Annotated in this window: 48 protein-coding genes, 2 tRNA genes and 3 rRNA genes (1 of these 53 cut by a window edge); 22 read left to right on the plus strand and 31 right to left on the minus strand. The window is 42.4% G+C overall.

Going from position 1 to position 46027, the window contains the following annotated elements:
- From ileS to CDG61_RS17170, 4 genes are all read left to right on the plus strand, one after another.
- Positions 1–937, plus strand: the 3' portion of a protein-coding gene (gene ileS, locus CDG61_RS17155; RefSeq protein ID WP_087551085.1) for an isoleucine--tRNA ligase. 1907 nt of this gene lie to the left of the window's left edge; the window shows 937 of its 2844 coding nt (coding positions 1908–2844); the start codon falls outside the window, past its left edge; the stop codon is at positions 935–937.
- On the plus strand, positions 930–1466 hold the full coding sequence (gene lspA / locus CDG61_RS17160) for a signal peptidase II (protein WP_087551084.1): 537 nt from the start codon (positions 930–932) through the stop codon (positions 1464–1466). The genes ileS and lspA overlap by 8 nt, the downstream gene beginning before the upstream one ends.
- Positions 1463–1948 carry an FKBP-type peptidyl-prolyl cis-trans isomerase gene (locus CDG61_RS17165; RefSeq protein ID WP_087551083.1) on the plus strand — a complete coding sequence of 162 codons (486 nt, stop codon included), beginning with the start codon at positions 1463–1465 and terminating at the stop codon, positions 1946–1948. The genes lspA and CDG61_RS17165 overlap by 4 nt, the downstream gene beginning before the upstream one ends.
- 143 nt (positions 1949–2091) lie before the next feature.
- Positions 2092–2634 (plus strand): NADPH-dependent FMN reductase, encoded by a 543-nt coding sequence (locus tag CDG61_RS17170; RefSeq protein ID WP_087551082.1) that lies wholly within the window; start codon positions 2092–2094, stop codon positions 2632–2634.
- 232 nt (positions 2635–2866) lie between these two features.
- Here CDG61_RS17170 and CDG61_RS17175 read toward each other — a convergent pair whose 3' ends face one another.
- From CDG61_RS17175 to CDG61_RS17220, 10 genes are all read right to left on the minus strand, one after another.
- Positions 2867–3418: a DUF4256 domain-containing protein gene (locus CDG61_RS17175; protein WP_087551081.1), complete on the minus strand. Its 552-nt coding sequence runs from the start codon at positions 3416–3418 to the stop codon at positions 2867–2869.
- Between the two features lie 268 nt (positions 3419–3686).
- The gene (locus CDG61_RS17180; protein ID WP_087551080.1) at positions 3687–3998 is read right to left on the minus strand and encodes an ankyrin repeat domain-containing protein; all 312 of its coding nucleotides are present in this window, start codon (positions 3996–3998) and stop codon (positions 3687–3689) included.
- Entirely contained in the window at positions 3995–4600 is a 606-nt protein-coding gene (locus tag CDG61_RS17185; protein ID WP_087551079.1) for a hypothetical protein, read from the minus strand. Before CDG61_RS17185 ends, CDG61_RS17180 begins: the two co-directional genes overlap by 4 nt.
- Positions 4601–4683: 83 nt before the next feature.
- A complete protein-coding gene (locus CDG61_RS17190; RefSeq protein WP_087512897.1) occupies positions 4684–6033 on the minus strand; it encodes an aromatic acid/H+ symport family MFS transporter in 1350 nt (449 codons plus the stop codon).
- Between the two features lie 408 nt (positions 6034–6441).
- Positions 6442–6556: ribosomal RNA gene (gene rrf, locus CDG61_RS17195) — 5S ribosomal RNA — on the minus strand.
- 176 nt (positions 6557–6732) lie between these two features.
- Positions 6733–9626 (minus strand): 23S ribosomal RNA (locus CDG61_RS17200).
- A gap of 351 nt (positions 9627–9977) precedes the next feature.
- A tRNA-Ala gene (locus CDG61_RS17205) sits at positions 9978–10053 on the minus strand.
- Between the two features lie 44 nt (positions 10054–10097).
- A tRNA-Ile gene (locus CDG61_RS17210) sits at positions 10098–10174 on the minus strand.
- A 59-nt stretch (positions 10175–10233) separates the two neighbouring features.
- Positions 10234–11770: ribosomal RNA gene (locus tag CDG61_RS17215) — 16S ribosomal RNA — on the minus strand.
- The 16S, 23S and 5S rRNA genes sit together here with 2 tRNA genes alongside, the layout of an rRNA operon.
- A gap of 430 nt (positions 11771–12200) precedes the next feature.
- The gene (locus tag CDG61_RS17220; RefSeq protein WP_087551660.1) at positions 12201–12770 is read right to left on the minus strand and encodes a peptidylprolyl isomerase; all 570 of its coding nucleotides are present in this window, start codon (positions 12768–12770) and stop codon (positions 12201–12203) included.
- 94 nt (positions 12771–12864) lie between these two features.
- On the opposite strand from CDG61_RS17220, the gene CDG61_RS17225 reads away from it, so the two are divergent.
- Positions 12865–13533 (plus strand): acetoacetate decarboxylase family protein, encoded by a 669-nt coding sequence (locus tag CDG61_RS17225; protein ID WP_087551659.1) that lies wholly within the window; start codon positions 12865–12867, stop codon positions 13531–13533.
- Positions 13534–13573: 40 nt separating this feature from the next.
- On the opposite strand, the gene CDG61_RS17230 is transcribed toward CDG61_RS17225, so the two are convergent.
- Positions 13574–14644, minus strand: coding sequence for an alpha/beta hydrolase (locus tag CDG61_RS17230; RefSeq protein ID WP_087551658.1), 1071 nt, complete (start codon positions 14642–14644; stop codon positions 13574–13576).
- Between the two features lie 201 nt (positions 14645–14845).
- Here CDG61_RS17230 and CDG61_RS17235 point away from each other — a divergent pair, with 201 nt between their 5' ends.
- Positions 14846–15328 carry a hypothetical protein gene (locus CDG61_RS17235; RefSeq protein WP_087551657.1) on the plus strand — a complete coding sequence of 161 codons (483 nt, stop codon included), beginning with the start codon at positions 14846–14848 and terminating at the stop codon, positions 15326–15328.
- Between the two features lie 220 nt (positions 15329–15548).
- Here the strand turns inward: CDG61_RS17235 and CDG61_RS17240 are convergent, their stop codons facing one another.
- A complete protein-coding gene (locus CDG61_RS17240) occupies positions 15549–15809 on the minus strand; it encodes a hypothetical protein (RefSeq protein WP_087551656.1) in 261 nt (86 codons plus the stop codon).
- A gap of 840 nt (positions 15810–16649) precedes the next feature.
- Between CDG61_RS17240 and grpE the strand changes: the two genes are divergently transcribed.
- The 5 genes from grpE to CDG61_RS17715 all read left to right on the plus strand — a co-directional run bounded on the left by grpE (position 16650) and on the right by CDG61_RS17715 (position 20350).
- A complete protein-coding gene (gene grpE, locus CDG61_RS17245; RefSeq protein ID WP_087551655.1) occupies positions 16650–17189 on the plus strand; it encodes a nucleotide exchange factor GrpE in 540 nt (179 codons plus the stop codon).
- Between the two features lie 156 nt (positions 17190–17345).
- Complete coding sequence (gene dnaK, locus CDG61_RS17250; protein WP_087551654.1) at positions 17346–19289, plus strand: molecular chaperone DnaK; 1944 nt, start codon at positions 17346–17348, stop codon at positions 19287–19289.
- Between the two features lie 195 nt (positions 19290–19484).
- On the plus strand, positions 19485–19808 hold the full coding sequence (locus CDG61_RS17255) for a hypothetical protein (RefSeq protein WP_228199594.1): 324 nt from the start codon (positions 19485–19487) through the stop codon (positions 19806–19808).
- Between the two features lie 3 nt (positions 19809–19811).
- On the plus strand, positions 19812–20003 hold the full coding sequence (locus CDG61_RS17710; RefSeq protein WP_228199595.1) for a hypothetical protein: 192 nt from the start codon (positions 19812–19814) through the stop codon (positions 20001–20003).
- A complete protein-coding gene (locus tag CDG61_RS17715; protein WP_228199596.1) occupies positions 20003–20350 on the plus strand; it encodes a hypothetical protein in 348 nt (115 codons plus the stop codon). Before CDG61_RS17710 ends, CDG61_RS17715 begins: the two co-directional genes overlap by 1 nt.
- A gap of 7 nt (positions 20351–20357) precedes the next feature.
- Here the strand turns inward: CDG61_RS17715 and CDG61_RS17265 are convergent, their stop codons facing one another.
- Positions 20358–20930: a hypothetical protein gene (locus tag CDG61_RS17265; RefSeq protein ID WP_087551653.1), complete on the minus strand. Its 573-nt coding sequence runs from the start codon at positions 20928–20930 to the stop codon at positions 20358–20360.
- 216 nt (positions 20931–21146) lie between these two features.
- On the opposite strand from CDG61_RS17265, the gene CDG61_RS17270 reads away from it, so the two are divergent.
- Positions 21147–22058 (plus strand): matrixin family metalloprotease, encoded by a 912-nt coding sequence (locus CDG61_RS17270; RefSeq protein WP_087551665.1) that lies wholly within the window; start codon positions 21147–21149, stop codon positions 22056–22058.
- A gap of 108 nt (positions 22059–22166) precedes the next feature.
- Complete coding sequence (locus tag CDG61_RS17275) at positions 22167–22529, plus strand: hypothetical protein (RefSeq protein WP_087513904.1); 363 nt, start codon at positions 22167–22169, stop codon at positions 22527–22529.
- Positions 22530–22677: 148 nt separating this feature from the next.
- On the opposite strand, the gene CDG61_RS17280 is transcribed toward CDG61_RS17275, so the two are convergent.
- The 4 genes from CDG61_RS17280 to CDG61_RS17295 form a co-directional block, all read right to left on the minus strand.
- A complete protein-coding gene (locus tag CDG61_RS17280; RefSeq protein WP_087551652.1) occupies positions 22678–23964 on the minus strand; it encodes a lytic murein transglycosylase in 1287 nt (428 codons plus the stop codon).
- 691 nt (positions 23965–24655) lie between these two features.
- Positions 24656–25777 (minus strand): 5-(carboxyamino)imidazole ribonucleotide synthase, encoded by a 1122-nt coding sequence (locus CDG61_RS17285; RefSeq protein WP_087551651.1) that lies wholly within the window; start codon positions 25775–25777, stop codon positions 24656–24658.
- A gap of 69 nt (positions 25778–25846) precedes the next feature.
- On the minus strand, positions 25847–26359 hold the full coding sequence (gene purE, locus CDG61_RS17290; RefSeq protein ID WP_087551650.1) for a 5-(carboxyamino)imidazole ribonucleotide mutase: 513 nt from the start codon (positions 26357–26359) through the stop codon (positions 25847–25849).
- A gap of 169 nt (positions 26360–26528) precedes the next feature.
- Positions 26529–26876, minus strand: a complete 348-nt coding sequence (locus tag CDG61_RS17295; RefSeq protein WP_087513907.1) for a DMT family protein — start codon at positions 26874–26876, stop codon at positions 26529–26531.
- 80 nt (positions 26877–26956) lie between these two features.
- Here CDG61_RS17295 and CDG61_RS17300 point away from each other — a divergent pair, with 80 nt between their 5' ends.
- Both CDG61_RS17300 and mpl read left to right on the plus strand, forming a co-directional pair.
- A complete protein-coding gene (locus tag CDG61_RS17300; protein WP_087551649.1) occupies positions 26957–27487 on the plus strand; it encodes a hypothetical protein in 531 nt (176 codons plus the stop codon).
- Between the two features lie 152 nt (positions 27488–27639).
- Positions 27640–29007, plus strand: coding sequence for a UDP-N-acetylmuramate:L-alanyl-gamma-D-glutamyl-meso-diaminopimelate ligase (mpl, locus tag CDG61_RS17305; RefSeq protein ID WP_087551648.1), 1368 nt, complete (start codon positions 27640–27642; stop codon positions 29005–29007).
- Between the two features lie 51 nt (positions 29008–29058).
- On the opposite strand, the gene CDG61_RS17310 is transcribed toward mpl, so the two are convergent.
- From CDG61_RS17310 to CDG61_RS17325, 4 genes are all read right to left on the minus strand, one after another.
- On the minus strand, positions 29059–29421 hold the full coding sequence (locus CDG61_RS17310; RefSeq protein ID WP_228199597.1) for a hypothetical protein: 363 nt from the start codon (positions 29419–29421) through the stop codon (positions 29059–29061).
- 472 nt (positions 29422–29893) lie between these two features.
- On the minus strand, positions 29894–30307 hold the full coding sequence (locus CDG61_RS17315; protein ID WP_087551647.1) for a BLUF domain-containing protein: 414 nt from the start codon (positions 30305–30307) through the stop codon (positions 29894–29896).
- Positions 30308–30498: 191 nt separating this feature from the next.
- Positions 30499–30783, minus strand: coding sequence for a GNAT family N-acetyltransferase (locus CDG61_RS17320; RefSeq protein ID WP_087513910.1), 285 nt, complete (start codon positions 30781–30783; stop codon positions 30499–30501).
- A gap of 58 nt (positions 30784–30841) precedes the next feature.
- Positions 30842–31129, minus strand: coding sequence for a GNAT family N-acetyltransferase (locus CDG61_RS17325; RefSeq protein WP_087513911.1), 288 nt, complete (start codon positions 31127–31129; stop codon positions 30842–30844).
- Positions 31130–32001: 872 nt separating this feature from the next.
- Between CDG61_RS17325 and CDG61_RS17330 the strand changes: the two genes are divergently transcribed.
- A complete protein-coding gene (locus CDG61_RS17330; RefSeq protein ID WP_087551646.1) occupies positions 32002–32967 on the plus strand; it encodes a TerC family protein in 966 nt (321 codons plus the stop codon).
- Between the two features lie 47 nt (positions 32968–33014).
- Here the strand turns inward: CDG61_RS17330 and CDG61_RS17335 are convergent, their stop codons facing one another.
- Positions 33015–33647, minus strand: a complete 633-nt coding sequence (locus CDG61_RS17335; RefSeq protein WP_228199598.1) for a nucleotidyltransferase family protein — start codon at positions 33645–33647, stop codon at positions 33015–33017.
- An 87-nt stretch (positions 33648–33734) separates the two neighbouring features.
- On the opposite strand from CDG61_RS17335, the gene CDG61_RS17340 reads away from it, so the two are divergent.
- Together CDG61_RS17340 and CDG61_RS17345 are read left to right on the plus strand one after the other, a co-directional pair.
- Positions 33735–34115 carry a hypothetical protein gene (locus CDG61_RS17340; RefSeq protein WP_087513914.1) on the plus strand — a complete coding sequence of 127 codons (381 nt, stop codon included), beginning with the start codon at positions 33735–33737 and terminating at the stop codon, positions 34113–34115.
- Positions 34116–34124: 9 nt separating this feature from the next.
- Entirely contained in the window at positions 34125–35285 is a 1161-nt protein-coding gene (locus CDG61_RS17345; RefSeq protein ID WP_087551645.1) for a glutathionylspermidine synthase family protein, read from the plus strand.
- A 79-nt stretch (positions 35286–35364) separates the two neighbouring features.
- On the opposite strand, the gene CDG61_RS17350 is transcribed toward CDG61_RS17345, so the two are convergent.
- On the minus strand, positions 35365–35838 hold the full coding sequence (locus tag CDG61_RS17350; RefSeq protein ID WP_087551644.1) for a hypothetical protein: 474 nt from the start codon (positions 35836–35838) through the stop codon (positions 35365–35367).
- A 173-nt stretch (positions 35839–36011) separates the two neighbouring features.
- On the opposite strand from CDG61_RS17350, the gene guaD reads away from it, so the two are divergent.
- From guaD to CDG61_RS17365, 3 genes are all read left to right on the plus strand, one after another.
- The gene (guaD, locus tag CDG61_RS17355) at positions 36012–37334 is read left to right on the plus strand and encodes a guanine deaminase (RefSeq protein ID WP_087551643.1); all 1323 of its coding nucleotides are present in this window, start codon (positions 36012–36014) and stop codon (positions 37332–37334) included.
- 229 nt (positions 37335–37563) lie between these two features.
- Positions 37564–38091: a hypoxanthine phosphoribosyltransferase gene (hpt, locus tag CDG61_RS17360; RefSeq protein WP_087513919.1), complete on the plus strand. Its 528-nt coding sequence runs from the start codon at positions 37564–37566 to the stop codon at positions 38089–38091.
- Between the two features lie 175 nt (positions 38092–38266).
- A complete protein-coding gene (locus tag CDG61_RS17365) occupies positions 38267–38518 on the plus strand; it encodes a GlsB/YeaQ/YmgE family stress response membrane protein (protein WP_087513920.1) in 252 nt (83 codons plus the stop codon).
- 59 nt (positions 38519–38577) lie between these two features.
- Here CDG61_RS17365 and CDG61_RS17370 read toward each other — a convergent pair whose 3' ends face one another.
- Together CDG61_RS17370 and dmeF are read right to left on the minus strand one after the other, a co-directional pair.
- On the minus strand, positions 38578–39279 hold the full coding sequence (locus CDG61_RS17370; RefSeq protein ID WP_087551642.1) for a DsbC family protein: 702 nt from the start codon (positions 39277–39279) through the stop codon (positions 38578–38580).
- A 97-nt stretch (positions 39280–39376) separates the two neighbouring features.
- A complete protein-coding gene (gene dmeF, locus CDG61_RS17375) occupies positions 39377–40306 on the minus strand; it encodes a CDF family Co(II)/Ni(II) efflux transporter DmeF (RefSeq protein ID WP_087551641.1) in 930 nt (309 codons plus the stop codon).
- A 56-nt stretch (positions 40307–40362) separates the two neighbouring features.
- On the opposite strand from dmeF, the gene CDG61_RS17380 reads away from it, so the two are divergent.
- Positions 40363–40629 carry a metal/formaldehyde-sensitive transcriptional repressor gene (locus tag CDG61_RS17380; RefSeq protein WP_087551640.1) on the plus strand — a complete coding sequence of 89 codons (267 nt, stop codon included), beginning with the start codon at positions 40363–40365 and terminating at the stop codon, positions 40627–40629.
- Positions 40630–40732: 103 nt separating this feature from the next.
- On the opposite strand, the gene CDG61_RS17385 is transcribed toward CDG61_RS17380, so the two are convergent.
- The 6 genes from CDG61_RS17385 to rpmH all read right to left on the minus strand — a co-directional run bounded on the left by CDG61_RS17385 (position 40733) and on the right by rpmH (position 45363).
- Positions 40733–41089: a NirD/YgiW/YdeI family stress tolerance protein gene (locus CDG61_RS17385; protein WP_087551639.1), complete on the minus strand. Its 357-nt coding sequence runs from the start codon at positions 41087–41089 to the stop codon at positions 40733–40735.
- Positions 41090–41238: 149 nt separating this feature from the next.
- A complete protein-coding gene (gene mnmE, locus CDG61_RS17390; protein ID WP_087551638.1) occupies positions 41239–42603 on the minus strand; it encodes a tRNA uridine-5-carboxymethylaminomethyl(34) synthesis GTPase MnmE in 1365 nt (454 codons plus the stop codon).
- Between the two features lie 106 nt (positions 42604–42709).
- Positions 42710–44467, minus strand: coding sequence for a membrane protein insertase YidC (gene yidC / locus CDG61_RS17395; protein ID WP_087551637.1), 1758 nt, complete (start codon positions 44465–44467; stop codon positions 42710–42712).
- A gap of 5 nt (positions 44468–44472) precedes the next feature.
- On the minus strand, positions 44473–44793 hold the full coding sequence (gene yidD, locus CDG61_RS17400; protein WP_087513925.1) for a membrane protein insertion efficiency factor YidD: 321 nt from the start codon (positions 44791–44793) through the stop codon (positions 44473–44475).
- Between the two features lie 9 nt (positions 44794–44802).
- Positions 44803–45198 (minus strand): ribonuclease P protein component, encoded by a 396-nt coding sequence (rnpA, locus tag CDG61_RS17405; RefSeq protein WP_087513946.1) that lies wholly within the window; start codon positions 45196–45198, stop codon positions 44803–44805.
- 30 nt (positions 45199–45228) lie between these two features.
- Positions 45229–45363: a 50S ribosomal protein L34 gene (gene rpmH, locus CDG61_RS17410; protein WP_000831329.1), complete on the minus strand. Its 135-nt coding sequence runs from the start codon at positions 45361–45363 to the stop codon at positions 45229–45231.
- Positions 45364–46027 lie beyond the last annotated feature (664 nt).

Here is a 46027-nt window from a genome sequence, read left to right on the forward strand (position 1 = left end):
TTTACGTTTCTGGATTGCTTCTGCGGACTACCGTTATGAAATGACGGCAGGTAAAGAAATCTTCAGCCGTGCGTCTGATGGCTACCGCCGTATCCGTAATACTTTACGTTTCTTGTTAGCAAACTTGAATGGTTTCAAACCATCGACAGACTGCTTACCTGTAGATCAATTGATCGCACTTGATCAATACATCCTGCAACGTGCGGCTGATGTACAGAAAACCATTCAGCAAGCTTATGAAGATATGAATTTCCATATCGTCACCAATGCTTTGACCAATTTCTGTATCAATGACTTGGGTGGTTTCTATTTAGACATCATTAAAGACCGTCAGTACACGACTAAAGCAGACTCGCAAGCGCGTCATTCTGCACAAACTGCCTTGTATCATTTGGTTCAAGCATTTGTACGTTGGATGTCACCAATCTTGAGCTTCACAGCACAGGAAGCATGGCCGTTGATTCCAGAACAGTCTGAAAAGTATGTGTTTACTGCGGAATGGTATGATATTCCAGTGTCATCGACTGCAAACCTGATCTCAGAAGCAGACTGGCAAACCTTGATCTCTGTTAAATCAGCCGTGAACAAACAGATCGAAGCAGCACGTAATGCCAAACTGATCGGTTCAAACCTGTCTGCCAAAGTTGAAATCTGGGCAAATCCTGAGTTGAAAGCGGTATTGGATCAATTGGGCGATGAACTACGTTTTGTCTTGATCACTTCAACTGTGATTGTAAAAGACTTTGATGCTGTACAAGGTGAAGCAACTGATCTTGAAGGTTTACGTGTTCAGGTGTCTGCTGCTGAAGGTGAAAAATGTGCGCGTTGCTGGCATGTTCTTCCTGATGTAAATACACATCTTGAACATCCAGGACTGTGCGCTCGTTGTATTATCAACCTTCCTACAGGTCAAGGCGAAGAGAGAAAATATGCCTAATCCACAGAATAAAAAGGGTTTATTTGAGTTTTATCCGCACAATTTAATGTGGCTTGGACTTTCTGTCCTCGCCATCATTATTGATCAGTGGACTAAAAACATTGCAAGTACACATCTGACTTATGCAGACCCTGTACCTGTATTGCCCTTTTTAAATTGGACATTGCTGCACAATTACGGCGCAGCCTTTAGCTTTTTGTCCGATGCAGGTGGATGGCAACATTATTTATTTACAGGCCTGGCAGGCATTGTGTCGATCATCTTTATTTTCTGGCTGATGCGTATGCCGAAAAGTACGGTGGTTTTGCCCATGGCCATTGCTTTGATTCTTGGTGGTGCGATCGGTAATCTGATTGATCGTATCTGCCTGGGTTATGTGGTCGATTTTATTCATGTGTTTTACCAGAACAATCACTTTCCTGCATTCAATATTGCAGACAGTGCGATCACTTTAGGCACCATTTTATTGTTAATTGATACTTTCTTTTTAGAAAAGAAACGTATTCAAAATGCGGAAAGCGCAAAATGACTGAAGAAATTATTAATCCCAATGAAGAAACCCGCGTTGCGGATGGCTCAAAAGTAGATCTCCATTTCTCTGTTGCGATTGAAAATGGCGTTGAAATTGACAATACCCGTAGCCGTGAAGAGCCTGTGAGCTTAGTCATGGGTGATGGCAGTTTATTGCCAGGTTTTGAAAAAGCGTTATTTGGTCTTCGTGCAGGCGACCGTCGTACGGTCAGTCTTCCGCCTGAAGATGCTTTTGGTCCCTGGAATCCTGAAAATGTGCAGAAATTTGACACTGTAAAATTCGAACAGCGTCCTGTTGAAGGTCACATGATGGAGTTTGAAGATAAAGCCAAACAAAGCTTATTTGGTGTCATCAAAACTGTAGGTGAAGACATTACTGAAGTGGATTTCAACCATCCATTGGCAGGTAAAAATATTACTTTTGAAGTGGAAATTTTCAAAGTGACTCCTGCTGGTCAGCAAGGTGTGAAATTGATGTAAACCATCAGTTGAATAAGTTAAAAGAAAGCTCCTGAGGGGGCTTTTTTTATGACTGATTCTGCTATAAATCACTACATAATCCTCCTGTTCAATCAGGATTTTTCATCATAATTTAAGAACATAACAACAGATCAGGACAGAACATGAATATTTTTATTATTGTAGGCAGCATTCGTGAAGGCCGTGTTGCCATTAAAGTTGCCGACTGGTTAGCCGCAGAAATTAAAAAACTCGAATTCAGTACCCTCAATGTAGAAACTGTAGATTTAAAAGAATGGGATCTGCCTTTTTTTGCAGGGAAAAACTCTCCCGCGACAGGCATTTATGATCAGCCAAAACAGCAGGAATGGGGCAATAAAATTGCATCTGGAGATGCATTCATTTTTATTACGCCCGAATATAATCACGGCTACAGCCCTGTACTGAAAAATGCCATCGACTATGTCTATAAAGAATGGCAGGGAAAACCATCCGCCTTTGTCAGCTATGGTGGAACCAATGGCTCACGCTCCATTGATCAGCTGAAGCAGGTCTGTGGATTTATGGGCATGATAGATTCCAATGCCGTCATAGAGCTTCGTGATATTTTCAGCAGAACCAGAACAGAAATTTTTGAGCCAAATGAATTTGATACTAAAGCAGTTAAATCTGTGGTCAATAAACTGATTCAATATGCAAATGTCTGACTCGACACTGATGTAAGCGAATGCTTACATCATTTACTGCCGTTTTCATCTGTTCAGCCCTTGGGAATCGGTCTATTTTTAAATCACAGGAAACAGGAAGTTTCCCCATAAAAATAATGATAAAAGTAAAAACACATGGATACACAGTAGTAAACAGGATGTTTATTACCCGAACCAATACCGGAAAGCCCTGTCAGGATGATGGGGCTTTCTTTTTATTTTTAAAATCAGTTCAGAGATTCAGATATGCCCTGAATCCCCTGGATGAATAATAGGATTCTGCTCCATTGTGATATGTAAATACCCGACCGTATCGAAGATCACAAAAAATTGCCCCACCCTGCCTACGGATGTCTTCAGGCGTGCAGACCCAGCTTGAACTTTTTAAATCAAATGGAAATACACGTTGCAGATCATGATAAATATCTTCTGTAAGCAGATTCACACCCATTTCAACTGCCCGACCGACGACATGATGTTCAGGTGGGTTTGCTTTACGGCTTTTTAAAGCCTCCACATCATAGCAGTGGCTTCGACGTCCTTTCGGAGATTCTGTACAGCAGTCATAAAAAGTTAAGTTCTGCGCAGAATTGAACACAACTAAATCAGGTTCACCACCCGTGCGTTCCATTTCATTTAATGACCACAGTTTTTCAGGCAGATGCTGTAACTGTTCTTTCAGTTCACTCCAACGGATATCAGGATGACGGAACATATTCTTTTCAAATCTGTTTTTCAGTATATCCAGCAGTTGCTGTTCAGTTTGTGCAGACAGTTTTTTCATTTTCAGCTGTTCTTCATTTTTTTATTACTGTATCACAGCATTTTCATATCTGATCGCTGTACGCTATGGCTTACACAGTGTGACGTATTTTGCATATTTTCATAAACCATTCTGAACGCTATTCTACAGTCATAGGGAACAGGAACTTCCCCGGACATAAAACAACTATAAATGGTCTGTACATCAGGAACGTGAAGTAAGACAGGAGTCATACTTAGCAAACCGATATGAAAGAAACCCCTGTCAGGATGACAGGGGTTTTTTTTATTTACTGCTTTTTCAGATAGTCAACAACATCGCTATGACCTGCCATTTCTGCAAGCTCAAGGGCTGTGTATTGTATTTTATGCTCTACGTCAGCACCTTTGCTGATAAGCAGCTTCACCACGTCCAGATAACCATTTTCTGCAGCAGCATGCAGTGCGCTATAGCCTTCCTCATCAGCCGAGTTCACATCTGTGCCACTGGCTAAAGATTTTTCAACTTCTGCAAGTTCACCAAGCGCTGACCAGTAAACAAGTTCAGGAAGATGAAGTTCTTCATCATCTTCAGGAATTGGGGAGAATGAGTTGAATTTCATAAATTTACCTGATTGATTGAAGTCTTTAACTGTGTGCAGAGTAATTCTAACGCTTTTTTTGATTTTTCGCTCAACTCATCATGACGTTCAAGCTCTTCCAGATAAGGGCTGTATTTCCACAATGCAAAATCAATGAATCGAAAATTATCCTGATTGATATAAAAACAGCATGCATCTACAGATTCGATGTTCAACGAACTCAGCTTTTCAGAAATAGCCAATAATATCGGCTGTACAGCAATCTTCTGAGTTTGGGATAACGCGTTAAATTTGATATCAGTACCGAATTGTTCCTTCTTAATTTTTTCAATTATAAATCCTGCATCCTGAATATAAGCAGTTTCATCAATTAAAGCAGGATTATAAGAACCGTAAAAATGTGGAATGTATCGACTCAGCACTTTATCTTCATGAAGAATCTGATAGGCTTTCATTTCAGTAAAACACACTGCCTTTAAAATCAGTTCGCGATCTTTACAAGGGGTATATTCCATTCCCTCAAACATTTTATTATCTCTTTTAAATGCCTTTAAAACCTTTTTTCCATCATCAATCTCTATAATTTCAGAGAATGCTCCACGACCAATTATTTTATATTTCATCTTCATCGCAGTATAAATATTCAGATTTTTCTCATTGTATAAAAAAAGCCCTCACAATGCTGAGGGCTTTTTTTATTTAAAATTTATGCTTTTGCAGCCGAAGCTTCTTTAATATCAATTTTATCGCTGTCATTGTCATGAACAATCAATGCAACCGCTATCGCAGTAATCAGTACAGGTAAACCGACTGCCATAAAGTTGAAGTGTGCAGGTAAATTCATACCCAGTAAACCACCAATCAGAATCGGTCCTACAATTGCACCCATACGACCGATTGCCGAAGACCAGCCGATCCCTGTCGAACGTACTGCCAGTGGATAAAACTGCGCCACGTAGCTATATAACAGCATCTGTGAACCGATTGATGCCGCACCAGCCAGGAATACAAGGATATACAGCAGGAACTGATTGGACTGAAAGCCCATCAGACTCATCACAAGCGCACCCATCATACCTAAGACCATCAATACTGGTTTCAGGTGGAAACGGTCAGCCAGAATACCACCACCGACAATTCCGACCACAGCACCGACATTCATCACCATCATGAACATTAAGCTGTTATCCATAGAATAACCCGCTGCCATCATCAGTTTCGGCAACCAGCTGCTTAAAGCATACATAGTCAGCAAACAGGTAAAGAATGCCAGCCAGAACAGCAGTGTATTTCCCGCACGTCCTCGGCGAAACAGGCTCACTACATTGGCAGCTTCAGGAATATTTTCCTGAGGTATGCTGAACACAGTTTCATCTGTCACTTTTGCATCTGGTGCAAGCTGTCTCACAATACTGCGAGCTTTTTCCTGTTTATTTTCTTTCACAATAAAAGCCAGAGATTCAGGCAGAAACTTCCAAATCACAGGTAAAAGAAATAATGGAATACCCGCAATAAAGAACATGATCTGCCAACCAAAGTCCGGCGTAAACCATGAACCCAGTAAAGCTGCCATCACGCCACCAACCGCATAACCACTGAACATGGTTGTGACCAGTGTACTACGCATTTTCTGAGGGGCGTATTCAGAGGTTAATGCCACCAGGTTTGGCATCACTCCACCAATTCCTAAACCTGCAAGAAAGCGCAAAACAGCAAACTCTGTGGGATTGGATGCAAAACCACCCGCAAAAGTTAAACCACTGAATAATACAATACAGATCATAATGACTTTTTTTCGACCAATTTTATCGGCCAGAGAGCCAAAAAACATGGCTCCAAACATCATGCCTGCCAAAGCAGTACTCGCAAGCATACCTGCCTGCATTGCTGATAGCCCCCAATCCTGCATCAACAGTGGTAAAACCACACCATTAATTGCCAGATCGTAGCCATCAAACAAAATAATCAATAAACACCAAGCCACTACATTGAAGTGAAACGAGGTAAATTTTGCCTTATCAACGACAGAATTTATATTCAGATTTTCCGTTGTCATCGTTCTCATCTCCCATGAGTACTTGTCCAAATTTTCACATGAATTTTTAAGCAAAATTCAACGATGGCGAAATATACGCAGGTCGTGTTTCATGGGCAATTAGACGAAAGAATAAGATGGATAAACCAGAGTTTAATAGTGGTAATCACATGATTTTATATACTTTATTTACATTTATATTTTCTCAGATGATGAGTTTTATCATCTTTTTTAAATTCAAAATTTCACCTTACTTTTATGTATATTTGCAATTTTTCTAAACATTTATTTTTAAATTAATACAGGAACTCTACACAAATAAATCCGATGGTCTTCAGATGACACGTCTAAAATAGCCTTTACTTTTCTTTTCATTCCGGCAATAAAAAACACCCTCAATCAAATGATTGAGGGTGTTTAGGAATAATGAGCTGGCGATGACTTACTCTCACATGGGTAACCCCACACTACCATCAGCGCAAAGAGGTTTCACTTCTGAGTTCGGGAAGGGATCAGGTGGTTCACTCTTGCTATTGTCGCCAGCACAACTGTTTATGGATACTTGCTTTGGTCTTATTTAGATGCCAATGCTTTTTCCAAATGAGTTATTAACAGCTCTATCTGAGTTGGAACATTGTCATACTGTTGCGATTCTGAATCAAGTCATTCTGATGAATATCGAATCAACTGAGCTTCATACAACAACTGTTTGGGTGTTGTATAGTCAAGCCTCACGAGCAATTAGTACTGGTCAGCTTCACACGTCACCGTGCTTCCACATCCAGCCTATCAACGTCGTAGTCTTCAACGGCTCTTTAGAGGACATAAAGTCCTAGGGAAATCTTATCTTGAGGTAGGCTTCCCGCTTAGATGCTTTCAGCGGTTATCCCTTCCGAACATAGCTACCCGGCGATGCGACTGGCGTCACAACCGGTACACCAGAGGTTCGTCCACTCTGGTCCTCTCGTACTAGGAGCAGATCCTCTCAAATTTCCAGCGCCCACGGTAGATAGGGACCGAACTGTCTCACGACGTTCTAAACCCAGCTCGCGTACCTCTTTAAATGGCGAACAGCCATACCCTTGGGACCTGCTTCAGCCCCAGGATGAGATGAGCCGACATCGAGGTGCCAAACACCGCCGTCGATATGAACTCTTGGGCGGTATCAGCCTGTTATCCCCAGAGTACCTTTTATCCGTTGAGCGATGGCCCTTCCATACAGAACCACCGGATCACTAAGACCTACTTTCGTACCTGCTCGACTTGTGGGTCTCGCAGTTAAGCGCGCTTTTGCCTTTATACTCTACGCGTGATTTCCGACCACGCTGAGCGCACCTTCGTACTCCTCCGTTACTCTTTAGGAGGAGACCGCCCCAGTCAAACTACCCACCAGACATGGTCCTCGTCCCGGATAACGGGACAGAGTTAGAACCTCAATATTACCAGGGTGGTATTTCAAGGATGGCTCCATAGCAACTGGCGTCACTACTTCAAAGCCTCCCACCTATCCTACACAGGTAAGATCAAAGTTCAATGTCAAGCTGCAGTAAAGGTTCACGGGGTCTTTCCGTCTAGCCGCGGGTACACCGCATCTTCACGGCGAATTCGATTTCACTGAGCCTCTGCTGGAGACAGCGCCCCCATCATTATGCCATTCGTGCAGGTCGGAACTTACCCGACAAGGAATTTCGCTACCTTAGGACCGTTATAGTTACGGCCGCCGTTTACTGGGGCTTCGATCAAGAGCTTCGCTTACGCTAACCCCATCAATTAACCTTCCAGCACCGGGCAGGCATCACACCCTATACGTCCACTTTCGTGTTTGCAGAGTGCTATGTTTTTAATAAACAGTTGCAGGGGCCTGGTTTCTGTGGCTGCTGGCCGCTCAGGGAGTAAATCCCATCACCGCCGGCAGCGTACCTTCTCCCGAAGTTACGGTACCATTTTGCCTAGTTCCTTCAGCAGAGTTCTCTCAAGCGCTTTGGTCTACTCGACCTGACCACCTGTGTCGGTTTCGGGTACGATTCCTGTGTAACTGAAGCTTAGAGACTTTTCCTGGAAGTATGGTATCAGCCACTTCACTGTACAAGTACAGCTTGCTATCAGATCTCAGCATAGAGTACCCCGGATTTGCCTAAGATACATGCCTACATCCTTCCACCTGGACAACCAACGCCAGGCTGACTTAACCTTCTCCGTCCTCTCATCGCATTACACACAAGTACTGGAATATTAACCAGTTTCCCATCGACTACGCCTCTCGGCCTCGCCTTAGGGGTCGACTCACCCAGCCCCGATTAACGTTGGACTGGAACCCTTGGTCTTTCAGCGAACGGGTTTTTCACCCGTTTTGTCGTTACTCACGTCAGCATTCGCACTTCTGATACCTCCAGCAGACTTCTCAATCCACCTTCATCGGCTTACAGAACGCTCCCCTACCACTTGCAATAAATTGCAAATCCGCAGCTTCGGCATATAGTTTTAGCCCCGTTACATCTTCCGCGCAGGCCGACTCGACTAGTGAGCTATTACGCTTTCTTTAAAGGGTGGCTGCTTCTAAGCCAACCTCCTAGCTGTCTATGCCTTCCCACATCGTTTCCCACTTAACTATAATTTTGGGGCCTTAGCTGGCGGTCTGGATTGTTTTCCTCTTGACTACGGACGTTAGCACCCGCAGTCTGTCTCCCGGATAGTACTCATTGGTATTCGGAGTTTGCATCGGTTTGGTAAGTCGGGATGACCCCCTAGCCGAAACAGTGCTCTACCCCCAATGGTATTCGTCCGAGGCGCTACCTAAATAGCTTTCGGGGAGAACCAGCTATCACCGAGTTTGATTAGCCTTTCACCCCTATCCACAAGTCATCCCCTGGCTTTTCAACGACAGTGGGTTCGGTCCTCCAGTTAGTGTTACCCAACCTTCAACCTGCTCATGGATAGATCACCCGGTTTCGGGTCTACACCCAGCAACTGAACGCCCTATTAAGACTCGGTTTCCCTACGGCTCCCCTATACGGTTAACCTTGCTACTGAATGTAAGTCGCTGACCCATTATACAAAAGGTACGCAGTCACCGAACAAGTCGGCTCCCACTGCTTGTATGCATGCGGTTTCAGGATCTGTTTCACTCCCCTCACAGGGGTTCTTTTCGCCTTTCCCTCACGGTACTGGTTCACTATCGGTCAGTCAGGAGTATTTAGCCTTGGAGGATGGTCCCCCCATATTCAGACAAGGTTTCACGTGCCTCGCCCTACTCGACATCATCATATAAGCCCTTTCGCGTACAGGACTATCACCTACTATGGTTGCACTTCCCAGAGCATTCCACTAAAGCTTATATGACTTAATGGGCTGTTCCCCGTTCGCTCGCCGCTACTGAGGGAATCTCAATTGATTTCTTTTCCTAAGGGTACTGAGATGTTTCACTTCCCCTCGTTCGCCTCGCAACACTATGTATTCATGTTACGATACCTGCCTTATAGCAGGTGGGTTTCCCCATTCAGAAATCTCCGGATCAAAGGATATTTGCCGCCTCCCCGGAGCTTATCGCAGGCTATTACGTCTTTCATCGCCTCTGACTGCCAAGGCATCCACCACATGCACTTAATTACTTGACTATACAACCCCAAACAGTCGTTCATCCCTACAAGTAGGATGAGCAACAGATCGCGACGATTTCTCATCACTCTCATACAGTTGGCGTCTGTGAAATTAATCACTGTACAGCTTCAATTAGATTCATATACCAAAACGCTTGATTCAGTTTAATCGCTAGTTTCTCATTTCTTGTAGTTGCCTACTTGAAACGAGTATGAACAATTTATTTCAACTCAAATATATGCTGTTAATGATTAACTACCGCCTCGTCAGCAGGTAGCAAACTGTGATAAATCACAGAACTTAATAAACTGAAATCAGATGATGTCATATTCACTAAATTCTATAATTCAGAACTTCACTTAATGTGATGGTGGAGACTAGGAGAGTCGAACTCCTGACCTCCTGCGTGCAAAGCAGGCGCTCTACCAACTAAGCTAAGTCCCCAGTTAAGATCCCGATATATCTGTTTCTGTGCTGATTCGTCAGAATGGTGGGTCTGACAAGACTTGAACTTGTGACCCCACGCTTATCAAGCGTGTGCTCTAACCAACTGAGCTACAGACCCTCAGATACATCAATGAAGAACAACTTGTTGTGGATTCTTACCAATCGTCAATCTTTCGTTAAGGAGGTGATCCAGCCGCAGGTTCCCCTACGGCTACCTTGTTACGACTTCACCCCAGTCGTCGGCCACACCGTGGTAAGCGTCCTCCTTACGGTTAGACTACCTACTTCTGGTGCAACAAACTCCCATGGTGTGACGGGCGGTGTGTACAAGGCCCGGGAACGTATTCACCGCGGCATTCTGATCCGCGATTACTAGCGATTCCGACTTCATGGAGTCGAGTTGCAGACTCCAATCCGGACTACGATCGGCTTTTTGAGATTAGCATCCTATCGCTAGGTAGCAACCCTTTGTACCGACCATTGTAGCACGTGTGTAGCCCTGGTCGTAAGGGCCATGATGACTTGACGTCGTCCCCGCCTTCCTCCAGTTTGTCACTGGCAGTATCCTTAAAGTTCCCACCCGAAGTGCTGGCAAATAAGGAAAAGGGTTGCGCTCGTTGCGGGACTTAACCCAACATCTCACGACACGAGCTGACGACAGCCATGCAGCACCTGTATGTAAGTTCCCGAAGGCACCAATCCATCTCTGGAAAGTTCTTACTATGTCAAGACCAGGTAAGGTTCTTCGCGTTGCATCGAATTAAACCACATGCTCCACCGCTTGTGCGGGCCCCCGTCAATTCATTTGAGTTTTAGTCTTGCGACCGTACTCCCCAGGCGGTCTACTTATCGCGTTAGCTGCGCCACTAAAGCCTCAAAGGCCCCAACGGCTAGTAGACATCGTTTACGGCATGGACTACCAGGGTATCTAATCCTGTTTGCTCCCCATGCTTTCGTACCTCAGCGTCAGTATTAGGCCAGATGGCTGCCTTCGCCATCGGTATTCCTCCAGATCTCTACGCATTTCACCGCTACACCTGGAATTCTACCATCCTCTCCCATACTCTAGCTTCCCAGTATCGAATGCAATTCCTAAGTTAAGCTCAGGGATTTCACATCCGACTTAAAAAGCCGCCTACGTACGCTTTACGCCCAGTAAATCCGATTAACGCTCGCACCCTCTGTATTACCGCGGCTGCTGGCACAGAGTTAGCCGGTGCTTATTCTGCGAGTAACGTCCACTATCCCTGGGTATTAACCAGAGTAGCCTCCTCCTCGCTTAAAGTGCTTTACAACCAAAAGGCCTTCTTCACACACGCGGCATGGCTGGATCAGGGTTCCCCCCATTGTCCAATATTCCCCACTGCTGCCTCCCGTAGGAGTCTGGGCCGTGTCTCAGTCCCAGTGTGGCGGATCATCCTCTCAGACCCGCTACAGATCGTCGCCTTGGTAGGCCTTTACCCCACCAACTAGCTAATCCGACTTAGGCTCATCTATTAGCGCAAGGTCTAATGATCCCCTGCTTTCCCCCGTAGGGCGTATGCGGTATTAGCATTCCTTTCGGAATGTTGTCCCCCACTAATAGGCAGATTCCTAAGCATTACTCACCCGTCCGCCGCTAAGATCAGTAGCAAGCTACATCTCTCCGCTCGACTTGCATGTGTTAAGCCTGCCGCCAGCGTTCAATCTGAGCCATGATCAAACTCTTCAGTTTAATACTTGCTAGCACCTTAAAGGGTGCCAATCTTGGCTCATCAATTTTCTGACAAATTCTCTCAAATAAACTTCGAGTAATTTAAACCATCAATCAATGAAAATAATTTCGATCGATCAATCAGTAAAAATCCACACAAGTTGTTCTTCATATTCTCTTAATGAATTATTTATCACCTCGTCAGTGATAAATAAAACGCAATGAACATTTAACAACTTAACCCTCTAAGCTAAGTTCGTTTGCTGTATCGCGTTGGGATGAGCTCATTATAGGACAATTTCTTACACGTGCAAGTGCTTTTAACTGATTGTTTTATTGAGTGTTGTATTTTTATACGTTAAACTTCTTTCAAAACACTGAAAAATGCATTTAACTGCTTGATAATGGTGCAAAAATATAACATCTTATAAATCTGCACCAAAAACTGACTTTATTTGGACGCTGCTGCTGTTTTGACCTGCACACCCAGTATTTTCACGCTTTGCTTTGGAACATTCTGGTGCATTCCATAGTTTCCTGTAGGAACAGCCGTAATTTTATCAACAACATTCATGCCTTTAGTCACTTTACCAAATACTGCATAGCCTGCATTCATTGGACTTCTGTTCAAAAAGGCATTGTCTGCAACATTAATGAAGAACTGACTGGTTGCTGAGTCAGGATTGTTGGTCCGTGCCATAGCCAGAGTGCCACGGGTATTTTTAAGACCGTTGGATGATTCATTTTTAATTGCAGCCTGAGTTTGCTTTTCGCTCATATCTGCATTGAAACCACCACCCTGGATCATGAAACCCGGAATGACGCGATGAAAAAGCGTATCGGTATAAAAGCCCGCTTTTACATAGTTTTCAAAGTTTTTTGCTGAAACGGGTGCCTGATCATTGAAAAGCTCAATTTCAATATTTCCCAGGGAGGTTTTCATTTCCACCACGGTATTGGCAGCCATCAGGCTGAAACTTGTAGTCATTGCACAAACGGCAAATAATGTCTGCTTTAACATATCCTTACTCTGTATCGCTCAATGCGCATAGATTATCGCATAAGAATCATACAATATATTCACTGAGCTGTCTTTGCTTCACTATGAGAATAAAATGAATAAAAATTTACTTGATCCTGTTGTGACTCATCCACCGCCATGGCATCTGAGTGGCGATGCTTTTATTATGAATTACTGGCTGAGCCCTGCTTTAACCAAAGCATCAGCCCATTTTGGAATTGCTCCGTCTTATCTGGGCAAAATGGTTCAGGTTATGCTGGTGCGCTATGAAACATCACCTGTCGGTCCCTATGATGAACTGCTGTTACTTGACCACAGCATTAAATATGGTGGCAGTCTTTCCTTTATTCCTAAAATATATGTATCTACCGAGGTCTCGGTTCAGCATGGTCAGGTACTTTGGGGTATCCCAAAGGAACTGGCTCATTTTGAATGGCTGGAACGTGAAAATACCTGCTATTGTCAGATTCAGTTCGGCGAACAGATTATGTCCATTAAATTGATGAAAAAACCAGCCACTCAGACAGCATCGGTCAGCAGTAAATATCTGCCTGATCTGATCCTCAAAATCAAACAGCATGATCAGGGTCGGACGTTCAGTTTTGCACCCCAGTTTTCGGGTGCATTAAAACCTATGCAATCTATAGAGTGGATCAATACTCAGGACATCTTTCCTGATTTTTCTAAAGCGACTGCACTGAAAAGCTTTTATATTCCTGAATTTCAGCTGATCTTTCCTGAAGCTCAGATCGAACAAGCATAAAAAAGGCGTTTCGAATGGAAACGCCTTAATCTGCCCGTATTTAACGCTGTCGGTCCCAGAATTTTCGGAAATTCTTACTGATTTCGATTGTGATTTTTTTTGCCCGTCGGGAAACTGGAGTCAGATTGAGGAATCCATGAGTCTGATCACTGTATTCCTGATACTCCACTTTATTGCCCTGATGTCTGAGCTTATGTGCATAGATTTCGCCTTCATCATGCAGCAGGTCATGCCCTGCAGTCACCACAAACGCAGGAGGCTGTCTTTTCAGATTGCCATAAGTAGGTGAAATCATGGGATCATCCAGCTGAATATCATGCTGAGTGGCATAATAGTCTGTCACATAATCCACATCTGCCCCCGTCAGTACCAGTCCATCTTTATAAGCATAAAATGACGGGTGACGGCTTTTAAAATCCACCACAGGATAAATCAGGAACTGAGCTTCGGGTGCATACACTTTGTTTGCACTGCGCTGTGCCACTACTGCACTGATGTTGCCACCTGCACTGTCACCTGCCACAGCAATTCTGTTTTTCAGAATTTTAAACTGTCTGCGGTTCTGATAAACCCAGGCCAGTGCATCTTCACAGGTCTGAATCAGTTGTTTAGGGCTGGCTTCGGGTGCCAGTGGATAATCAATACTTAATACCTGTGCGCCTGCATGTACTGCAATCAGACGGCATGCTTCATCATGACTGTCCATTCCGCCAACCACAAAACCGCCCCCATGATAGAACACAATCATCGGCAGCTTTTTATGCGGCGCAGGATGATAATGACGGGCGAAAATGGTTCCGCTGTGTAAAGGCAAACGTAGATCTTCAATCCGCTTAACAGGTGTTGCCTGGGCACGGATCGACTGCATCTGCTGATCAAACACTTTTCGGGAATGGGCAGGATCGTCTCCAATAAAACCGATTTTCCCCTGCTTGATCTGCGCTGCCATCATGCATTTTATAAAAGGATCAAGGTCTGGATAATGATATGGATATCCCAGTGCCTTACTTAATGTTTCCTGAGCAATGCCAGGCAAACGGTCCAGCGTCCGTGCAGCTGCACCCTGTCCCTTTTCCATCATTTTTTGAATTTTAGTGTTGAAAGCAACCATGGCGAGTCTTTCCTTATCTGTATTCTTCATATTTCCTACATGATCAGCATTCATGTGACCATATTGTTATATAAGACATGTCATCTGCATACACAGCTGAAACTACAATACGCTAATCTTCTTTTAACTGCTTGTCATTGACAATTTTCACGATAATAACAGGGTCGTTTTGCTACTCTGTTCAGATAAAGGATAAAGGTTATGGCTAAAAAACTGATTCTGCTTTCCATAGCCACAACATTTCTGGCTGTAGGCTGTGTCGCTTTTCCAGAAGATGGTGGCTATTACAATGGTCAATATGACAATCGTTATGACCGTCGCTATGATCGTGACTACGATAACCGTTATGACCACAATCACAACCGTCAGCGCTGGGAATATCAACAGCGTCAGCAAAGAATTGAGCTTGAACGCAGACAGCGGGAACATGACCGCAGACAATGGGAACAGAAACGTCAGCAGGAAGCTCAGTGGGATCAGCGCAGACAGGAAGCTGACCGGAAGAACCGGGAAGAACTGCGTAAAAAAGCTGAAGAACAACGTCAGAAACGCGCTGAATGGGATCGGAAAAAATCTGAACAACAGCGTGAACGCATACAGAACCAGCGCCAGAAATATGCTGAACAACGTAAACAGCAGCAGGAAAACCGTCAGCAAAGATGGTCTGACCGCCACAAAGACTGATATTCCAGCTGAGCTTTTAAACACAGAACCCTGTAATTTTTTACAGGGTTTTTTCTTTGATGGATACCTTACTTTAAATACAGGCAGATTCAGCAGTCCGTCCACCTGAACTGTGCTGAGCAGAAAATGTTCTGCCCCAAAACATTCGCCATGTACTGCATGATTACTGAAGGCATCCAGCTCAGTATATGGCGACTGTTCTTATACAGATGAGTATGAATTATTGAACCACCGGTGCTTCTTCAACAGACTCAGACTGAACCGGAGCAGACTGTTCTGATGGATCTGCCTGTGTTACTGCACCCGACTGATCCACTGTATCCACTGCTGACACACTGCCTGGCTGAGCCCCACCTGAGTTTGCAGCAGTTTCAGGTGTCTGCGCACTTTGTGGAGCCTGAGCCGTTTCCGCAGATGAACATCCCACAGCAGCGAGTGATGCACCCAAAATAATTAAAGAGAATAAACCTGATTTTTTCATAACTTTTTCCTGAGTTATTGAGTAATAAACGCCAAAGTCCTGCTTTGACCGAGCCATCATGACCCAACATTCCCAGGGCTGCCCGCATAAATCGTTAAGGTTTTATCCCTCTGAGTTGTGCTTATGCAATTTTTTATTAATTCCACAGCAATCTTTTTTCAGCACAGAATACAGCGAACAAAACAATAAAATGTCCATTTTATTATCAAGATACAGCTTAATCAGACTTTTAAGATATTCAGATAATATGTCTGTCAGATCTGAGCATGACAGCAGAAGACTCCAGTAAAGCCAGCCTAAACTTACACTTCACCGGGGTTTTAAACATAAAACCGTATTTTGAATAAAAAAAAGCCCATCCAGGGATGGATGGGCGTTGAAAACACAATTCAGAAAGACAAAAAAGAAACTACAGCGATATAGAATCTGAATATGAGTTTAGATAAATCCGTAACCGTTGTAAAAGACGATAAAACAATCAATTTATTGCTTTTAAGTATAATTATTATACATATTTGATTTATTTTGATTATTTTTCATACCTACAAGGCAGTTACACCCCGACTTCCTGTACCATCCAGTAAAAAATTCGGTCTCTCAGACTGAAGTGGAAATAAACAGATCAGGTACCGCAACTTTAGTGCAATCATTCACAGCTTCAGTATTTCTTCCATTTTCATTAAATTTTGTCCCTCAGACATCTTGAATTTTTAAGGCTTGCCCCGACCTCTTACAGTAATCATGAATTCAATAACGCATGGCAGTTCAGATTAACCCAGTTAACACTGACGCCTTAAGGGACTGTACATGTTTAAGAACCCATTTAAACGGAGTAAATCAATGGCAACTGAGCAAAATCAAGACGCTCAAGATTTAGAGCAAGAGCAAGCAGAACAGCAGACTCAAGCTGAAACCGAGCAGGCTGAAGTTTCAGTTGAAGATTTACAGGCACAGATCAGACAGTTTGAAGAAAGCCTGAAACTTGAGAAAGCACGTACGGCAAATGCAGTGTATGAAGCTCAGAAAAGCGTGGAACGTATCCAGCGTGAATCTGAAAAGCATAAAGACACTGTGCTTGAAAAATTTGCCAAGGAACTGCTCGACTCAGTGGATAACCTGGAACGGGCAATTGCAGCGGCAGGCGAAGAAAAATCCGGATTATCCGAAGGTGTGGAACTGACACTGAAATCTCTGCTGACCACTCTGGAAAAATTTGGCGTGGTTGTGGTGGATACTGCACATGGTTTCAATGCAGATCTGCATCAGGCAGTCGGTATTGACCCAAATGCCAAAGCCAATGAGATTGGTACTGTGCTGCAGAAAGGTTATGCCCTGAATGGTCGCTTACTGCGTCCAGCAATGGTTATGGTTGGCGCATAAGCCTTATATATCAGGGAGTCCGTAAAAAATTTTCATCAATTTTACTTGAAAAATTCAGAACGGCTCTCATATCGGATTACAAGAAAATGTCTTTTGCATTCCCCCGCTGATATCGGGAAAGCAAAAGGATTCAAAAGAATTTAGAGGAATATGTTAATGGCTAAAATTATCGGTATTGACTTAGGTACAACAAACTCATGTGTTGCAGTACTTGAAGGCGATAAAGTTAAAGTAATCGAAAACGCTGAAGGTGCTCGTACAACTCCATCGATTGTTGCGTACAAAGATGGTGAAATCCTGGTTGGTCAGTCTGCGAAACGTCAGGCAGTAACCAACCCTAAAAACACTCTGTATGCAATCAAACGTCTGATCGGTCGTAAATACCAGGATCAGGCAGTACAGAAAGACATCGGTATTGCACCATTCAAAATCGTGAAAGCGGACAATGGCGATGCATGGGTTGAAGTAAACGACAAGAAACTTGCTCCACAACAGGTTTCAGCTGAAATTCTGAAAAAGATGAAAAAGACAGCTGAAGACTATCTGGGTGAAACAGTAACAGAAGCCGTCATTACTGTTCCTGCATACTTCAACGATGCTCAGCGTCAGGCAACTAAAGATGCAGGTAAAATTGCAGGTTTAGAAGTTAAACGTATCATCAACGAACCAACGGCTGCTGCACTTGCGTTCGGTATGGACAAAAAAGAAGGCGACCGTAAAGTTGCTGTATATGACCTTGGTGGTGGTACTTTTGACGTATCAATCATTGAAATTGCTGACTTAGATGGCGACCAGCAGATCGAAGTATTGTCTACCAACGGTGATACATTCCTTGGTGGTGAAGACTTTGATAATGCATTGATCGACTATTTAGTTGAAGAGTTCAAAAAAGAACAGAACTTCAACCTGAAACAGGATCCACTTGCACTTCAACGTTTAAAAGAAGCAGCTGAAAAAGCGAAAATTGAGCTTTCTTCATCTAATTCAACTGAAATTAACCTGCCGTATATCACGGCTGATGCAACTGGTCCTAAACACTTAGTGATCAATGTAACTCGTGCAAAACTTGAAGGTCTTGTTGCTGACCTGGTTGCTCGTACGATTGAGCCTTGTAAAATTGCGCTTAAAGATGCCGGTCTTTCAACAAGCGACATCTCTGACGTAATCCTGGTAGGTGGTCAGTCACGTATGCCAATGGTTCAACAGAAAGTTCAGGAGTTCTTCGGTAAAGAACCTCGTAAAGACGTAAACCCTGATGAAGCAGTTGCAATTGGTGCTGCGATTCAAGGTGCGGTACTTTCAGGTGACAAAACTGACGTACTTTTACTTGACGTTACTCCGTTGACGCTTGGTATCGAAACTATGGGTGGCGTGTTAACTGCGATCATCGAGAAAAACACCACGATTCCTGCGAAGAAATCTCAGGTGTTCTCGACTGCTGCTGACAACCAGCCTGCTGTAGACATTTCTGTGTTCCAGGGTGAACGTAAAATGGCTCAGCAAAACAAATTACTGGGTAACTTCCAGTTAGGTGACATCCCACCTGCTCCACGTGGTGTGCCACAGATTGAAGTATCTTTCGACATCAACGCTGATGGTATCTTAAAAGTATCTGCGAAAGATAAGAGCACTGGTAAAGAGCAATCTATCCAGATTAAAGCAAACTCTGGTTTGTCTGATGCTGAAATCGAAGCAATGATCAAAGATGCTGAAGCGAATGCTGAAGAAGACCGTAAGTTCGAAGAGCTGGCAAAAGCACGTAACGAAGCGGATGCACTCGTTTCTTCTGCTCAAAAAGCAGTGAAAGATCTGGGCGACCAGGTGACTGCTGATGAGAAAACTGCAATTGATACAGCGGTATCTGAGCTTGAAGTGACTGCTAAAGAAAATGATGTTGATGCGATCAAAGCAAAAACTGAAGCTTTACAGAACATCATCATACCTATCACTCAACGTGCGTATGAAGCTGCTCAAGGTCAAGGCGGAGCTGAAGGTTTCGATCCTAGCCAGTTCGGTGGTGATGCTGGTCAACAACAGCAAAAAGCGGACGATGGCGTTGTAGATGCTGAGTTCACTGAAGTTAAAGATGACAAAAAATAATTTGTCGCCTTAACTCAACTCGAAAGAGTTAACAAAAAACCGCGCGAAAGCGCGGTTTTTTTTATGCTATAAAATCTGTAACAATGAATACAATAAAGCAATTAAAATGAAAAACTCCTCTGCCATTTCCCCAACTATGTATTACAGCCTGATCATTGCCCCATTTTATTTCCATTTATAGCGGCCATCATTGATATGTTCAGCTCTGCACCTGAGCTCGAAGCCCTTGATAAAACCCTGTACAGAGACCCGCAGAACTGGGAAGCCGTAATTGTTATTCCCCTGTTCATCGCCCTGATAGCAATCTCCATTGGACTTTTCAGAAAAAAAGAATGGGCACGTAAAGCCTATATCTACACCTTTTTTCCTACGTTTCTGATTTACTTCATGCCTTATATGCACTGGATTTATATGAGTAGTTATGCAGCGATTTTTAATGATCTTGCCTTTGTCTGCTCAGGAATTCTGCTGATGATTCTGGTGACACCATCACTCTATCAACCGCTGTTCCAGGAATAAGCCATGATTAAAATCATACTACTGACCATTGTACTGTTTGTTTTTTTCGAGCTGACCTGTCATGGTTTTGCGATCTTTGTACGTCGAATTTTAGATAAAACGGTTGTGCAGGATCATCGTAAACCGCTTCATTTACAATTTATCCAACAGACTTTTTATCGCCTCATGCTGATCATGAGCATTGCATTGCATTGATGAATCATGCCTATACAGAAATGGCTTTCTTTGAACAAAGTGACATGTTACGTTTCACGTGGAGCACAGTCGTTATCCTTCTTATTTTATTGATATTATGGTGGATCAATGCCTTAATTATCCGTCAGGTGCTCCTGACTGAGCAGCAGATCTGTCAGCAATCGGTCACTGCGACATTTAAACAGAAGATCAGTTATATCATGTTGCATCCACGTGAGTTTAAAGATAACTATATCAATACCATATACTTAGAAAAGTCCAAATGGATGAATAAATTGCTGAGTGTTCTTGCCTTTATTTTACTGTTTATGGATCTACAGTTACTGTTCAATATTACGTATTCATAACGTATTTTTACATGCCCAAAGCACCTTCAAGATGCACACCTGTCGTATGACCTAAGACAGTAAACAATCCTATATTGAATAAAAACAGTCCGATAAAAACCGCAGGGATCATCAATAATCGCTGGCGTTTACTCAAACTTTTGCGTAATTGAATACGATATTCAGAAACTGGTGCTTTGGGAACTGTCACCACACGCTCAATCGTATTGGTCATTGTCTGATCAAACTTACTTAATGATGAACCATCACGAACTTCGAGCACATAATTTCCTGCATCCAGCTCACAAAAATAAACCAGTCGCGATGCGCGGGTAAAACCTGTTTTGGTGACATTGCCATAACTACGGGAAAGTTTTACAGGCTGATGGTGATCGGTGTTTATAATCTGAGGTGTACTGAATGCCATCGCCAATTTTTTCAACATGGGTCCATCTTCCCAGATGGCAAAACCACCTTTTTCAATCACACGGAATGTTTTAAACTGCTCATTCAGGGGTAAATCGACCACAATACGGGTACGGAACATGATGTACAGACACTTGAACAGAAAGCCCCAGCAAGCGAGCCCTGCCAGCAACATTAACGATCCTGAAATCAGATAGAAATTCATACTCTTTTTTTTTATGAAGTGTGAATCATCTTAAAACAGAAAATTTTTCTGTTCCGTTGATATTCTGAAAACATCTTAAGGATGCTTAAAAAGCAACCTTTTTTCTATATTTTGAATACAGCACTGTTCTGTCATCAATAAATCAGTTAAATTATTCATAATAAAAAATCTTTTTAATTCATGCTCATGCGCTACCTGTTAATAATAATATTTATACTGCCCATCTGTTATCTGACCATTCAGCGTGCCAAACACCCACAGCTGAATTTCAATTCAGTCAGTGATCACCTGACCCACCCTTTTGACTCACGCTTACGATTTAAAATTGCAGAAGTGGACTCACGTTTTGGGCTGACTCAGCAACAGGTCATTCAGTTAAGTGAAGAAGCCATTCAAATCTGGCACCAGGGTACAGGACGTGAGTATTTTGTTTATGATCCCAACGCTCAGCTGAGTATCCGGCTCATTTATGATGACCGCCAGGAAAATTTCAATGCAATGAAGCAGACTGAAAAAAAACTGACTGAACAATTGCAGCATACTGAACGTGATTCTGAAAATATCAGCAGTGCACAGCAGAATCTGGATCATCTGCAAAACAGTATCAAACAGCGCAGATACCAGCTTGATTATGAATTTGAACAACTGCAGAAAGAACAGAATGCTCTAAGAGAGCAACATAATGCCTCCACTAAAAGCCAACAGCAGCTGATCCAGAAAAGATGGCGTCTGGAAGAACAGAAAAACCAGCTACAACAGGATATTGATTATTTTAACCGTAAAAGTCAGGGCTTAAATTCTCAGGTCCATCTGCACAATAAAAATGCGGATCAACTGAGAGAAGATGCCATGCAGGCCTTGCGACGCTTTCCGCCACGTGAGTTTCATAAAGGTATTTTCATGGGAGATCAGATTCAGATCTATCAGTTTGATACCGAAGATGATCTTCGACTGACACTGGCTCATGAACTCGGACATGCACTCGGGATAGAACACCATGCAGACCCTCAAGCCCTGATGTACCCGATGCTGGAACAACAGGATCTGAAAAATTTCAGACTTAAATCAGCGGATATTGATCTTTTAAACCGCAGATAAGCATCACAATATTATTCCATATTTTATTTATGGATTTAAAAGTATTTGTTCATCACGATGCAGGATTTTCATGCTATTGTAAATACTGAACTTTGAAAGGAGAAGGCTGTGAGTTTCTATCATATTATTCTGGAAATTAATGATCATATCAGTACGATAGAACAGACCCGTGATATTGAAATTTTTGATATTACTGATATCCAACCTTATCTCCATGCTGTTTTATTGCCTTACTTTAATGAACAGATCATTGAACTTGAAGAAGATAATATTGAGTTTAAAGATATTCTGCATCTGTCAATCAAACAGACTCTGCTGCCAATTGAACACCTGATTGAAGAAGAACAGCGCCTGTTACCCAGCGACACTGACGTAACCATTACAGCTTACGAGATTTTCAACAACCGTGATCTGAGCCAGGATGTCACCTCCGTTATTTTTGATATTTTAGAAGCAATAAAACTGGACTGATCACGCCTCAGAACCCATATAAGTACGGGATCCACACTGGACTCCGGTGATAAAAAAATCCTCATACATTTATGAGGATTTTTTGTGTAAAAGAAAAGCTGACGTTGTCATAGAGTGAATGACAGAACGTTTGAACAAACAAGATAGATTACTGCATCATCAGTTTGGCATTTTCATTTCTGAACGCCTTTAAAATCTGCTGCCCTGCCCGACCTGTTGGATTCAGTCCCAGTTTATTCTGTTCCTGCTGAATCGCCTGACGGGTTTTATCTCCAATCAAACCATCTGCATCACCAATGTCATAGCCTTTTTTCAATAAATAGTTTTGAATTTCACGACGCTCGGCACGGGATGTTCCCGCATCATCAGTAGGCCACGGTGTTACAAAATTGCCTTTACCTTGCAGTCGATCAGATAAATGAGCAATTGCCAAAGCATAACTTTCAGCAGCGTTATAGGCATAAATTGCATCAAAGTTTTTAAAGACTAAAAATGCAGGACCATTTGCCCCTGCTGGCATCATCAGACCTGCCTGTGAACTTTCAGATAAATTACCCTGAATGACCGGTGTGCCATCCACACGGGTAAAACCACGATTTACCCATGAACTTAAAGATTTTTTATTACGACGACTTTCGCCACTCACTGAAGCACTATCAGGAATTTTGACTTCAAAACCCCACGGCATGCCTGTCTGCCATCCACGTTTTTTCAGGAAGTTTGCTGTTGAAGCCAAAGCATCGGAAGTACTCGAAACCAGATCACGGCGACCATCACCATCAAAATCCACCGCTAACTCTTCATAAGTCGATGGCATAAATTGGGTATGACCAAACGCCCCTGCCCATGAACCTTTCAGCTGTTCTTCACGTAAATCACCACGCTGCAAAATACGCATGGTGGCAAAGAATTCTCCACGGAAATAATTTTGACGACGCCCTTCACAACTTAATGTACCCAATGCCTGAAGCAATGGATATTTACCAGAAATATCACCAAAATTACTTTCCACGCCCCACACAGCGACCACAGTTTCAGCAGGTACACCATAAGCAGCTGCAACACGGTTGAGCACATCACGATGTTGCACTAACATTTGACGCCCTTTTTCTACACGTTCATCATCAACCAGACCTGAGAGATAATCCCAGATCGGGGTAGAAAATTCAGGCTGATAATCGAGTTTGCTGATCACTGAATAATCAGGTGTTAAATTTTGCGTATAACGATCATAGGTTGAACCACTCACACCTGAAGAAATTGCCTGTGAGCGTAACCTTGCCAGACAACCCTGGAAGCCATTCTGAGGTGCGAAACCCGTGGAAGATGCCATTGAAGGCGTTAAAACTGCAGGCTGACCATTAATCACCAGTTCAGCATGAGTCTGAGATATAAGAACAAAAAGAGAAGCACACAACAAAGACAAACGAGACATAGTTATCCACAATCGGGTTATGAATTTAAATTATGCGGATACCATAACACTCTGACTTCAAAATGACAGAAGCAAAACGTAAAGTTTAAATTCATTTGTATATTTTGAATTCATTACACCCTTGAGAACACATTTAAATTTAAAACCAGTTATCCACAAAAAAACGGATCTAATTTTTAAATTCAAATCCTCTCGCAGATCTTTAAATTCAAACCAGATAACTTCTCACCAGAAATCTCCATTTAAATCCAGAGCGATCAAAAAAACATTAAGTAGCTCTTTTTATAATTAATTTTTTATTCACAGCCTGTGCGTAAAATCTTATCCACAGCCATTGTTTTAAATTCAAATAAAGTATTTTTATAAATTTAAAGTTTTAAATTCATAAGCCATAAACCAACTCTCTCGAACAAACTGGGGATAACTTCACTACTCTTAACAGTGGAGTTTTTAAATTCAAATCCTGAAAATGATTTTAAATTCATATTTGAATTTAAATTATTCACCCTTTTCCGAGTTTTCTCTGAATTTTTTATATCAATTGTTGTTTTTATATGCAATTTAATCTGTGTAAATATCGACAATTATCACTGATCATTACGGATAAAATCAGGGACGCCATCATACATAAATCATGAGCATAAAAAAGCGGTCAATAGGCTGACCGCTTTCTTTGCATGCAATATTACATTTAGATGCTCATATCTTCGCTTAATGCCAATGGATTCGGTAGAATCTTCGCCAGTTGACGGCATAAAGTCGTCAATTCAGCACTGTCATTCGGCATTAAAGTAATATGACCGATCTTACGACCTTCACGCTCAGTTTTGTTGTAAAGGTGCATGTGCGCGCCTTTGAGTGCCAAAACATCTTCAGATTTTGGATATTGACCAATGATATTCACCATCACGGTTGGGCGAACCACTTCAGTTGAACCGAGAGGTAAACCTGCAACTGCACGGATGTGATTTTCAAACTGCGAACAGATTGCACCTTCAATCGACCAATGCCCTGAGTTATGTACACGTGGTGCCATCTCATTGGCATATAAGCCTTTTTCCGTTACAAACAATTCAAGTGTCAGTACACCCACATAGTTTAAATGATTCAATAAACGCGTGATGTAGTCCTGTGCCACAGGTTGTAAATCTGTGCTGTTTGGCGCAGGTACAATCGAGTGTGACAAGATACCATTGTGATGATGATTTTCAGCCAAAGGCCAGGTTTTCACATCACCATCAATACCACGTACTGCAATGATCGACACTTCACGTGAGAAAGTCACAAAACTTTCCGCAATCAATTCACCCGCAGGGCCAAGTTCCGCCCAAGCCTGATCAATTTGATCTGCCGTACGCAACACAAACTGACCTTTGCCATCATAACCACCACGAGAGGTTTTCAGGACAATCGGTAAGCCAAGTTGTTCAACCGCTGATTTTAATTCATCAAGCGATGTCACCGCTTTATACGGCGCAACAGGGATCGCAAGCGCATCAAACAGTGCTTTTTCAGACAAGCGATGTTGTGCAATCGCCAAAGCCTGACGTGGCGGATGCAAATCTTTTTGTTTAGTCAAAACATCGACATCGATCAATGGTGTATTTTCAAACTCAAGGCTGAATACATCTGCGCTGGCAATAAAATCTTGCAAGCCATTTTCCGCTTTGGTTGAAAATACCTGACCTAATGCAGCAGATGGACAATCCTGGCTGGCTTCAAAAAAGGTGCATTGAATATTTAACGGTAGCGCAGCTTGCGCCATCATACGGCCGAGTTGACCACCACCAAAAATTCCGATGGTTTTATTCATAACCTGTGTCCCGTTTTAGCTTGGCTTGACTGATAAAATATAAATCTAGCTTATTTACAGCGCGATGTCTTACATTTGACCTGGAATATTTTTGCTCGCAACTTTATCAGTTTGCGCAGCACGGAATTCAGCAACATTTTTTGCAATGTCTGGACGAGTCAGACCTAAAATCTGCGCTGCCATAATTGCCGCATTGGTTGCACCCGCAGGACCAATCGCCAGTGTACCCACTGCAATACCTGCAGGCATCTGTACGATAGAAAGCAATGAATCCACGCCGTTCAAAATAGAAGATTTAACTGGAACACCGAGTACAGGAAGATCAGTTTTTGCCGCACACATACCCGGTAAATGTGCCGCACCACCTGCACCTGCAATGATCACCTGAATACCACGTTCACGTGCAGTTTCAGCATATTCAAATAAGCGGTCTGGCGTACGATGCGCAGAAACAACTTCGGCTTCAAAAGGGACACCAAGCTGTTTCAGCATACTGGCAGTGTTTTCGAGAGTCGCCCAATCAGATTGAGAACCCATAATAATTCCAACTAAAGGAGCGTCTTGTACAGCGGCCGCATTCATTGCATATATTCCGTAAACGAATGTAAGGAAGTTTAAAAACTGATGATCAGTGTTTAAATGAATATCAAGAAGCTCGCTATTATAGACTGATTTTTCAGCTCAAGAAAATTTTACAGACAGGGCAGAACCATATTTTCGCTATTTTTTCAGAAATTCTGTCCAATACAGCTTACTGGCTTCTAAATACAAAATAGACACAGCCCATCAGACATAAACCTGCCCACACATAATCCAGTTTAAATGGTTGTTTGAACAGTAAAATCATAAATGGCACAAAAACCAGTAAAGTCACCACTTCCTGGGTAATTTTCATCTGCCCCATTGACCAGCCATGTGTTGCCAGTAAACGGGTCGCAGGAATCATAAAACTGTATTCGAGCAGAGCAATGACCCAACTCAGTAAAATGGCTTTCCACAAAGGCGCATCATGCGGTAAAAATTTTAAATGACCATACCATGCCAAGGTCATAAAACAGTTGGAAATAATAAGAAGTAAAAGAGGGAGAGATAAAGCCATAGCAGCCCTGATACTCAATGTTGTTTCTGTGTTTAGTAGACGTTATCATACCTTGGACTTCAACAATTATGAAAAATTCGATGAAAAAAATAATACTCGGAACACTATTAGCGATTTCAGTCAATATAAGTCATGCAATTGAAGTCGATTTAAATAACCATGATGAAGCATTCTCAGATTTGGCTTTTATGTTATCAAACGAAAAAATGAATCCTGTCTACAAACGGGAAAGTCTGGATTCAGAGAAACTGGATTATTCACTGGATAGTTTAAAAATAATTGATAATTATCTCTCAGAAATCAGGAAAACAGGGTTTTCCCAAACATCAGAAGAGCTACAATTCAAAACTATTTTGCGCACAGGTGCTTATGTAGGTGAAACACTGAGAAAAAATGATCAATCAAGAAAATGGCACTGGATTGATCTGGAAATGGCTAAAGAAATAAACCCTGAGTTTTTCAATAATATGCAACCATCCATTGAACTTACAGCAATACTGACCGATGGAGAGACTTTTACATTTCCATTGAATAAAGTTGTCAAATTTTTAAACCATGGAGCAGAAGACAGTCTTTATTTCTATACCATTTCATCCATGCAGCTAAAATAGCCTCTTTCCATCTTTTCAGTTTGTATTTGAGCTGTACAAGAAAAACTATCTTTTCACTTAAACCCTTGCTATCGTTGCTTTCAAATCAAATGAATCACGACAACACCACAACAACAAAGTGATGTGTCAAAAAAGCAGTGGAGTTAGAACGAATGCATCTGCATATCTTGGGTATCTGTGGCACCTTTATGGGTTCTTTGGCCTTACTGGCGCGTGATTTAGGGCATAAGGTGACAGGTTCAGATGCAAACGTGTATCCACCGATGTCGACTCAATTGGAAAATGCAGGCATTACCCTAATGCAAGGCTATGACCGTAGTCATTTGCAGCCACATCCTGATCTTGTGATTGTGGGCAATGCCATGAAACGTGGTATTGATGCCGTAGAATATATGCTGAATGAAGGCTTACCGTATATTTCAGGACCACAGTTCCTTGCAGATCACGTCTTACAAGGCAAACACGTACTTGGCGTTGCAGGCACGCATGGTAAAACCACAACCACAACCATGCTGGCTTGGGTGCTTGATCAGGCAGGCTTAAATCCAGGCTTCTTGATCGGTGGTGTACCTTTAGGCTTCAGTGAAAGCGCACGTCTAGGTGCCGGTAAATACTTCTGTGTAGAAGCGGACGAATACGATTCAGCGTTCTTTGATAAACGTTCCAAGTTCGTACATTATCATCCTAAAACAGCGATTTTAAATAACTTAGAATTTGACCACGCTGATATTTTCGATGACCTGGCTGCGATCCAGAAACAATTCCATCATTTAGTGCGTACCATTCCAAGTGAAGGTCGTATCATCGCACCGATCACTGAAACCAATATTGATGAAGTATTGGAAATGGGGTGCTGGACACCTGTAGTTCGTACAGGGCGGGAAGCGCATGAAAAAGCATCTTTATCTGCAGAACAATTATCTGCCGATGGTTCACATTTCAAAGTACTGGAAAATGGTGTGGTCAAAGGCACTGTAAAATGGACAATGACAGGGCAACACAGCGTTGCCAATGCTCTGGCAACCATTGCAGCTGCTGAACATGTCGGTGTGTCGATTGAAACGGCATGTGAAGCTTTGTCGAATTTTGGCGGTGTAAAACGCCGTATGGAACTTCTGGATACTGTCAATGGTATCGAAGTTTATGATGACTTTGCACATCACCCAACCGCGATTGATACCACACTTGAGGGCGCACGTAAGCGTTTAGGTGAGCGTAAACTGTGGGCAATCATTGAGCCACGTTCAAATACCATGCGTATGGGTTCACACAAAGATGGTCTGGCTCATTCAGCACGTTTAGCTAATGAAGTGATCTGGTATCAGCCGGAAGGTTTGGACTGGGATCTGCAACCTGTGATTGATGCTGCACCGAATAAAGCGGTGGTTGCACGTACTTTGGATGACATTATTCAGACAGTGGTTGCAGAAGCAGGTGAGGGCGATGCTGTGGTGATCATGTCAAATGGTGGTTTTGGTGGCTTACATCAGAAATTGCTTACTGCGTTAAGAGCCGGATAAGTTCTGGATCCAGATCAACCCGCGAAAGCGGGTTTTTTTATTGTCGATCAATCATTGCACAGGTGACATCGTCCCTGACTTTTTAAATGCTTTAAATTTCGCCCAACCCTGAACGGTATCGCCCAAACGTTGACTGAAATACATCACTGAAACCCAATCCTGTTTGCCATCGTTATAGACCGTATATGCAGTGACATAATCATTTTTGACAATAAATAAATCTTTTATTTTACAGGCTTCATTCGGTGCAGAATGAAAGTAGACCCGTTGTGGACTTACAACGACCATGCCCCAACGTGGAATCAGATGCGCTTCTTTTTTCTCAGCTATTTTTTCTATTTTGGCGCAATCAGCGGCTAAAATATTTTGCGTCAGGAACAAGAGTCCGACACATAAAATAAACTTTTTCATCATGACAATATTCCCCCCATTTGATTTTAATTATGCGTCCATCACAATGTAAAAAAAATCTATAAACAATTGATTAATTTACTGATGTTATGCAGTAATATCAAAATCATATTTAAAGTCTCAAAAAAAGTGGGTATGCGAAACGTCATCTTCAATCGTTTGAGACATAAGCCAGTCATGGCGCAAGATGTACAATTTAATGTTTCTGCGAAGTTTCCAGCAGTTTGACAGAATTGGACGAGTTCTGCGGTGAGAAGCGAAGCTTCGCAAGATGGTTTCCTTGCGCAGTTTCACTGCTCATTTTTCCGAAAAAAAAGCAGGTCGAGCCTGAGCAAGCCAAAGTATACTTTGACGCACTGCTTTAACAAAGCGCAAGACGAAGTGGCTGATCCCTAAATTAGAACTTTTGATGTATGACACCGCCTAAAACCTGCAAACTGCTTTAACCTGTTTTGTAATGCGTAACATCAGTTACTTAATTTTTTATTTTCAATAACAAACTGACAAAATCCTGAATCTGTCGCTCATCCAGTTGATCAGGCTGGAATTTATCTAAACCTAATTTTGCAAAAAAACGGGAAATTTTTGTAAAATCATTTACATATTTCATCGACCATTTTGAAAAACAGGGCTGTTCAAGGAACTGATCTGAGAAACGCTGTACGTTTTCATGTCTTGGATCATTTAAGATACGCTCATACAAAGCTTCTAAAACAGTTTTATGCCCCTCCAGGCACTGAAAAAAAGTCCCTTCAGCATAGTACAGCACACCATATATCTGATGTTCCTGATTAAACTGTCGGGCTGTAGATAAAATATCGCTTAAATCTTCCAGTAAATTAGTCTCTCGTTCTACGCGTGTACTTGCATAACAAAGCCTGATCAACATATTCATTCCTTTATTAAAATTATTTTATCTGACGTTTTTTAATATTCTAAAATTCATTTTTTTAATTAAACTTTCTGTTTAAATTTTAATCTCTGACTCTTTCCATAAAGATTCATTCAATATAAAAACAGCCCTGATTTTAAGGGCTGTTTAAACTGAAAAATATTCAAAAAATGTAAACTGACAGAATGTTATGCAGCAACATCCGCAAAGCTTTGCTCACGGCGGAACATCACATCGACATAAGAGCAGGTTGGTACAATTTTTAAATTCTTTTCACGGGCGAAATCAACCAGAGTATCCAGTAATTGACGCGCTACACCCTGACCACGTAAAGAATCATCCACCCAGGTATGATCGGCAATAATTTTTTGCGCATCACTCCACACATAACTGATCTCAGCAATACGTTTGCCTTGTTCATTGTCCAGATAAAATTCGCCTTTGTGTTGATTATCTACATGCTGGAACTGCATAACTGTTTCTCATCTTCTGATTGCTGGCTACGACACAATCCACTGTAACAAAGCCAGCTTAAGATTTCAAAACATCCCGAATTGAAGGATCTTTATCAAAGACAGACTTTGCAAAAGGACATAATGGGATGATTTTAATATTTTTCTGACGTGCCATAGCAACCACCTGATCCAGTAATTTACGTCCCGCACCTTGCCCACGCAGTTCATCTTCAACAGTGGTATGGTCAATGATCAGCATGGTTTCACCCGCCCATGTATAAGCCATTTCAGCCAGCCGCTGACCAGTCTCACTTTCCAGGTAAAATTCACCTTTTTTTGAATTATCTGAATGCTGAATTTTCATGATTGAACCTGTATTCCTGAACTTTGCTGTTTCACCAGTATAGCAATCGCCCTGGATAAAAGAATCAACAGTTTTGTATAAAACTTAAACTTATTTACAAAAAAACATATATATTCTTCAATATCCCGAAATACTCGACCAACAGCAAAATATGGATAACTGAATTATTTGGCTTAAATACAGCTATAAAAAATACCGACATTTAAAAAGTTATTATTAAAAATTAAACAATTAAATATAACGTAAGCTTTGTCATTATTTAACAAAAAATGTCAGTTAATGCGAAGCAATTGTATTTTAAAATATTTTATGTCTAAAAATACCTGATTCCAGGTATACAAAAATACTATGTTCTTTTGTTTAATTGGCTTAAGTTATTTTTGGGGAAATAATGAAAATGGACATCTATCTTTTATCTATCGTATTTTTATTGGTTGTTGCAACGTTTTTACTGGTTTCCATGTTCCGTGAGAAACTGAAAAATCCATTTAAATAATTAAAATGATGAAAAAACAGTATTCACAACACTAATTTTTTGGATTTTATGCCTGCACAACAGACATTTCAAATCCGCATTGCTGTCCACATACAGCAACATATCTGACATTTGCACTCTTTCGCAGAATATGCGATGCTACGCACATATTTTAGACTATGGTCTAAAGCAGAATACTGTTGAACAAGGGGAGTAGCCTCCCATTCAGAATATCGTCATTACGCTTTATTGTGGCTGTCCATCATAAAGCCGGTATCTGAGCATCATCCATAAACGATGATGTAGGCAAGACCTTGATCATGTTGATACAGATGTTTAATCATCTGGCAACAGGTCAAGGTTTTTTTATGCCTGATTGCCAGATATGGAGAAATTTATGGAATCCATTGGTAATCCATGGCTCTATCTGGCTTTTTTTGCCATAGTTGCCGTCATGCTTTTAATCGACTTTCTTGGTTTTAAACAAAAAGAAGGACAGGAAGTCAAAGTCAGAACCGCAGCCTACTGGAGTACTGCCTGGGTTACAGTCGCAACCTTATTTGGTGGTGGTTTGTGGCTCTATCTTCAGCAGACCGCCGGCGTTACCATCGCAAATACCAAAACCATGGAATATTTTGCCGGTTATTTACTCGAAAAATCCCTCGCAATTGATAACGTATTCGTGTGGATGATGATCTTTTCGGCATTCGCCATTTCACCTGCATTACAGCGTAAATTATTACTGTATGGCGTACTCGGCGCGATTGTTTTACGAACCATCTTTATTTTTATTGGTGCCTGGTTTGTTCAGGAGTTTTCATGGATTCTTTATATCTTCGGCGCATTCCTGGTCTATACAGGCTTCAAATTCCTGAAAGGACAGGAAGAGGAAGATACCAATATTGAAGATATGGCGATTTTAAAATGGTTACGTAAACACATGCGGATTACGCCAAATCTTGAAGGTGGTAAATTCTTTGTCCGCCAGAATGGTGTACTCTGGGCGACCCCGTTATTTCTTGTACTGATTCTGGTTGAAGCTTCAGATGTGATCTTTGCAGTCGATTCCATTCCTGCAATTTTCGCCGTGACCACGGACCCGTTCATTGTTCTGACAGCAAACCTGATGGCAATTCTGGGTTTACGTGCCATGTTCTTCCTGCTGTCTGGTGCAGCGACAAAGATGCATTATCTACCTTATGGTTTAGGTGCGATTCTGGTTTTCATCGGCTTTAAAATGCTGATGCTTGATGTCTTCCATATGCCGATCTGGATTTCACTGGGCTTTATTGTGATTACCCTGGCGATTACCGCTGTGCTGTCAATTCGTCACAGTAAAAAATACAATGAAAATACACTCTAATTAAATTCCGCCTGGATGGAAAAAGCTTCTCCTGATGAGGGGCTTTTTTATTGCACGATCTCCAGCCTGTTCCATGTATTCAACCACTTTTTCTGCTGCAACCGCTGTAAAAACACATGATGTGCGACCATTTTACTGTTCCATCGCAGCTTCAATTCAAACAGATCCTGCAAGCCCAGTGGAGCAACGATATGTATCTGCTCATCAGAGATCAGCTGTACGGCGACGGCAGTCGCTGTTTCAGGCCATACCGACACAGCATCCGATACAGAACGATACGGCTGAATGCTTTTCCCCTCTGATGTTCTGTACCATGTGTGCACCAGTGCCTGATTGACCACATCCCAGTGACAGGCTGGAAAATGCTGTGCCAGCAGAATCTGAAGCTGTGCAGCTCTGATATTTTCAGTATCGGTTGCATCATAAAAAATAACATCCATGTCAGTATATGCTGGGGCAGAAAAACCATGCAAAGCGGACCAGACCGTATTACGGATGGCACCTGCGCAAAGATATGTATCAGGTGCATTGTCTCTGAGAAAGTTCAGTATGCGGATTAAGTCCTGATTCTGCTGAAGAATATTCCACAGCGCTGTGACATATTCAGTATGGGGGATCTGCTGTGCTTTTTCCATTTTGCAGCCTTTTCCTGTGATCATCACTGTACTTTGTTCAAGCATCTAAATATCATACTGCACAGAAACCGTTTTATTCTGATTCATTTATAAAGCAAAACGATAAACAAACTGAATGATGTAAGGCTTTCCATGCGTTCAAAAAAAATCTGCCTGGTGGTTGTACCACTGCTTCTGACAGCCTGTAGTAATAATGACCGAACACTGAATCAGGATGTCTACAATAATCAGTACGACTGTTCCTACGACTGGAATCCAGAACTGTGTGAAGAAGAACAGCAGTCATCCTCTGGTGGATCTCACAGTAGTGGTTATTACTACACTGGTTCCCGATACTTTGGACCGCAGTATTACGCAGGTCAGCGCAAAGTGAATTTCCAGGGACGTAAAATTCAGCCCTCAACAAATTTAAGCGTAGGTCAGCCGCTGGTGTCGCAGGTTGTACGCAGTCAAAGTAAGTCTTCTCCTGTCCGTGGCGGATTTGGTCGCAGTGGTTTTTCATTCGGCGGTTAATAAAAAAATATGGAACGAAAATTATTTCAGCCACGACCCGACTGGCAGCAGCAGCATGAAAATATCGGTTTTGATTATTACAGCCTGCCTTCCCAGGATGGTTCTGTTTACTGGTCAGAAGGGGTGGCTTACGAATTCAGCTTAAAACAGATTGAACAGCTGGAAGATGCTTCCAATGAACTGCATCAGATGTGTATGCAGGTTGCAGGAGACATGATTCAGCAGGGAAATTATCCTGATTATTTTCAGATTCCGCAGGCTGCCATTGCGCTGATTGAACACTCATGGCATAACCACGCCCCAATGCTCTATGGGCGTTTTGACTTTGCCTACGACGGCAGAAATATCAAAATGCTTGAGTACAATGCTGACACTCCGACAGGTCTTCTTGAAGCCTCAGTGGCGCAGTGGCACTGGATCGAACAGGTCAAAAACATTCCAAACCGTGATCAGTTCAACAGCATCCATGAAGACCTGATCAAACGCTGGAAAACCATCATTCCACCAGGTTCACAGATTCATTTTGCAGCATGTCAGGAAGCGGGTAGGGAAGACTGGGGCAATCTTGAGTATCTGATGGATACTGCCTTCCAGGCAGGACATAAAGTCTCTGAATTATCCATGGAAAACATCGGATGGGATGGACAGCATTTTGTTGATCTGAATGAAAAACAGATCGACCATCTGTTTAAGCTTTATCCCTGGGAGTGGATCTGGGAGGAAAATTTTTCTCAGTATTTAAAGCCTGAAACCCGCTGGATTGAACCTTGCTGGAAAATGCTGCTGTCCAATAAAGCGATCCTGGTTGAACTGTGGAAGAAATTTCCCAATCATCCTTTATTGCTCGAATCACACGCTTATCAGGATCATATGCAGTTACAGGGCAAATGGGTCAAAAAACCCATCCTGGCACGGGAAGGAGCGAATATTCGGGTACTCAAAGATGGTACAGACCTGGGAGCGGCATCGGGCAGTTTCCACTTTGATGATTATGATAAACACGGCTACATTGTACAGAAGTGGGTAGATACTCCCTTATTTGACCGGCAGTTACCCACACTGGGTTTATGGATGGTCGGACACAGCTGTGCAGGTATGTCCATTCGTGAAGACCGCTATGACATCATTGGCAACGACGCACATTTTGCAGCGCATTATTTTGTGGAATAGGTTTATCGAATCAATGTATGACAAATAAAAAACTGACCCATTTTGAGGTCAGTTTTTTGTTTGATTCAGTTTTCCAAGATCAGATCGTATGCTCAGCCACACGTTTCATGTATTTATTCAGACGGGTAAAGTACAGCAACTGTAAAAAAACAGTAAAGGCTGAAACACACCACTCATACCACAGATCAAATGCAGTATCAGCAAGATTTAAAAGCTGATACAACCCCAATAAGACCAGTCCAAAAACAATGCCTGCAACCGTCGTCTGCAACAGGATCGGAAATGAAAGCGCAGTCACCCGGTTCAGAAAATGGATACCTTTATCACCGCCATTGGCTTTGTACGTCCGTTCAATTCCAATCACCATAATGATCAGGGTCAGCACGGCTTCAACACCAATGACACGCACATCATAATAAGGAGAATACATCCCATAGTAATAAACAGCACTGACCACTAAAGCCGCAATTAAATAATAATTCTTATAATGCTGCTTCTCTAAAGTGTCTTCCGCCAGTTCATGTGCAAGGGCTTTGGTATTCCAGAAATACATAAGATTCTGAGTCTCTTATTTAGTTATTTGCCGACACTTTACTCATTCTTCACAGAAAGATAAAGCACCCTTATCATCGTTTTGCGATTAACAATTTAATTCAGTCCGATGCAGATGTCATGTTGGCGAATCAGGTACAATCAACCGAAAAAAGTATAAATTGCAGGTTTTTTATGTCTCCCGATACACAAAGAACAGTTATTCGTGGTCGTTTTCTTGATATAGATCAGACAGTGACAGATCCATCTCTGATCGCTGATCAGATCCGCCTGACTGAAGATGGTCTGCTCATCAGTGAAAATGGAAAAATCACATGGTTCAGCTCATGGCGGGACGGGCAGTCACAACTGACAGATGAAGACCATATTGAACACTATCCTGAGCAGCTGATCGTGCCTGGTTTTATTGATACCCATATTCATTTTCCTCAGACTGAAATGGTTGGGGCTTATGGCGAACAATTGCTGGAATGGTTAAATACGTATACGTTCCCAACGGAAATGCAGTTTTCAGACAAAGAATATGCAAGCCAGATCGCACAGTTTTTTGTACAGGAACTGCTGAAAAATGGAACCACCACGGCGCTGGTGTTCTGCACCGTTCACCCCGAATCTGTCGATGCACTGTTTGAAGCCGCAGAACAGCACCAGATGCGCCTGATTGCAGGTAAAGTCATGATGGACCGTCATGCACCTGATGCACTGACAGATACCGCAGAAAGCGCATATCATGACTCTAAAGCACTGATTGAAAAATGGCATGGCAAAGGGCGGAATCTTTATGCCATTACTCCTCGTTTTGCTCCAACTTCAACTGAACAGCAACTGACACGGGCAGGGCAGTTAAAAGCAGAATATCCAGATGTTTATGTACATACTCATTTAAGTGAAAACCACAATGAAATTGCCTGGGTGAAAGAACTGTTTCCTGAACAGAAGGGTTATCTGGATGTTTATCATCATTATGGACTGACAGGTGAGCGTTCGGTGTTCGCACATTGTGTGCATCTTGAAGAACACGAATGGGACTGTATGCATACAACCAATTCTGCGATAGCTTTCTGTCCGACCTCCAACCTGTTTTTAGGCAGCGGTTTATTTCCTCTGAAAAAAACATGGGACAAACAGGTCAAAGTCGGACTGGGAACTGATATCGGGGCAGGTACTTCATTCTGTCAGTTACAGACACTCAATGAAGCCTATAAAGTACAGCAGTTACAGGGAGACCGACTGTCCGCCTTTGAATCGCTCTATCATGCGACACTCGGGGGTGCCAGAGCGCTGTCCCTGGATCATCAGCTGGGTAACTTCAATCCCGGCAAAGAAGCTGATTTTGTGGTGCTGAATCTGAAACCGACCGCCCTTCAGCAACTGCGTCAGCAACGCGCCAGAAATATTGAAGATGCCCTGTTTGCCCTGTTTACCATGGGTGATGACCGTAATATTCAGGCGACTTATATTTATGGAAATAAAGCCTATGAGCAATCCATCACATAAGCCCTCAAAACATAAAAAATCCAGAAAAAAACGGATTTTAGCGGGTACATTTTTTGTCATCTGTGCGCTGTTACTGAAACGTGACAGCCAGTAAAAATATGACAATTACATAATGTTCTGCCAAAAAAGATGCATCCCGAACAGATATGTTTTAAAATCAGGTCATCTAATAGGTGTTGCTCGTCAACACCTTTTTTAATTTCTGCATTTGATGTTTTAGGTATTTCCCATGACTATTGATATGAAAGTGATGATTTCTGCTGAAGAGATTCAGGCAAAAGTTCATGAACTGGGTCAGCAGATTGATGCACATTATGCCAGCAGTGATAAAGAACTGGTGCTGATCGGTCTGTTACGTGGTTCAGTCATCTTCATGGCTGATTTATGCCGCACAATCAGCAAAACTCATGAACTGGATTTCATGACGGTTTCCAGCTACGGTGGTGGTACTGTTTCCAGCCGTGATGTCCGTATCCTCAAAGATCTGGATGGTGAAATCCGTGATAAAGACGTCCTTGTGGTTGAAGATATTATTGATTCAGGCAATACCCTGAGCAAAGTCCTGGAAATACTCCAGACCCGTGGTCCAAACTCCATTGAACTGTGTACGCTGGTCAGCAAACCTTCACGCCGTGAAATTGATCTGGATGTCCGCTTTTTAGGTTTTGAAGTGGAAGATAAATTTATCGTGGGTTATGGGCTCGACTACGATCAGAAATACCGTCATATTCCATTTATTGGTGAAATTGGACTTTGATACAGTCATTGTCCATCTGAAAGCGGCGAAAGCCGCTTTTTTTTTAAATTTGTGTTTTTTTTATACAAAAAAGCAACATGTTTTTGCATTTAATCTCTGTTATCAGTTCTCAAATCATTCAATGATGTAAATACAGATATCATCACTAAATACATGATAAGAAAGGAGAGTGCAGATGTGGTCACTTATTGTTGCTATCGTGGTGGGTTTCATTGCGGGCTTAATTGCCCGTGCCATTCATCCGGGTGAAGATAAAGCAGGATTCATTGTTACGACTGTACTGGGGATTGCAGGTTCCCTGCTTGCGACCTATGGCGGTCGTTTACTGGGGCTGTATGCTGACAACTCAGCGGCTGGTTTTATTGCATCGGTTATCGGCGCGATTATTATTCTGTTTGTCTATAACTTCGTTGCCAAACGCACATAAGCCCGAACAGCTCTAAATGTAAAAAAGCACCTTCAAGGTGCTTTTTTACTGTGGTCAGCTTACAGACCGAATTCTTTCCAGATCTGTTCAATCTGTTCCGCAGGATAAGCACCCATTACTTTAAAGCCATTAGAAAAAATAATAGCCGGTGTTCCATTTAAACCCAGAGATTTACCCAGGCTTAAATTGCGGTCAATCGGATTTGCACATGATTTTTTCGATGCAGGCTGTATTCCTTTTGAAACCAGGTTTTCCCATGCCAAGGCTGGATTTTTTTCACAGAAAAGCTGTTTTGAAGGTGCTACAGACTGCGCTTTAATCGGGAAAATAAACGTATAGACCGTCACATCATTCAGTTTTTTCAGTTCAGCCTCAAGTTTCTGACAATACGGGCAATTTGGGTCAGAAAAGATCACCAGCTCGCGCTTGCCATTACCTCTCACACTTTTCACTGCATCTTTCAGCGGCAGTTTTTTCCAGTCGACAGTATTTTGCTGAATCATCAGGTTTTTAGTCAGATTCTGCTGATCTTTTAAACGGATCATGGAACCAACCAGGACATGCTGTGCATCTTCATTCAGATAAACCACCTGACCTTCCATTGCCCCACTGTAAATACCCTGCATTTCTGTGCTCTGGATATTTTCAATTTTCAGTTCTGGATTATTCTGTGCCAGATTCTTTCTGACTGTTTCTACATTTGCAGAACTCATACCTGAAATCAGTGCAGCCAGGGCGAAAATCATCGTTTTTTTCATCATGAATATGCTCATTCATTTTATAAGTCCGCACAGATTCTACGCATAATTTTTCATGTATGCATCAGTTTTAGCAGCATCTTTTTATTTCAGTTGCGTTTCACGTGGAACAGGATGAACCAGGATTAATTTCTACAGTGACATGAACAATTTCTTCATGAACTGACAGTACATTTCTAACCTGATCCGCCTCCAGTGGGACCTCCGTCTGCAAGACAAGAATACAGGAAAATTTACCTTTACCTACTTTCCATACATGAAGATCAGTGATCACTGCTGCAATATCCAGTTGCTTAATTATTTCACGGATTTCATCCGTAACAGGATGATCCATCTCTGCATCCAGTAATGTTTTAGCAGTTTCCTGAATCAATCCCCATGACCATTTCCCAACCAGCACAGCACCAATAATTCCAAGCAGTGCATCAAGAAAATCCCAACCAAAATATTTACCTGCGCATAATGCAACAATAGCCAATACCGAAGTAACAGCATCCGCAATCACATGTAAGAAAGCAGCTTTCTGATTTAAATCATGATGATGAACATGCTCGTGATGGTGATGGTGATGGTGATGGTGATCATCATGCAGTAACCAGGCACAGACCAGGTTAACAATCAGTCCAAGAACTGCAACTGGAATCGCCTCATTGTAATGAATCTGTACAGGATTCATCAGTCTTTCAACAGAGTGAAATGCCATAAATAAGGCGACAACCATCAACAGAACAGCACTACTGTATCCTGTCAGTATCTCAATTTTCCATGTTCTAAAGCAGAACCTAGGATCCGCAGCATAGTGTCGAGCAGCACGGTAAGCAATATATGCCATTCCCAATGCCAGCATATGTGAACTCATATGCCACCCATCAGCCAACAGAGCCATTGAGTTAAATATCCATCCACCCACAACTTCCAGCAACATCATAACTGCGGTTAAAATAGTGGCGATTAAAATACGTTTCTGTGCCAGTGGGTTCCCCTCATCAAACTGATGTGAATGGGTACGGAGATTTGAAATGTTTTGCATGTTAAGTGATTTTAAATATACTCCCCCATAGTATATTTTATTTCTGGAGAATCAGGTTGAGCCATTTACACCAGGATAAAAAAATTCTGAATCGGATAAAAAGATTGCAAGGACAGATCAATGCAGTTGAACAGTCTCTGCAACAACCAGAAAACAGCTGTATTGATCTTCTGCAACAGGTTGCAGCAGTCAAAGGTGCTGTAAATGGTTTGATGAATGAGCTGATAGAACAACATTTACGCCATCATGTAATCAATGAACAGACTGAAATCAATGAAGCTGAACTGGCTGAATTTATGAAATTACTGAAACGGTATGGCTGAACAGAGACAATACTGACTCAGGTTATTTTCAGAATGAATAAACATTTAAAATGGCAGCCTGAAGCTGCCATTTTTTCGGTATAAACAGATTCTGTATCTGTTGTTATTTTACAATTTCAATTTTTACAGCATCAATATCTGCAGGTTTATAACGGTGCGTATCAACTTCACCGGTTACTTTAATCTGAGTGCCTGGTGCCAGCTGTGCTGCTGTTGCCAGTTTATCATCAATATCCACCACAATATGACCACTTGCATCTTTGAGTTCATAATGTTCATTTTTGATCTGACGTACAACCGTACCTGTCAGTATGACTGCGGTCTCATCAGCAGCTTTCATTGCCTGAGCAACGGTCACTGCTTTTGCAGATTGAATGATGCGCAGGTCTTCCTCATCACCCGCCCATGTGGCAGTACTGAATGCAAAAAAGACCAGAAGTGCTGTCAGCGATTTTTTCATAGCGTCTACCTGTAATGGAGTGTTGAATACAGAATTCAGCTTAACCTGTTCAGAAAAACCTGTAAATTGAGCTTACACAACAACAGAACGCTGTCACAGAAATTTTCAGAAAATACAGTATCTAAAAGAATTTTTCAGATCACAGTATTTTACTTTCCGATACAGAAAGAACCGAAAATTTTTCCAAGCAGATCATCCGCACTGAAATCTCCAGTGATCTCTCCCAGTGCATTCTGAGCCAGTCTCAGAGACTCTGCCACCAGCTCACCGGCATTAAAAACCACAAGTTGCTCACGTGCCTCAGCCAGATAGTGCTGAGTACGCTTCATTGCGTCCAGATGACGTGTTCGGGCAATAAAGGTGTCTTCCTCAGGCTGGAATCCTGCATGCGCTGTAATGGCATCAATCAGCGCCTGAACGCCCATGTCCTGTCTGGCAGAGACCGTAATCTGTCTGAATCCATCCAGATCATTGATCTGAGGCTGTTCAGCAGTCAGATCACATTTATTACCGATCAGCATCAGCCGTTTAGGTTCAATATGCTCTGCAAAATAGTTCTTTGCCAGTTCAAGCGGGTTTTCACCCTGACTTAAATCATAGACCAGCAGTAACAGATCCGCCTGCTCAATTTCCTGAATCGCACGGCGGATACCTTCTTTTTCAACCACATCACCTGTTTCACGTAAACCTGCAGTATCCGTCAGGGTAATGGGTAAACCATTCAGGGTAATTTTTTCATGCAGAACATCACGGGTCGTTCCTGCTATATCGGTCACAATCGCCCTATCATTTCCAGACAGCGCATTCAGCAGGGATGATTTGCCTGCATTCGGTTTACCTGCAATCACAACCTGCAGCCCCTCACGCAGTAACTGTCCCTGGCGGGCAGACTGCTGAACTTTTGTGACTGAAGCCTGAACATCTTCCAGCAGCGCTAAAATCTTACCATCAGCCAGAAAGTCAATTTCCTCTTCAGGGAAATCAATCGCAGCTTCCACATGCAGACGCAGATGCACCAGTTTTTCCAGCACGGTATTGACCTTGACTGAAAAAGCCCCTTGCAGGGAACGTACCGCTGAACGGGCAGCCGCCTGAGAGCTGGCATCAATCAGATCAGCAATCGCTTCAGCCTGCACCAGATCCATTTTGCCATTTTCAAAAGCACGCATGGAAAATTCACCGGCTTTTGCTGCCACCGCACCCAGTTCAAGTAAACGGGCAAGCAATGCATTCTGAATGACAGGTCCCCCATGTCCCTGGAGTTCCACTACATCTTCACCGGTAAATGAATGCGGATTCGGGAAACAGATCACCAGTCCCTCATCCATCACTTCATTTTGCGCATCCATAAACTGACGGAAACCTGCAAAACGGGCTTTGGGTAATGCCTTCTGAGTCAGCTGTTCTGCAATGGCATAAGCTCTGGGTCCTGACAGACGAATCACCCCGACGCCACCACGGCCTGGCGGTGTTGCAATGGCTGCAATCGTCGTATTCAGAATCGGTGTGTTCATCTCATCAGTCTCTTGTTTCAGAAAATATGGGGTCAATAAAAAATCCGCCTAAGATTACCATCTTAAGCGGATTTATTCAGCTGTTGCTTTACTGTGGTTTTACAGCTCAGGCAGCTTCTCTTTTCAGACGTTCTTTTTCAACACTTTTGTTGATGAAAGACTGCTGAAGAATCGTGATCGAGTTGTTCACAATCCAGTACAGCACCAGGCCGGCAGGGAAGAACAGCATGAATACCGTAAACATGATCGGCATGATTTTAAATACTTTTGCCTGCATAGGATCAGTTGGCTGCGGGTTCAGCATCTGCTGAACAAACATGGTCACACCCATCAGTAACGGCAGGATAAACCACGGATCCATTGCAGATAAATCCTGAATCCAGAGCATCCACGGTGCATGACGCAGTTCCACAGATTCCATCAGTACCCAGTACAGTGCAAGGAAGATCGGCATCTGCAGTAACAGCGGTAAACAACCCGACAATGGATTGACCTGTTCACGCTTATACAATGCCATCATTTCCTGAGAGAAGCGCATACGGTCTTCACCGAATTCTTCTTTCATACGCTGCATTTCAGGTGCAATGACACGCATTTTTGCCATTGAGCGATAGCTTTTTGATGATAACGGCCAGAGAATCAGCTTCACCAGTACAGTCAACAGAATAATTGACCAGCCCCAGTTGCCTACAATGTTATGGAAGAACTGCAAACCAATGAACAACAGTTTAGCAATTGGCCATAACCATCCATAATCCACTGTCTGATTCAGCCCTACAGCCAGATCTTTCAGTTCAGACTGAATTTTTGGACCTGAATAGAACGTCGCACCAACTTCTGCTGTGGTTCCTGCAGGAACATTGAAGGTTGGTGAGCTGAATCCAATGATATTCATTTCATCAGCAGATTTACGTGATTCAAGTTTGGCACTGTAAGCCTGACCATTGGCCTGAGTCAGTTTCAGATCACCAGGAATCCATGCGCTGACAAAGTAATGCTGAACAACAGCAACCCATCCACCCTTAGCTTCAACACTGAGTTTTTCTTCATTGAAGTTTGCAAATTTCAGTTTGTTATAATGTTCTTCAGGTGTACCCCATGCGCCACCCAGGAATGTACCCAGTGTAAAAATACCCTGATCAGATTTTCCTGGATCTTCGGAGTTATCACGCTTGATCTGACCGAACATCTGTCCTTGCCAGTTCTGTGCACTGCGGTTGGTGATTTTATGGTTGACCACGACTGGATAATCACCTTCAGTAAAGGTGAATATTTTAGTGATTTCCACACCATCAGCAGTTTTAAGCACCATTGGAACAGTTAACTGTTTAACAATCTGTCCTTCTTTGGTTTTAACAGGTACGGCATCTGCCAGTGTATAAACAGATTTTTCTGTTTCATAAACAGGACGGCCACTGCGACCACTGTCTGGTCCATTCAGACCAATCAGACCGGACTGGGCAACATAAGTCCGTTTTGCATCACTTTCCAGCATGACAAAAGGCTGATCGCTGTCTTTGTTTTTATCATGATTAAGTAATTCAAGACGAACAATATCACCACCTTTGGGATTGATCCATAGATGATAAAGGTCGGTCTGTACTGAAATAAGCTGTTGACTTACAGGTGCTGTGACATTTTTTGCTGCCTGTTGAGTTGCAATATTTGCCTGTGGCACGTCAGAAGCTGCAGTTGCAACAGTCTGACCATTTGGCAGGTCAGCAGAAACATCATGAGAAACAACAGCCGTTTCCTGCTGTGCTTTGATGTCTGCCTGACCATAATCTTTCTGCCAAGCCAGAATAAGCAAATATGCGACGACAAACATGGCTCCAAGAATGGCAAACCTGGCCCATTGTTGCATATCTATTACCCCAAGTGGTTTGAGTGGTTCTGGTTCAATAAACGTTCACGAAAGGGTACAGCAACGTGAAGCATTTGAGAATCAATTTTCTGAAATGAAATAAAACGGACTGGTCGGGAGGGGACAGGGTCAAAACCTGAACCACCCCAGGGATGACAGCGGCAAACCCGTCTGGCAGCAAACCACACACCACGCACAGCACCATGCATATGGACTGCTTCCAGCGCATACTGAGAACATGTTGGAATATAACGACAGCGCGGTCCAAGCAAAGGACTGATCGCAATCTGATAAAAACGTATGAACCAATGCAGTAAACGAACCATTGGTTGTCTCTAATTTTGTGGGGAGGGAGGTGCTATTCTGGAATGCTTTCTGGCAATACGTTGTAATTTTTGCCAGGCAAATTGTAATTGCTGATGCAATTCATCATTGGAAACTGCTTCTATACCTGTTTTAGGCATAACCACAATATCCAGTAATTCCAATTGCTGCCGGTGCAGGCGAAAACTTTCGCGAGCAAGCCGTTTTACTCTGTTTCTTTCATGTGCACGACGCACTTTTTTCTTAGCAACAACAATACCCAAACGACTGTTCAGTTGTTCGGAAGGTTTTGCCAGAAAAAGAAAATGGGGTTGATGCACTTTAAAAAGCGCACCATCAAATACACTTTTATAATCCGCAGCACAGCGAATTCTGAGCGCAGGACTAAAACTGAAAAGTGGCATCACACCCAAGTCGGAACCCAACTGTTTAATAGATTAAACAGTTAAGCTGTGACGACCTTTTGCACGACGGCGAGCCAGGACCTGACGACCTGCTTTAGTAGCCATACGTGCACGGAAACCATGAACACGTTTACGTTTAAGTTCAGATGGCTGGAAAGTACGTTTCATATCGAAACTCCCAAATTGATCTTTCTATAAAGGTTCGCGAGTTTAGTGTTCATTGCTTGAGCTGTCAATGCAAAATCAGATATTCGCTAAAAATAAGCACTGTTTTAAATGTGTCAATACTTATAGGTACATATATAAAGAAAAAAACAAAATAAGTTATCAATAATGTATTTCATTGGATTATAAGGTAAAATAAGTTATCAGCAAGCATATCCTCAATCTTATCCACAGCTTGTGATCGTGATTTAAATTTAATTCTCTGAAATTCTGAATTTAAAAATTATGGAGACTTATCCCCAGAACTGGTCGCTCTATTAAATAAATTCAAATTTATAAATTTAAATTTATTCTTATTAGAGAGCTGTTTTTCTGTTGAAAACCCTATATTTATTATTTAAATCAATATCTTTTGTTGTGGATATCTATGTTATAACCCTGCCTGGGAATTGTGGATATCCTGGTGTGTTTATTTATCCACAGGTTGTGGTTTGAGTTATCCACAAGCAGTTGAATTTAAATTTATTGTATCTCCTGTTCCCTTTTTGAACGAAGTTGCTTAACTTTGTCATGACAGATGTGGATAAGCTGGTTAGAATGGCGACCCGCTCAGTTTGGCGGTGTTGTTTTTGAATTTAAATTTAAATGGAATGAACAGGGGTTACAC

It is taken from the genome of Acinetobacter sp. WCHAc010052, assembly GCF_002165295.2.
Taxonomy (GTDB): Bacteria; Pseudomonadota; Gammaproteobacteria; order Pseudomonadales; family Moraxellaceae; genus Acinetobacter; species Acinetobacter chinensis.

Bases quoted from the DNA above. Each gene is read 5' to 3' on its own strand.
- lspA (WP_087551084.1), top strand. From the start codon at position 930: ATGCCTAATCCACAGAATAAAAAGGGTTTATTTGAGTTTTATCCGCAC.
- CDG61_RS17165 (WP_087551083.1), top strand. From the start codon at position 1,463: ATGACTGAAGAAATTATTAATCCCAATGAAGAAACCCGCGTTGCGGAT.
- CDG61_RS17170 (WP_087551082.1), top strand. From the start codon at position 2,092: ATGAATATTTTTATTATTGTAGGCAGCATTCGTGAAGGCCGTGTTGCC.
- CDG61_RS17175 (WP_087551081.1), bottom strand. From the start codon at position 3,418: ATGAAAAAACTGTCTGCACAAACTGAACAGCAACTGCTGGATATACTG.
- CDG61_RS17180 (WP_087551080.1), bottom strand. From the start codon at position 3,998: ATGAAATTCAACTCATTCTCCCCAATTCCTGAAGATGATGAAGAACTT.
- CDG61_RS17185 (WP_087551079.1), bottom strand. From the start codon at position 4,600: ATGAAATATAAAATAATTGGTCGTGGAGCATTCTCTGAAATTATAGAG.
- CDG61_RS17190 (WP_087512897.1), bottom strand. From the start codon at position 6,033: ATGACAACGGAAAATCTGAATATAAATTCTGTCGTTGATAAGGCAAAA.
- CDG61_RS17220 (WP_087551660.1), bottom strand. From the start codon at position 12,770: ATGTTAAAGCAGACATTATTTGCCGTTTGTGCAATGACTACAAGTTTC.
- CDG61_RS17225 (WP_087551659.1), top strand. From the start codon at position 12,865: ATGAATAAAAATTTACTTGATCCTGTTGTGACTCATCCACCGCCATGG.
- CDG61_RS17230 (WP_087551658.1), bottom strand. From the start codon at position 14,644: ATGGTTGCTTTCAACACTAAAATTCAAAAAATGATGGAAAAGGGACAG.
- CDG61_RS17235 (WP_087551657.1), top strand. From the start codon at position 14,846: ATGGCTAAAAAACTGATTCTGCTTTCCATAGCCACAACATTTCTGGCT.
- CDG61_RS17240 (WP_087551656.1), bottom strand. From the start codon at position 15,809: ATGAAAAAATCAGGTTTATTCTCTTTAATTATTTTGGGTGCATCACTC.
- grpE (WP_087551655.1), top strand. From the start codon at position 16,650: ATGGCAACTGAGCAAAATCAAGACGCTCAAGATTTAGAGCAAGAGCAA.
- dnaK (WP_087551654.1), top strand. From the start codon at position 17,346: ATGGCTAAAATTATCGGTATTGACTTAGGTACAACAAACTCATGTGTT.
- CDG61_RS17255 (WP_228199594.1), top strand. From the start codon at position 19,485: ATGTTCAGCTCTGCACCTGAGCTCGAAGCCCTTGATAAAACCCTGTAC.
- CDG61_RS17710 (WP_228199595.1), top strand. From the start codon at position 19,812: ATGATTAAAATCATACTACTGACCATTGTACTGTTTGTTTTTTTCGAG.
- CDG61_RS17715 (WP_228199596.1), top strand. From the start codon at position 20,003: ATGAATCATGCCTATACAGAAATGGCTTTCTTTGAACAAAGTGACATG.
- CDG61_RS17265 (WP_087551653.1), bottom strand. From the start codon at position 20,930: ATGTTGCTGGCAGGGCTCGCTTGCTGGGGCTTTCTGTTCAAGTGTCTG.
- CDG61_RS17270 (WP_087551665.1), top strand. From the start codon at position 21,147: ATGCGCTACCTGTTAATAATAATATTTATACTGCCCATCTGTTATCTG.
- CDG61_RS17280 (WP_087551652.1), bottom strand. From the start codon at position 23,964: ATGTCTCGTTTGTCTTTGTTGTGTGCTTCTCTTTTTGTTCTTATATCT.
- CDG61_RS17285 (WP_087551651.1), bottom strand. From the start codon at position 25,777: ATGAATAAAACCATCGGAATTTTTGGTGGTGGTCAACTCGGCCGTATG.
- purE (WP_087551650.1), bottom strand. From the start codon at position 26,359: ATGAATGCGGCCGCTGTACAAGACGCTCCTTTAGTTGGAATTATTATG.
- CDG61_RS17295 (WP_087513907.1), bottom strand. From the start codon at position 26,876: ATGGCTTTATCTCTCCCTCTTTTACTTCTTATTATTTCCAACTGTTTT.
- CDG61_RS17300 (WP_087551649.1), top strand. From the start codon at position 26,957: ATGAAAAAAATAATACTCGGAACACTATTAGCGATTTCAGTCAATATA.
- mpl (WP_087551648.1), top strand. From the start codon at position 27,640: ATGCATCTGCATATCTTGGGTATCTGTGGCACCTTTATGGGTTCTTTG.
- CDG61_RS17310 (WP_228199597.1), bottom strand. From the start codon at position 29,421: ATGATGAAAAAGTTTATTTTATGTGTCGGACTCTTGTTCCTGACGCAA.
- CDG61_RS17315 (WP_087551647.1), bottom strand. From the start codon at position 30,307: ATGTTGATCAGGCTTTGTTATGCAAGTACACGCGTAGAACGAGAGACT.
- CDG61_RS17320 (WP_087513910.1), bottom strand. From the start codon at position 30,783: ATGCAGTTCCAGCATGTAGATAATCAACACAAAGGCGAATTTTATCTG.
- CDG61_RS17325 (WP_087513911.1), bottom strand. From the start codon at position 31,129: ATGAAAATTCAGCATTCAGATAATTCAAAAAAAGGTGAATTTTACCTG.
- CDG61_RS17330 (WP_087551646.1), top strand. From the start codon at position 32,002: ATGGAATCCATTGGTAATCCATGGCTCTATCTGGCTTTTTTTGCCATA.
- CDG61_RS17335 (WP_228199598.1), bottom strand. From the start codon at position 33,647: ATGCTTGAACAAAGTACAGTGATGATCACAGGAAAAGGCTGCAAAATG.
- CDG61_RS17340 (WP_087513914.1), top strand. From the start codon at position 33,735: ATGCGTTCAAAAAAAATCTGCCTGGTGGTTGTACCACTGCTTCTGACA.
- CDG61_RS17345 (WP_087551645.1), top strand. From the start codon at position 34,125: ATGGAACGAAAATTATTTCAGCCACGACCCGACTGGCAGCAGCAGCAT.
- CDG61_RS17350 (WP_087551644.1), bottom strand. From the start codon at position 35,838: ATGTATTTCTGGAATACCAAAGCCCTTGCACATGAACTGGCGGAAGAC.
- guaD (WP_087551643.1), top strand. From the start codon at position 36,012: ATGTCTCCCGATACACAAAGAACAGTTATTCGTGGTCGTTTTCTTGAT.
- hpt (WP_087513919.1), top strand. From the start codon at position 37,564: ATGACTATTGATATGAAAGTGATGATTTCTGCTGAAGAGATTCAGGCA.
- CDG61_RS17365 (WP_087513920.1), top strand. From the start codon at position 38,267: ATGTGGTCACTTATTGTTGCTATCGTGGTGGGTTTCATTGCGGGCTTA.
- CDG61_RS17370 (WP_087551642.1), bottom strand. From the start codon at position 39,279: ATGATGAAAAAAACGATGATTTTCGCCCTGGCTGCACTGATTTCAGGT.
- dmeF (WP_087551641.1), bottom strand. From the start codon at position 40,306: ATGCAAAACATTTCAAATCTCCGTACCCATTCACATCAGTTTGATGAG.
- CDG61_RS17385 (WP_087551639.1), bottom strand. From the start codon at position 41,089: ATGAAAAAATCGCTGACAGCACTTCTGGTCTTTTTTGCATTCAGTACT.
- mnmE (WP_087551638.1), bottom strand. From the start codon at position 42,603: ATGAACACACCGATTCTGAATACGACGATTGCAGCCATTGCAACACCG.
- yidC (WP_087551637.1), bottom strand. From the start codon at position 44,467: ATGCAACAATGGGCCAGGTTTGCCATTCTTGGAGCCATGTTTGTCGTC.
- yidD (WP_087513925.1), bottom strand. From the start codon at position 44,793: ATGGTTCGTTTACTGCATTGGTTCATACGTTTTTATCAGATTGCGATC.
- rpmH (WP_000831329.1), bottom strand. From the start codon at position 45,363: ATGAAACGTACTTTCCAGCCATCTGAACTTAAACGTAAACGTGTTCAT.